Annotated in this window: 37 protein-coding genes (1 of these 37 running past the window's edge); 18 read left to right on the top strand and 19 right to left on the bottom strand. The window is 39.6% G+C overall.

Going from position 1 to position 57,671, the window contains the following annotated elements:
* Positions 1-63: the 3' portion of a hypothetical protein gene (locus ACXAG7_RS03560; protein ID WP_476665996.1), read on the top strand. Its footprint begins 417 nt before the window's first position; the window shows 63 of its 480 coding nt (coding positions 418-480); the start codon falls outside the window, past its left edge; its stop codon occupies positions 61-63.
* Between the two features lie 72 nt (positions 64-135).
* On the opposite strand, the gene amaB is transcribed toward ACXAG7_RS03560, so the two are convergent.
* Positions 136-1,677: an L-piperidine-6-carboxylate dehydrogenase gene (gene amaB, locus ACXAG7_RS03555; RefSeq protein WP_408041806.1), complete on the bottom strand. Its 1,542-nt coding sequence runs from the start codon at positions 1,675-1,677 to the stop codon at positions 136-138.
* A gap of 198 nt (positions 1,678-1,875) precedes the next feature.
* On the opposite strand from amaB, the gene ACXAG7_RS03550 reads away from it, so the two are divergent.
* Positions 1,876-2,922 (top strand): isoaspartyl peptidase/L-asparaginase family protein, encoded by a 1,047-nt coding sequence (locus ACXAG7_RS03550; protein ID WP_476665995.1) that lies wholly within the window; start codon positions 1,876-1,878, stop codon positions 2,920-2,922.
* 27 nt (positions 2,923-2,949) lie between these two features.
* Here ACXAG7_RS03550 and ACXAG7_RS03545 read toward each other — a convergent pair whose 3' ends face one another.
* The 5 genes from ACXAG7_RS03545 to ACXAG7_RS03525 all read right to left on the bottom strand — a co-directional run bounded on the left by ACXAG7_RS03545 (position 2,950) and on the right by ACXAG7_RS03525 (position 18,305).
* On the bottom strand, positions 2,950-4,809 hold the full coding sequence (locus ACXAG7_RS03545) for an ABC-F family ATP-binding cassette domain-containing protein (RefSeq protein WP_476665994.1): 1,860 nt from the start codon (positions 4,807-4,809) through the stop codon (positions 2,950-2,952).
* 74 nt (positions 4,810-4,883) lie between these two features.
* Complete coding sequence (locus ACXAG7_RS03540) at positions 4,884-9,131, bottom strand: GEVED domain-containing protein (protein ID WP_408041803.1); 4,248 nt, start codon at positions 9,129-9,131, stop codon at positions 4,884-4,886.
* An 82-nt stretch (positions 9,132-9,213) separates the two neighbouring features.
* Positions 9,214-12,594, bottom strand: a complete 3,381-nt coding sequence (locus tag ACXAG7_RS03535; RefSeq protein ID WP_476665993.1) for a GEVED domain-containing protein — start codon at positions 12,592-12,594, stop codon at positions 9,214-9,216.
* A gap of 233 nt (positions 12,595-12,827) precedes the next feature.
* Positions 12,828-15,356, bottom strand: a complete 2,529-nt coding sequence (locus ACXAG7_RS03530) for a GEVED domain-containing protein (RefSeq protein WP_476665992.1) — start codon at positions 15,354-15,356, stop codon at positions 12,828-12,830.
* A 264-nt stretch (positions 15,357-15,620) separates the two neighbouring features.
* A complete protein-coding gene (locus tag ACXAG7_RS03525) occupies positions 15,621-18,305 on the bottom strand; it encodes a GEVED domain-containing protein (RefSeq protein WP_476665991.1) in 2,685 nt (894 codons plus the stop codon).
* 169 nt (positions 18,306-18,474) lie between these two features.
* Between ACXAG7_RS03525 and ACXAG7_RS03520 the strand changes: the two genes are divergently transcribed.
* From ACXAG7_RS03520 to ACXAG7_RS03495, 6 genes are read left to right on the top strand one after another with little or no spacing between them, the layout of a single operon-like run.
* The gene (locus ACXAG7_RS03520) at positions 18,475-20,136 is read left to right on the top strand and encodes an ABC transporter ATP-binding protein (RefSeq protein ID WP_476665990.1); all 1,662 of its coding nucleotides are present in this window, start codon (positions 18,475-18,477) and stop codon (positions 20,134-20,136) included.
* A gap of 53 nt (positions 20,137-20,189) precedes the next feature.
* Complete coding sequence (locus ACXAG7_RS03515; RefSeq protein ID WP_476665989.1) at positions 20,190-21,206, top strand: sugar phosphate nucleotidyltransferase; 1,017 nt, start codon at positions 20,190-20,192, stop codon at positions 21,204-21,206.
* On the top strand, positions 21,184-22,167 hold the full coding sequence (locus ACXAG7_RS03510; protein WP_408041797.1) for a tetratricopeptide repeat protein: 984 nt from the start codon (positions 21,184-21,186) through the stop codon (positions 22,165-22,167). The genes ACXAG7_RS03515 and ACXAG7_RS03510 overlap by 23 nt, the downstream gene beginning before the upstream one ends.
* Positions 22,168-22,196: 29 nt before the next feature.
* Positions 22,197-22,967 (top strand): lipoprotein insertase outer membrane protein LolB1, encoded by a 771-nt coding sequence (gene lolB1 / locus ACXAG7_RS03505; protein WP_476665988.1) that lies wholly within the window; start codon positions 22,197-22,199, stop codon positions 22,965-22,967.
* Positions 22,968-24,191 carry a murein hydrolase activator EnvC family protein gene (locus ACXAG7_RS03500; protein WP_476665987.1) on the top strand — a complete coding sequence of 408 codons (1,224 nt, stop codon included), beginning with the start codon at positions 22,968-22,970 and terminating at the stop codon, positions 24,189-24,191.
* An 11-nt stretch (positions 24,192-24,202) separates the two neighbouring features.
* Positions 24,203-25,237, top strand: a complete 1,035-nt coding sequence (locus ACXAG7_RS03495) for an AI-2E family transporter (RefSeq protein WP_408041794.1) — start codon at positions 24,203-24,205, stop codon at positions 25,235-25,237.
* A gap of 5 nt (positions 25,238-25,242) precedes the next feature.
* Here ACXAG7_RS03495 and ACXAG7_RS03490 read toward each other — a convergent pair whose 3' ends face one another.
* Together ACXAG7_RS03490 and ACXAG7_RS03485 are read right to left on the bottom strand one after the other, a co-directional pair.
* The gene (locus ACXAG7_RS03490) at positions 25,243-25,755 is read right to left on the bottom strand and encodes an acyl-CoA thioesterase (protein ID WP_408041793.1); all 513 of its coding nucleotides are present in this window, start codon (positions 25,753-25,755) and stop codon (positions 25,243-25,245) included.
* 66 nt (positions 25,756-25,821) lie between these two features.
* A complete protein-coding gene (locus ACXAG7_RS03485) occupies positions 25,822-26,733 on the bottom strand; it encodes an HU domain-containing protein (RefSeq protein WP_476665986.1) in 912 nt (303 codons plus the stop codon).
* Positions 26,734-26,829: 96 nt separating this feature from the next.
* Here ACXAG7_RS03485 and dprA point away from each other — a divergent pair, with 96 nt between their 5' ends.
* A complete protein-coding gene (dprA, locus tag ACXAG7_RS03480) occupies positions 26,830-27,930 on the top strand; it encodes a DNA-processing protein DprA (protein WP_476665985.1) in 1,101 nt (366 codons plus the stop codon).
* Positions 27,931-28,026: 96 nt separating this feature from the next.
* Positions 28,027-29,085 carry a hypothetical protein gene (locus tag ACXAG7_RS03475; protein ID WP_408041790.1) on the top strand — a complete coding sequence of 353 codons (1,059 nt, stop codon included), beginning with the start codon at positions 28,027-28,029 and terminating at the stop codon, positions 29,083-29,085.
* Positions 29,086-29,119: 34 nt separating this feature from the next.
* Here ACXAG7_RS03475 and ACXAG7_RS03470 read toward each other — a convergent pair whose 3' ends face one another.
* Positions 29,120-30,019, bottom strand: coding sequence for a transporter (locus ACXAG7_RS03470; RefSeq protein ID WP_476665984.1), 900 nt, complete (start codon positions 30,017-30,019; stop codon positions 29,120-29,122).
* Between the two features lie 61 nt (positions 30,020-30,080).
* Complete coding sequence (locus ACXAG7_RS03465; RefSeq protein WP_408041788.1) at positions 30,081-30,941, bottom strand: DMT family transporter; 861 nt, start codon at positions 30,939-30,941, stop codon at positions 30,081-30,083.
* Between the two features lie 123 nt (positions 30,942-31,064).
* Between ACXAG7_RS03465 and ACXAG7_RS03460 the strand changes: the two genes are divergently transcribed.
* Both ACXAG7_RS03460 and ACXAG7_RS03455 read left to right on the top strand, forming a co-directional pair.
* Complete coding sequence (locus tag ACXAG7_RS03460; RefSeq protein ID WP_476665983.1) at positions 31,065-31,532, top strand: hypothetical protein; 468 nt, start codon at positions 31,065-31,067, stop codon at positions 31,530-31,532.
* A gap of 16 nt (positions 31,533-31,548) precedes the next feature.
* Entirely contained in the window at positions 31,549-32,688 is a 1,140-nt protein-coding gene (locus ACXAG7_RS03455; RefSeq protein ID WP_476665982.1) for a DEAD/DEAH box helicase, read from the top strand.
* A 309-nt stretch (positions 32,689-32,997) separates the two neighbouring features.
* Here the strand turns inward: ACXAG7_RS03455 and ACXAG7_RS03450 are convergent, their stop codons facing one another.
* The 5 genes from ACXAG7_RS03450 to ACXAG7_RS03430 form a co-directional block, all read right to left on the bottom strand.
* On the bottom strand, positions 32,998-33,732 hold the full coding sequence (locus ACXAG7_RS03450) for a protein phosphatase 2C domain-containing protein (protein WP_476665981.1): 735 nt from the start codon (positions 33,730-33,732) through the stop codon (positions 32,998-33,000).
* Complete coding sequence (gene mfd, locus ACXAG7_RS03445) at positions 33,732-37,091, bottom strand: transcription-repair coupling factor (RefSeq protein ID WP_476665980.1); 3,360 nt, start codon at positions 37,089-37,091, stop codon at positions 33,732-33,734. Before mfd ends, ACXAG7_RS03450 begins: the two co-directional genes overlap by 1 nt.
* 93 nt (positions 37,092-37,184) lie before the next feature.
* A complete protein-coding gene (locus ACXAG7_RS03440) occupies positions 37,185-37,688 on the bottom strand; it encodes a nuclear transport factor 2 family protein (protein ID WP_476665979.1) in 504 nt (167 codons plus the stop codon).
* Positions 37,689-37,735: 47 nt separating this feature from the next.
* Entirely contained in the window at positions 37,736-38,080 is a 345-nt protein-coding gene (locus tag ACXAG7_RS03435) for a biotin/lipoyl-containing protein (protein ID WP_476665978.1), read from the bottom strand.
* Between the two features lie 114 nt (positions 38,081-38,194).
* A complete protein-coding gene (locus ACXAG7_RS03430) occupies positions 38,195-38,758 on the bottom strand; it encodes a YceI family protein (protein WP_476665977.1) in 564 nt (187 codons plus the stop codon).
* 117 nt (positions 38,759-38,875) lie between these two features.
* Between ACXAG7_RS03430 and ACXAG7_RS03425 the strand changes: the two genes are divergently transcribed.
* Positions 38,876-39,760, top strand: a complete 885-nt coding sequence (locus ACXAG7_RS03425) for a winged helix-turn-helix domain-containing protein (RefSeq protein WP_476665976.1) — start codon at positions 38,876-38,878, stop codon at positions 39,758-39,760.
* Positions 39,761-39,791: 31 nt separating this feature from the next.
* Here ACXAG7_RS03425 and ACXAG7_RS03420 read toward each other — a convergent pair whose 3' ends face one another.
* A complete protein-coding gene (locus ACXAG7_RS03420; RefSeq protein ID WP_476665975.1) occupies positions 39,792-42,185 on the bottom strand; it encodes an aminotransferase class I/II-fold pyridoxal phosphate-dependent enzyme in 2,394 nt (797 codons plus the stop codon).
* A 524-nt stretch (positions 42,186-42,709) separates the two neighbouring features.
* Between ACXAG7_RS03420 and ACXAG7_RS03415 the strand changes: the two genes are divergently transcribed.
* Together ACXAG7_RS03415 and ACXAG7_RS03410 are read left to right on the top strand one after the other, a co-directional pair.
* Entirely contained in the window at positions 42,710-43,144 is a 435-nt protein-coding gene (locus tag ACXAG7_RS03415; RefSeq protein WP_408041779.1) for a TerB family tellurite resistance protein, read from the top strand.
* A gap of 48 nt (positions 43,145-43,192) precedes the next feature.
* Positions 43,193-43,780, top strand: a complete 588-nt coding sequence (locus ACXAG7_RS03410) for a hypothetical protein (RefSeq protein ID WP_408041778.1) — start codon at positions 43,193-43,195, stop codon at positions 43,778-43,780.
* A gap of 52 nt (positions 43,781-43,832) precedes the next feature.
* On the opposite strand, the gene gltX is transcribed toward ACXAG7_RS03410, so the two are convergent.
* The 3 genes from gltX to ACXAG7_RS03395 all read right to left on the bottom strand — a co-directional run bounded on the left by gltX (position 43,833) and on the right by ACXAG7_RS03395 (position 47,069).
* Positions 43,833-45,347 carry a glutamate--tRNA ligase gene (gltX, locus tag ACXAG7_RS03405; protein WP_408041777.1) on the bottom strand — a complete coding sequence of 505 codons (1,515 nt, stop codon included), beginning with the start codon at positions 45,345-45,347 and terminating at the stop codon, positions 43,833-43,835.
* Positions 45,348-45,509: 162 nt separating this feature from the next.
* Positions 45,510-46,085: a hypothetical protein gene (locus ACXAG7_RS03400; protein ID WP_476665974.1), complete on the bottom strand. Its 576-nt coding sequence runs from the start codon at positions 46,083-46,085 to the stop codon at positions 45,510-45,512.
* 141 nt (positions 46,086-46,226) lie between these two features.
* On the bottom strand, positions 46,227-47,069 hold the full coding sequence (locus ACXAG7_RS03395; RefSeq protein WP_476665973.1) for a transporter: 843 nt from the start codon (positions 47,067-47,069) through the stop codon (positions 46,227-46,229).
* 209 nt (positions 47,070-47,278) lie between these two features.
* Between ACXAG7_RS03395 and ACXAG7_RS03390 the strand changes: the two genes are divergently transcribed.
* From ACXAG7_RS03390 to mnmG, 3 genes are all read left to right on the top strand, one after another.
* Positions 47,279-50,608, top strand: coding sequence for a DUF4175 family protein (locus ACXAG7_RS03390; protein ID WP_476665972.1), 3,330 nt, complete (start codon positions 47,279-47,281; stop codon positions 50,606-50,608).
* 247 nt (positions 50,609-50,855) lie between these two features.
* Positions 50,856-51,269, top strand: coding sequence for an rRNA maturation RNase YbeY (gene ybeY, locus ACXAG7_RS03385; protein ID WP_476665971.1), 414 nt, complete (start codon positions 50,856-50,858; stop codon positions 51,267-51,269).
* A gap of 34 nt (positions 51,270-51,303) precedes the next feature.
* Positions 51,304-53,181 (top strand): tRNA uridine-5-carboxymethylaminomethyl(34) synthesis enzyme MnmG, encoded by a 1,878-nt coding sequence (gene mnmG / locus ACXAG7_RS03380; RefSeq protein ID WP_408041772.1) that lies wholly within the window; start codon positions 51,304-51,306, stop codon positions 53,179-53,181.
* The last annotated feature ends 4,490 nt before the right edge of the window (positions 53,182-57,671 follow it).

Below are 57,671 nucleotides of genomic sequence, written 5' to 3'. Positions count from 1 at the left end.
GGAAAGCTCCGCTACTACAAGATTTCAAACATCAAAGAAAATACTCCTGTTCGCATGCGCTAAGTTGCGAACGTAACACATAAAAAAAGCCTCGTTGAAAATCAACGAGGCTTTTTTTATATGATTAAAATTCTACTATAAATCGAATTTAATTCCTTGTGCTAACGGTAAATCTGTAGTGTAGTTAATCGTATTTGTTTGACGACGCATATACACTTTCCAAGCATCTGATCCAGACTCACGTCCACCACCAGTTTCTTTCTCTCCACCAAAAGCTCCTCCGATTTCTGCTCCTGAAGTACCGATGTTAACATTGGCAATTCCACAGTCAGAACCTGCGTGTGATAAGAAACGTTCTGCTTCGCGTAAGTTATTGGTCATGATAGCAGATGACAACCCTTGTGCCACTCCATTTTGAATTGCAAGAGCATTTTCTACATCTCCTTCGTACTTCAATAAATACAATACTGGAGCAAAAGTTTCGTGTTGTACAATTTCAAAGTCGTTAGAAGCTTCAGCGATAGCAGGCTTTACATAACATCCACTTTCGTATCCTTCACCTTCTAAAACACCACCTTCTACTAAGATGTTACCTCCTTCTGCAACTACTTTTTCAAGTGCATTTTTGTACATTCCTACTGCATCCGTATCGATTAACGGCCCCACGTGGTTATTTTCATCTAATGGGTTTCCAATACGCAACTGCTTGTAAGCATCAACTAAAGCGGTTTTCACCGTTTCGTACATTGATTCGTGGATAATTAAACGACGTGTAGACGTACAGCGTTGTCCAGCAGTTCCTACCGCACCAAATACCGCTCCGATAACTGTCATTTTAATATCCGCATCTGGAGTTACAATAATTGCATTGTTTCCTCCTAACTCTAATAAAGACTTTCCAAGGCGACCAGCTACTTCTTTAGCAACGATTTTACCCATACGTGTTGATCCTGTAGCAGATACTAAAGGAATACGCGTGTCTTTAGATAAGTACTCACCTACTTGGTAATCTCCGTTCACTAAACAAGAGATTCCTTCCGGCAAGTTATTTTCTTTTAATACCTCAGCAATAATATTTTGACAGGCAACTCCACACAACGGTGTCTTTTCTGATGGCTTCCACACACAAACATCTCCACAAATCCAAGCCAAAGCAGTATTCCATGCCCACACAGCAACTGGGAAGTTAAATGCCGAGATAATTCCTACCACTCCTAATGGGTGATATTGCTCGTACATTCTGTGTCCAGGACGTTCAGAGTGCATCGTTAAACCGTGTAATTGACGTGATAATCCTACAGCGAAATCACAAATATCAATCATCTCTTGTACCTCTCCCAATCCTTCTTGGTAAGATTTACCCATTTCGTAAGAAACTAATTTTCCTAGCGATTCTTTCTTCTCGCGTAACTTTTCACCAAACTGACGAACAATCTCTCCTCTTTGTGGAGCAGGCATCAATCTGAAAGTTTTAAAAGCTCCCGTTGCAGCTTCCATTACTTTCTCGTAATCTTCTTTAGTCGATCCTTTTACCTTTCCAATTAACTTACCATCTACCGGAGAATACGATTCGATGATTTCTCCATTTGAAAAGTTAACGGCACCTGTAGAAGTCCCTTCGTTGATTTCTTGAAGCCCTAAGTCTTTTAAAGCCTCTGCTATTCCAAAATTAGTCATGGTATTTCTTAATTTAATTATAATCGTACTTTTAGGGTAACAAAACTACAAATAAAATAAGTTTATAATAATTAACATTTAAAAGAATTTTGTTTAATTTTAAAACATTCTGTGTAAATATTAATATTTCCTCACGTAGTTGTTGTAACTTACCAACGGCTTCAAGCATCAATGAATCAAACAATTAACAACTTTACCATGAGAACACTTAGTTTCATCGCGAGTATCGCTTTGGTATTTACCCAATGCAAAACACCTAAAAAAAATACGAGTTCCACAGAAAACCCTACCAATAAATTTGCCATCGTCATCCACGGAGGTGCCGGTACTATCTTGAAAAAAAACATGAGCCCAGCACTGGAGTCTGCCTACAAGGCCAAACTCACGGAAGCAGCTCAAACGGGTTACGAAATTCTCAAAAATGGTGGAAGCAGTACAGAGGCCGTTGAACGAAGCATCCACATCTTGGAAAACTCACCGTTGTTTAACGCCGGTAAAGGTGCTGTTTTTACCCATGCAGAAACCAATGAAATGGACGCTTCTATTATGGAGGGAGCCACTGGAAAGGCCGGAGCTGTTGCTGGGGTAACCAAAGTAAAGAACCCTATTTCTGCCGCCATTGCAGTGATGAATCAATCAAATCACGTATTACTTTCAGGTAGTGGAGCTGACACCTTTGCGGCTCAGGCAGGACTCGACATCGTCGACCCTAGCTATTTTTACACCGAAAAACGCCATCAGTCACTGCTTCAAATTAAAGCAAAAAACAAGGCTCAATTAGATCACGATGCTAAAACAGCCATGTACGATCCTTATATTCAAAACAGCAAATACGGAACTGTAGGTTGTGTCGCTCTCGACAAGCAAGGCAATATTACCGCTGGAACTTCCACAGGAGGAATGACCAACAAGCGATGGAATAGGATAGGAGACTCACCGATTATCGGAGCAGGAACCTACGCAAATAATAGTACTTGTGGCGTTTCATCAACAGGATGGGGTGAATACTTTATCAGGGGAGTAGTCGCTTACGATATCGCGGCTCAAATGGATTATAAAAAGGCAAGCTTACAAGACGCTACCCACGATGTCATCCAACGAAAACTAACTGCAGCAGGAGGTACCGGTGGGATCATCGCCATTGACCGTCTGGGAAATATCTCTTGGGAATTCAATACAGCAGGTATGTATAGAGCTTCTGTAAATGACCGAGGAGTGCTTACTGTAAAAATCTATCAAGAATAAAAAAAGCCCCAGCAGGGGCTTTTATTTTTATCCTTCCAACTTCATGGAAAGTTCAAACCATCGTTCTTCTTTTTCTTCGATGCTCTGAATAATTTCTTGTAACTCTAATGATTTCTCTTGAATATCGTCAGTGTCAATAGTACCATCTGTAAACGCTGCTTCAATCACCTGTCTGCGTTTTTGTAATTTTTCTATATCCGATTCTAACAGTCCGTATTCACGTTTCTCATTATAACTCAGACTTCCTTTATTGGGTTGTTTTTGCGCTTTTTCTGCTACTTTCTCTACTTTTTTAGACTCTGGTACTTGCGAGCTTTCATACGCTCGGAAATCCGTGTAATTTCCAGGAAAATTCTCCACAACTCCTTCTCCTTGAAATACAAACAAAGAATCCACAATTTTATCCATGAAATACCTGTCGTGAGAAACGACCAATAAATTTCCTGGGTAGTCTAATAAAAAGGCTTCTAAGACATTTAAAGTAACGACGTCGAGGTCATTCGTAGGCTCATCGAGAATTAAGAAGTTGGGGTTTTGTATGAGTACCGCACAGAGGTACAGTCGTTTTTGTTCACCTCCTGATAGCTTTTCTACAAAATCGTGTTGTTTTTTTCGACTAAACAAAAAGCGCTCGAGTAATTGCGCTGCAGAAATTTTTCTTCCTTTGGTCAACGGGATGTATTCACCGAATTCCTTGATGACATCGATTACCTTCTGGCCCTCTTTAATCTGGATTCCCTTTTGCGTATAGTAACCGAACTTCACTGTTTCACCAACAACTACTTTTCCACCGTCTAAAGGGATTTTCCCAGTAAGCATGTTGAGAAAAGAAGATTTTCCCGTTCCATTTTTTCCGATAATACCAATGCGTTCTCCTCTTTTAAAAACGTAATCAAATCCGTTGAGGATAACTTTGTCGTCGAAACTCTTCTTAATATTGTGTAACTCGACAATTTTACTGCCCAAGCGTTCCATATTAATTTCGAGCTGTACTTGGTGTTCTTGACGACGTTGGTGAGCCTTCTTCTTTATCTCAAAGAAATCATCGATACGCGATTTCGACTTGGTCGTTCTCGCTTTCGGTTGTCTGCGCATCCAGTCCAACTCTTTTTTAAACAAACTCTTGGCTTTGGATAAATTAGTGGCCTCTAGCGCTAAACGCTCTTCTTTATTTTGAAGGTAATACGAATAATTCCCTTTGTATTTGTACAATTTCCCATTGTCTAATTCTATGATTTCATTACACACTCGCTCTAAAAAATAGCGGTCGTGAGTCACCATAAACAAGGTGATTTTTTCTTTAGCAAAAAACGCCTCTAGCCACTCTATCATTTCCAAATCTAGGTGGTTGGTAGGCTCGTCTAAAATCAACAGGTCGGGTTTATTGATCAGAATAATGGCCAAAGCTAAACGCTTGCGTTGCCCTCCCGACAATTTTCCTACTTTTTGCTGTAAGTTATCGAGTTTTAGTTTTGAGAGTATTTGCTTGTACTGAGTTTCAAAATCCCACGCATTGTGCTGCTCCATTTGCTCAAAGGCCTTTTGATAAGCATCCTGGTCATCGGGATTTTGCAAAGCCGCTTCGTACTCTTGAATTACGGGTAGTATTTTATTTTCCGTAGAGAATATGGTCTCTTCTACGGTTAAATTCCCATCAAAATCTGAATCTTGCGCTAGGTAGGCAAGACGGATGCCTTTCCTACTAATAATTTGCCCTGTATCAGGGGTATCTTTTCCTGCTATGATATTGAGGATTGAGGTTTTACCACTTCCGTTTTTTGCTACGAAAGCAATTTTTTGATCTTTGTTGATACCAAATGAGAGGTCGTCAAACAAAACGCGTTCTCCGTAGGCTTTAGATATATTTTCTACCGATAAGTAATTCATACTGCAAAAATATAAAAAACCCTGAGCAAAAGCTCAGGGTCTAGCATTAGTTAAAAAGAAAGAAGGGTTTAAAATTATCTTTTAACCAATTTTGTACTAAGAGATTTCTGACCGTCGTTAGCTTCGATTAAGTAAACGCCGCTCTTTAAGTCTGAAATATCTACGTTACTGTTTAAAGTAGTTCCTCTCTTCACCACTTGACCAATAGCATTGGTGATGCGGTAGTCAACCTGTTGGTTGTCTCCAAATTTCACCACTACATTGTTCACTGCAGGATTAGGATATACTTGTAAACTGTTCAATCCATCAACGTCTAAAGGCTCTCCAGCAGTTGCTGCTGTTGCTCCTGCTAATGAAGATGCTGAACTTACGATATTCACAGTATAATCTTCTACTTCACCATCGTCAAAAGTTTCACAAGGTGTAGACGCTGCGTTGTACTTCATAGAAACACGCATTCTCGTTTGTCCTAAACTCGCTCCGGCAGGAATAGAAATATTCCCTGTTCTGTTTCCGGCAGTGCTAGAAGAACCTAAAGAAGTACGCTCACTCGTTTCAAATGTTCCATTTTTATTGTAATCGATCCATACTGTGAAGTACTCAGTATAAGCAGTACTTCTATATCCAGCACTCACCGTAATTTGGTTGGTACTTCCTTGAGCAACAGTAGCAACTTTTGCCGTATAGTTTCCGTACCCACCATCTTTGTTGGTCGCGTTAGTCATACCACCAAAAGCGACATAGTCAATCCACTCATACGTATCTCTATTACTTTTAGAAGCACAGTACGTTACAGTATTCGCTAGGGTAGTTGCATTGGCTGTATTACTCGCTGCAGAAACGTTTCCTGCTGCATCTTTTGCTTTTACTGTAAAAGCATAGGCTGTACCTGCTGTTAACCCAGTAACATTATACGTTGTTGCTGTTACAGTTGCAAGCTTAGTACTTCCTCTAAACACATCGTATCCAGTTACGGCCACGTTATCCGTCGCTGCTGTCCAGTTCAATGTCAAGCTAGTTTGTGCGATACTCGCCGCTGCTAAGCTACTAGGTGCCGTTGGTGCTTGAGTATCTGCTGTTGCCGCTTGGATGTTTACAGTATAATCTTCTACCTCTCCGTATTGGAAAGAAGTTTCACAAGCTGTAGGAGTAGCATTGTATTTCATAACAATACGCATTCTCGTAGGCCCTTCTACTGCCGAAGCAGGAACAGTAAAGCTCGTGCTCACAGGCGTAGTTTTCGATTTTGCCTTTGTCCAAACAGTTTCGTTTGCATCTGAGAAATCTCCGTCTTTGTTATAATCAATCCAAACACCGTATCCTTCATCGTATGCCGATCCAGTCCATTTAGGTGTAATGGTAATCGTATTTGATTTCCCTTTCTCTAAATTCGTAGAGATTGAAGTAAAATCAGAATATCCATTGCCACCAGTAGAGGTATTGTTAATTGTTCCTAATTGTACGCGTTGGATGTACTCATCAGAAACACTGTTTCCTTTCGACGTACAGTAATTTAAACTCGGTGCTGTGGTAGTAGCATTTACCGTGTTACTAGCTACAGATACATTTCCTGCCGCATCTTTAGCTTTCACGGTAAAGGTATACGCCGTACTCGCCGATAAACCAGTAACATTATAAGTAGTTGCTGTTACTGTTGCTAACTTGGTACTTCCTCTAAAAACATCGTATCCAGTTACTGCAACATTGTCTGTCGCCGCTGACCAGTTAAGAGTTAATCCAGTTGCTGAAATAGCACTTGCAGCTAAATTTGTCGGTGCTGTTGGTGCTTGTGTGTCTGCTGCCACATTTGCTGTAAACGTTCCTGTAAATACACCTCTTCCATAAGTAGAAGCAATTACTTTATTGGTTGCGTTATTTCCGCTTACGTTCCAATAATCAAATGACGTAACGCTAACGTCACTCATTCCGTTATACGACTGCGTCCAGCTAGGATTAGCAGCATTGAAGTTCTCTGTAGCCCAAACACCTAATTGTGTCGCTAAGATCGCTTCATTTCTATTTAATGGATTTTGTAAAATATCTCTTACAGGAATATTTGGTAAGTTACCTTCTTTATTCACCCAGTTTGCTCCACCGTCAGTTGAGGCCCACACACTAGTTACTCCGTAATTGTGCATTGTTACGAAGATATCATTTGCTGTAGCTCCAAAACGAACTGCAGAAATAGACCCTACAAATGGGGTCGCTACATTTGTCCATGTAGCACTGCTATTGGTAACATTTGTCAAACGCAAAAGTTTTCCGTTTGCCAAACCAACATACCAAGTATTGTTCGCAAAAGGAGATGCTGTAAATGCTGTAGGACTTGCATCCATTAATGCATTTGTGATGTTTCCTTTAGTATTCGATGCAACATTGATACTCTTAATCGATTTACCAGCACTCGTAGAAGCATTTGATAATAAACGATTTGCTTGATCGTCATACCCCATAGGGTTTACGAAGTCTCCAGTAGATCGTTCGTTTAATAAGGTAGTAGCACCACCTTGACGACGACCTAACCCGTTCCAAGGAAGGTTAAAACGATAGATTACATTGTTAGTATACGTAGCAATCATGTATTGACCGTCTTTATCAACGAAAGTATAGAAACCGTCACCATCACTCAATTCAGTTGAGCTGTTTATTCCAGCAGCTGCATTTCTGAACGCTTGTGTACCGTTATCTTGTGCACCAGCACTAAAGATTCCATTTTGATCTCCAGCACCGTCAGGACCGATACCTGCCTTTACAAACTGTGTTACATTGTACCCTCTATTGCGAACGCTGATTGCTGAACCTCCGTTTGCTGAATAGTAGATACCTCCGTCATTTCCGAAAAGTACTCTTGACGAATTGTTGTTACCGAAAGAAATTGCGTGTTGATCTGCGTGTACATTATTGGCAATCCCAAATCCTCCATACCAGTGAGATAATTGAGACCAAGAAGTTCCGCTGTTGGTCGATTTAAACAAATCAATACCTCCTACATAAACGATGTTATCGTTTGACGGATCTGCTTCAATTACTAAATCGTAAAATGCTTGCCCTCTACAGAAGTCATTTGCTGCAATATTCGTATCCGCATCGTTTGGTAACGACGTGGCACTTGCAGACGTAAACCCATTAGTAGTTAAGTAAATATGTACAGGCGCTGCTGACGTTGTTCCTTGTGTTAAGGCATAAATCTTATTCGCATTGGTAGCCGATGGCTCTAATTCAACACGGTTAGAATTTGCCAAAGGCGATGCTGCTGCCTGAGTCCAAGTACCTCCATTGGTAGAGCTATACACTCGACCACCACCTTCACCGAAGGCTGAATTGATGGTACCCATCCAAATCGTATTGTTGGCACTTACTTCTAAATCATTAGGAATGTAGTAGTAGTTTTGTCCTCCTTTAGTATAACGCATATCGGCTGTTTCGATACGATTCCACGTTGCTCCGTTATCTGTAGAACGGTACAATCCAGCTGATTGTAACCCTAAGAAGTTTCTAGGAGTAGAAGAATCAGAATACACGCTGGCACCTACTGCTACAAATAATTCAGTAGCATTCCCGTTGTTCCATGCTAAGATATCATTTACAAAGTGTACTCCTGATAAAAATACATTACTCGCATTGTAATTAATAATTGCATTTCCAGCTGCAGGAATATTTACGGCATTCCAAGTGGTTCCACCGTCTGTAGTAACGTACACTCCGTTACCTACAACATCTCCTGCTGTATATTGCTCACCAGTACCTACGTACCAGCGATTTGAATTTCTAGGATCAATAGTAACCGAAGTCACCGATAAGTTTCCTGGTACATTTTGAACACGTGTCCATTGAGAGTTCGCATTGGTAATATCTGCATTTCTCCAGAGTCCTCCACTAACACCTCCTGCATATACTACTCTGTTGGTAGCGTCATTAGGGTCAAAGAAAACGACTCTTGTACGTCCTCCGACGTTGTTAGGACCTCTTTCTACCCAAGCGTTGTTTGCATGTCCAGGGTTTCTGCGTTGTCCTCTTTCTTTCATCAAACGCTCACGTAAAGCTGCCAAGCTTCCGTCTTCCATTTGTCCCGTAGCTGGGTTCATGGTCAATAATTGCATTTGATCGTAATACCTATTAGGTGGTAAACCTCTTAATTTTCGTTCCTTCTTACTCCACTCTAATTGTTGGTGTAAAGGACTTTGGTTGTAAAAAGTACTGTGTACTTTTCTCTTTTCGGCTAAGGTATCTGCTTCGCTCTTTTCAGCAAGATACTTAGACCCTAAAATTGAAACAGCTGCCACAGACAGCCCTCCAATCAAAAACTTAATTTTTGTGTTCATATAGTAGGGTATTAGTGTAAAATACAGCTAGGGAGCGGACTCCCTAACTGTACTTTACGTAGTAATAATTGTACGCGAATTCTTATTGCTTGATCAACTTAGTAGTCATAGATTTTTGACCATCGTGAACCTCAAGCATATACACTCCTGTTTGAAGTGTTGATACGTCGATTTGAGAAGTTAATTTTCCAGCTTGTACCACACGTCCTAAAGTGTTCACCACTTTATAGGTTGCTCCTTCAACTCTCGTCACAACATTTACTTGTACGAAATCAGTTGCAGGACTTGGGTAAGCCATGAAGTTAACTGCAGGTTCGTTTCCTAATTTTTCAGCGTTAGAAGCTGCAAAAGTGGTATTCAAACTAGCTGCACTTGCCGTAATATTTACAGTATAATCTTCCACCTCACCGTAGCTGAATGTCTCACAAGCTGTTTGTGCTGCGTTGTACTTCATAGATACACGCATTCTCGTTTGACCTAAACTCGCTCCAGATGGAATTGCCACTGTTGCCTTTAAATTGTTAGCACTTGATGAAGATCCTGTAGCTACTTTTTCACTAGCTGCGAATGTTCCATCTTTGTTGTAATCAATCCAAACAGCCCAGTGTTCTGTGTACGAAGTACTTCTGAACCCAGCACTGATTAAGAGTTCGTTTGAACTTCCTTGTGCTACGTTCGCTACTTTCGCTGTGTAGTCTTTATAACCACCGTCATTTCCAGTTGAATTTGTCATTCCTCCGAAAGCTACGTAGTCAATCCACTCGTATGAAGAGTTACTTCCTTTAGAAGCACAATACGAAACTGAAGTTCCTAGCGTAGTAACATTTACTACATTACTAGCTGCTGACTCATTACTAGCTGCATCTTTTGCTTTTACTGAGAAGCTGTAGGCAGTGCTAGCTGTTAATCCAGTTACATTGTAAGTAGTTCCGGTAACGGTTGCCAACTTCGTCGCTCCGCGATACACGTCGTAACCCGTTACACCTACGTTATCAGTAGCTGCAGTCCAATTTAAGGTAAGGCTTGTCTGTGCAACGCTAGACGCGGCTAAACCAGACGGTGCTGTAGGTGCTTGCGTGTCTGCGGTTGCAGGGCCAATAACTACAGTATAGTCTTCAGTTTCTCCGTAATTGTACGATCCACAAGCAGCAGGTACTGCATTGTAACGCAATATCACACGCATTCTCGTCGCTCCTTCCGTTGCTCCTGCAGGAACGGTAAATGATCCACTCACAGGTGTATCTTTTGACGCTGCTTTTGTCCAAACAGTTTCCCCACTATCAGAGAAATCACCGTCTTTGTTATAATCTATAAATACACCGTATCCTTCGTTGTACACGGTTCCATTCCACTTAGGTGTGATGGTAATCGTATGAGAAGTTCCTTTTGCCAAGTTGGTTGAAACAGCTGTGTGGTCAGTATAACCGTTTCCTCCTGTTGAGGTGTTGTTGATAGTTCCTAATTGTACTTTCTGAATGTACTCATCTGAAACACTGTTTCCTTTAGAGGCACAGTATGAAATGGTCACTGCTGAGGTTGTGAAATTCACAGAAGCACTGTAAGCAGAGTTCCCAGAAGAACACTTACTACGCACTTGCACTTCGTACTGAGTAGAAGCAGTTAAACCACTTAAAGCAGTTGATGTAGCGCTAACAGCATTGGTAGTCCAAGCTGTAGTACCTACCTTGCGGTATCTTACATCATAGGTTGCACTGGTTACTGCACTCCAAGAAACGTTTGCTCCGGTAGCACTCACTCCTGAAGTAGTTACTCCAGTTGGTGTTGTCGCATTACAAACTACAGGAGTTCCTTTAATTCCAGTTACGATTAAACTAAAGTTTTGACTTCCTCCAGTTAAAGTTCCTTTGTGAGTCACGGTAATTGTGTATGTTCCAGAAGCTCCTGAAACATCCACTCTTTCATAAGGATCTACATTGTTATCTTGCTTCGCATTGGTTGTAGGTCCTGTTAATTTATATGGCAAATAAGTAGTTCCTGCTTTTGAAACTCTGATATCTAAATCATTAACTAAAACAGGTGCTGTCGAATTTACAGTAGTATTTGCCGTACCGGGTCTGTCGGTCCAAGAGATAGAAGCTAATAATGGGTTTGTTCCATCGCTATTTACTGTAATCGTATACGTTTGACCAGCATTCAAGGTTAACTCATCTATTTTTGATTGGTTCCCTTTCTGAGTAATTACTTGTGCTGCTTTTTTAGTGTTTAATAAACCCCATCCAAATACTGCATCAGGCCCAGAGGCACCAGCATCGTCGGCAGTGTGTAACGCTAAACCTTTTAACGTTGCCGCTTTCATGAATGAGCTTTGCGAAGCTTTGTAGTGCTGTTGTAACAACACCAACGATCCCGTTACATTCGGAGAGGCCATTGAGGTCCCTGTAATCGAATTATAAGCAGTATCGCTACTTGCATAGGTTGAATATACACCAGTACCGTTTCCAGTAATATCTGGCTTAATTCTGAAATCATCGGTAGGACCTTCACTACTAGAGCTATTGATCGATACAGAAACTAAGTTTCCACTCGGATCGACATTGGCATCTTGAGCGTTCGCTACAACTAAGTTATTCTTAGACGTAGCGTGTCCAGTTAACTTATCCCATCCAGAACCTCCAGTAGGATTGTTGTTGGCTGTGTTATCATTACCGTCGTTCCCCGCAGCCACAACCATCAAATAGTTAGGTGCGTTAAACATGATTTCGTCCCACGTACGAGAAACAGTAATATACCCACCAAAGAAGTGTTGTGGTAATTGTACTTGACCAAATTGGTTTCTCGTCGCGTATCCGTAAGAGTGATTCGAAACTAACATTCCATTAGCTGCCGCAGTAGTAGCCTCTGAAGTATCGTTATTCCAATCGTATCCTACAGCCTTGGCATGAGGTGCCATTCCTTTCGCATTGGCTACTACTCCTGATGCGATAATAGTTCCTGTTACGTGCGCAGCGTGGAAATTTTGGGTTGAAGTTCCATCACCGATAGAGAAACGATTGTTTCCTCCTGCACCGTCATACTCCTGGTGAGTAGTACGCGCTAATCCACCGTCCCAAACGTGAGCAGTCATTCCTTGTCCCATTAGGTTTAATCCTAAAGAACCTCCTGAATGTAAATGATTTGTTCTGGTTGATTTTGCTGCATCGACGTTAAATGTGGTGTAGTAAATTGGTTTACCGTCGACTACTCTTTGAAGTTCTAGCACTCTTCCGTCTTTCGTAGTAAATTTGGTTTCCCAACCATTTTGCTTCGCAAGTCTCAGTGCTTGTTTTCTTTCATTAGAAGCAGATTCTAAAAGATCTTGCTTCAACGACTCTAGTTTTGTTAAGTTGTATCCACGCCGGATTTGTTCAACTTCGCCTTTAGTTTGAGCCTGTAGTTGTGCTTGGAAAGTTAATCCAATAAACGCACCTGTAACTACAAGACTCTTAAAGTACTTGTGTTTCATTGTAAGAAGGGTTTTTAAATTAGTTTTTTGTTTTAATTTAAAATTAGATTTTTAAGATATTAAGTCTCAATAATTCAATAATTTGATTAAAACAGTGCCAAATATATAATTTTTTTTTTAACAAAAAAATAACACTTCTAAAACTGAAGACCGTAAATAGGGCTAAATCAACAAAAAACCCCGAGAAACTCTCGGGGTTTGGGATAGTATTAAATTATTATTATTTCAATAAATTACTTTTTAATAAGCTTATTTGTCAATAATTTTTGACCATCATTAAGTTCTAAGATGTAAACTCCTGAATTTAATTGAGATACATCAACAGCGCTTTGCGTTAATTCACCAGCCATCACTACACGTCCAATGGTATTTAACACTCTATAGCTCATAGAAGCTCCTTTTTCAGCAGCTACACGAACTTGAACAAAAGAAGTTGCTGGGTTTGGATAAACCATCACATCACTAGCCGTTTCATTTCCTAATGGTTGTGCATTTGACAAGGCTACAGCACCGTTATCTTTACTTGAAGCAGCCGTAATATTCACTGTGTAATCTTCAACTTCACCATCATCAAAAGTTTCACAAGCCGTTTGTGCTGCATTGTATTTCATAGAAACACGCATTCTCGTTTGACCTAAACTAGCTCCAGCCGGAACTTGTACAGTTGCTCGTAAGTTATTGGCACTTGAAGAAGATCCTGTAACCACTTTCTCACTTGCTTCAAAAGTTCCATTTTGGTTAAAGTCAATCCACACAGCCCAGTGCTCTGTATAAGCAGTACTCTTAAATCCAGCACTGATAATCATATCATTTGAACTACCGCGTGCTAAGCTCGCTACTTTTGCTGTATAATCTTTGTAACCTCCGTCATCACCAGAAGGGTTTTTCATTCCTCCTAATTCAACATTATCAATCCACTCATACGTAGAACGATTCGATTTAGACCCACAATAAGTCACTGCATTTGACTGCGTAGTTACGCTAAGTGCCGCACTTGAAGCCGATACGTTTCCTGCAGCATCTTTAGCTCTTACAGAGAAACTATAGGTAGTTCCTGCCGTTAACGAAGTAATATTTGCTGAAGTTCCTGTAACCGAACCTAATTTAGATGATCCTTGATATACATCGTATCCAGTTACCCCAACATTATCAGAAGCAGCCGACCAATTCAACGTAAAGGATGTTTTTGTCACGCTTGCAGCTGATAAATTCGTTGGAGCAGTTGGTGCTTGCGTATCTGCTGATGAAGCTCCAGAAACAACTGAAATAGCATCAATTGCAGCATCAGATCGATACGACGAAGCTGTAGTCAAATGGAATCTCACTTTTAATTTTTTAGAAGCCAAGTTTACTTCTGCATCTTTCCAAGAGTTTCCTTGGTCTCCAGACTTACTCCAAACACTTGTCCAAGTAGAACTTCCGTCTTCTTGTACTTCTAATTTCAACGTTCCCATACTGCTACCATACATGTGGTACTTAAACTTAAATTTCGCATTTGAAACACTGCTTAAGTCAAAACAAGGACTGTTAAAAATCGCTGTTTTTGTCGGGTAGTTTGGATTCGATGATTCTGTAAACATATAATAGCTTCCAGCAGCAGCTGAAGATGGTCCTGTAGATGATGAAGGGGTTCCGTTCGCATCTCTCGTCCAATCAAAATTGTCATCAGTAGCTTGTGTCCATGCTCCAATACCACTTTCAAAACTCTCGCTGTATGGGAAAGAACTCACTGTTGACGAACACGCGCTTGGTGTTGGTGTTCCACCACCGCTTCCGCTTTTATCAGATAAAGCAAGTGCTCTACGTGCTCCACCTTCTGCTAAGTAGGTACGCATTCTGTTCTTTTGTCCTGTAGTGAACAAGTTCATACAAGAATCGTCAGAATAATCCATAAAGTTCTGTACCATATCTTCAGATCCACAAGAAACATGTCCTGTTTTACATCCGTAGTTTGCGGCATCTGACTCAGGTGTATCCGATACGAAATCGTCAGTTCCACAAGGTCCATCACCCCAAATATGACGTAAACCTAAGTAGTGTCCAACCTCGTGCGTTGTTGTTCTACCTCCGTCAAAAGGTGCCTTCGCTGTTCCTGTACGTCCAAAATACTGATCTGCCATAACCACACCGTCTAACGACTTGTCAGTCATCCATGGGAACTGTGCATATCCTAAGATGCTTCTTCCATCAGAAGTACGTAAGTTATCTACAACCCACATATTCAAATACTCTGCTGTATTCCAAGGACTGATTCCTCCTGCAGAGTTCTTTTTCATACCGTTCGTATCGGTAATCCAAGTAGAAGTACTCGTTTGTTTTCTGACGATCCCTGTAGTTGGGTTCCCGTTAGGGTCTACTTTCGCCAAGTAAAATTCAATTTCTGAATCTGCCGCCTGTGACCATTTATTGGTCTTATCCGAATTGGTACGACGGAAATCTTCATTCAATACGTCTAATTGCGATTGAATTTGAGCATTGCTAATATTGTTGGTACTGTTTGTGTATAAAACGTGTACAACCACAGGTATTTTGATGATGTTTCCTTCAATTTTTCTGTGGTTTTTTGCCAATTCCTTCACTTTTCGCTGCGTAAAAGCTTCCATTTGCTCCATTCTGTGACGTGCGTCTGGATTTTTGGTAAGGTCCTGTTCTAACATCTCCATCACTGCACAAGAGCGCTTCACCGGAGTAGGTGTTTGTTGGGCAAAAGCAGTAGCGCCCATAAATAAGCATGACAATGCCAGGGTAATTGTTTTTTTCATTAAGAAAGGGTTTTTAAGTTACTTTGTTTACGTGTGTACGTCTTTAATAAATCGTTAGCTTTTTATATTTTTTAACAAATAATCACTAACAATTAACTAAAAACAGCGCCAAATATATAATTTTTTTAACATAAAAATAACATTATAGGAAAATCACCCTTTTTTCTTTGAAGTAAAAACACTAAAAAACCCCGAGAAACACTCGGGGTTTTAACCATTAAAATTTTTTTATTTTTTTTATTTTTTTGCTTACTAAACTTCTGATTATTGCTTAATAAACTTCTGAGTCAAGGTTTTTTGACCGTCGTTTACCTCCAAAATGTACATACCAGCCTCTAGTTTAGTTACTGGAATCGTTTTAGTCAAGGTACCAGAATACACGGTACTACCTAAGGCATTCACGATTTTCACGGTAGCCGTTTGTACACCGCTCGCTAAAGATACTTGAATAAAATCAGTAGCTGGACTCGGATACGCCATCAGGTCTAAACCGCTGTTGTTACCAAGTTCTTCTGCGGCTACTTCAACCGATTTAACGGCACTTGAGGTAATATTCACTGTATAGTCTTCTACTTCTCCGTAAGAGAACGTTTCACAGGCAGTTTGCGCGGCATTCCACTTCATAGAAACACGCATTCTAGTTTGACCTAGCGCGGCATTCGCAGGCACTGACACATTATAACTTAAGTTATTAGCACTTGAAGAAGACCCTGAAGCTACTTTTTCACTGTCAGAGAAGGTTCCGTCTTTGTTGTAGTCAATCCAAATAGCCCAGTGTTCTGTATAAGAGCTACTTCTAAAACCAGCGCTTACTAACAACTGATTTGTACTACCCGGGCTGATATTTGCTACTTTACTTGTGTAATCTTTGTATCCACCGTCATTTCCGGTGCTGTTTGTCATACCACCAAATGACACGTAGTCAATCCACTCATAGCTTGAGTTATTTCCTTTAGAAGCACAATACGAAACGGTATTTCCTTGCGTAGTTACATTGACAACATTACTCGCCGCTGACTCATTTCCAGCTGCGTCTTTTGCCTTTACAGAAAAGCTATAAGCAGTATTGGCTGTTAAACCAGTTACGTTGTAATTCGTAGTCGTTACCGACGCTATTTTAGTTGCTCCTCGGTACACATCGTACCCAGTTACCCCGACGTTATCGGTTGCAGCTGTCCAGGCTAAACTCAAGCTTGTTTGAGCCACACTAGAGGCCGCTAAACTCGTTGGTGCAGTTGGCGCCTGAGTATCGGCTTGAGCAGCAGTAATGTTTACCGTATAATCTTCTGTTTCTCCGTAATTATAAGTACCACAAGCACTAGGCACTGCATTGTATCTTAAAATTACACGCATTCTTGTCGCTCCTTCTACCGCTCCTGCAGGAACAGTAAAGCTCGTGCTCACAGGCGTATCTTTTGACGCTGCCTTCGTCCATACCGTTTCTCCACTGTCTGAGAAATCTCCGTCTTTATTATAATCAATAAACACACCGTATCCTTCGTTGTACACCGTTCCGGTCCACTTTGGAGTTATGGTAATGGTATGAGAAGTTCCCTTAGCTAAATTCGTTGAAATTGCGGTGTGATCCGTATAGCCACCACCTCCAGCAGAGGTATTGTTAATAGTACCTAAAGCGACTTTTTGTATGTACTCATCCGCAACGCTATTTCCTTTTGAAGCACAGTAAGAAATGGTCACCGCTGTCGTGGTAAAGTTAACCGAAGCACTGTAGGCCGAATTCCCAGAAGCACATTTACTTCTTACCTGCACTTCGTATTGCGTAGTTGCTGATAATCCACTTAAGCTCGTCGAAGTTCCAGATACCGCATTGGTCGTCCACGAAGAAGTTCCTGTTTGACGGTAACGCACGTCATAGGTAGCGCCGCTAACTGCTGACCAAGAAACCGTAGCTCCTGAGGCCGTTACACTTGACGTGGTTACCCCTGTAGGTACAGTCGCATTACACGAACCTCCTCCGCCACCAGTCTTATCAGATAAGGCTAACGTTCTTCGAACTCCACCTTCTTCTAATACTGCACGCATTCTGTTTTTTTGTCCAAGTGTATATAAATTCATACAAGAATCATCAGAATAATCCATGTAGTTTTGAACCATATCTTCGCTTCCACACGACTGGTGTCCGGTAGCACAATTGTAATTAGCTGCGTCAGATTCTGGAGTGTCAGAAACAAAGTCATCCACACCACAACCACCGTCACCCCAAATGTGACGTAAGTTTAAATAATGTCCAATTTCATGAGTAGTAGTTCTACCTTTATCAAAAGGTGCAGACAAATAGAATCCTGATCCTTTTGCCGAGCTTCCGAAGTACTGTGGGCTCATTACAACTCCGTCGGTAGCTGCACTACCTCCAGGAAATTGTGCATATCCAAGAATTCCTCCTCCAATATTACACACCCACATATTTAAGTATTCCGCAGTATTCCAAGGATCCACTCCTCCCTGCGATGATTTTTTCATGGCATCACTTGTTCCCCATGATGTCTTTGTCGATGATTTTCTAGTAATTCCGTTGGTTGGGTTTCCGCTCGGATCTACTTTTGCTAAGTAAAACTCTATTTCTGTATCGGCAGCTTGTGACCATTTATTGGTCTTGTCCGAATTGGTACGACGGAAATCTTCATTAATCACATCTATTTGTGACTGGATTTGCGCATCGCTAATGTTTTCTTGTGCTTTGCTGTAAATTACGTGGACTACTACGGGAATTTGGATGACGTTTCCAACAATTTTCCCATGGTTGTGTTCCAGTTCTTTTACGCGTTGTTTTGTAAAGTTTTCGATGTCTTGCATTCGTTGTTTTAACATCGGATCATTGGACTGTCGGTATTCCAAATTATGCATCGTATGGCAATTCCGTTTTGATTGAGCGACAATAACGCCCACGAATAACATACACATCAGTGTAATCGTAGTTCTAAGTTTCATTTTAGAAGGGTTTTAGTTAAAAAATTAATTATTAGTTTACAATTTTATTAAAATCATATCAAATATATAAAATCATATACTTAGAAACAAGTAAATACCACACTAACAACAGGTTAAGTGATTAGGGCAGTTGAATTAAAAAATGTACATTTACACAAAAGTCCCGTAAATGCTAGCGTTATCGAATGTTTCAGTGCAATTTAAAGGCACTAAAAAAATTATAAAAAACATAAATTACTCATTACCAAGGAATACAATTTTAGGTATCGTTGGAGAAAGCGGAAGTGGAAAATCCGTTAGTTCGCTAGCTATCATGGGATTACTACCAAAAACAGCAACTATAGGAGGGAGCATCGTGTTTGACGGTATCGATTTGACCACTTTACACGAGGCAGAAATTCAAAAACTTCGCGGAAATCGCATTGCGATGATATTCCAAGAACCCATGAGCTCACTGAATCCAACCTTAACCTGTGGACATCAAGTTGCAGAGATTCTCAAAAAACACGGCAAGGTAAATTCCGCCGCTATCAAGTCAAAGGTTATCGAGTTGTTTGAGCAAGTTAAACTTCCGAGGGCAGCCCAATTGTACCACAGTTACCCACATGAAATTAGTGGAGGGCAAAAGCAGCGCGTAATGATCGCCATGGCAATTGCGTGTAAACCCGATGTACTGATCGCTGATGAGCCTACCACGGCACTGGATGTAACCGTACAAAAAGAAATAGTACTCCTTTTAAAAGAACTGCAAGAAACATCAGGAATGAGTATTGTATTCATTTCACATGATTTAGCTTTGGTTTCAGAAATCGCAGACCATGTCATAGTAATGCATAAAGGAACCATTGTAGAGCAGGGGACAGCAGCCGAAGTGTTTTTAAACCCTAAAGAAAACTACACTAAGGCGCTAATCAACTCTCGTCCTAATTCGCGTTTTCGCTTGAAAAAGCTTCCGACAGTCCAAGATTATATGGCTGGGACTGTACACACAGCATTATATACGGATGAGGAGCGTGAGAAATTTCACAATAAGCTATACGAACAACCTCCACTTCTCCGTGTTGAAGGCATCACCAAACACTACAAATCAGGAGGAGGATTTTTAACTCCTGAAAAAGTTGTTACTGCTGTGAATGACGTATCGTTTAAACTCTACGAAGGCGAAACTCTGGGCTTAGTAGGGGAGAGCGGCTGTGGAAAATCGACTTTAGGTAGGAGTATTTTACAGTTAGAAACTATTGACCAGGGTGAAATCTATTACCGCGGAAAATCGATTACCTCCCTTAAGAAAGGAGAATTAAAAGCACTACGCAAAGAAATCCAAATCATATTTCAAGATCCTTTTTCGTCGCTCAATCCAAGAATTCCTGTTGGTCAGGCCATCTTGGAACCCATGAAAGTTCACAAAATACTCAAGAATAAAGCAGAACGCACAGCATACGTGCTTGAATTATTGGAAAAAGTGGGCTTGCAAAAAGAGCATTTTGACCGGTACCCACACGAATTTTCCGGAGGGCAACGTCAGCGCATCGGCATTGCCCGAACCATAGCTTTGCAACCCAAACTCATTATTTGTGATGAATCTGTTTCAGCATTGGACGTTTCGGTACAGGCGCAGGTACTAAACCTGTTAAACGAATTAAAAGCCGAATACAAATTCAGCTATATTTTTATTTCACACGATTTGTCTGTTGTCAAATACATGTCTGATCAACTACTTGTAATGAATGGAGGAAAACTAGAAGAAATCGACGATGCGGACCAAGTGTATCGAGCTCCTAAAAGTACGTATACGCAAGCACTCATTGATGCCATTCCTAAGGGAATCTAATGTTTTTACAAAAGGTATATTAATGGTATATTGCACCGTTAAAAAATGAATTCATGAAAATTATTGTACCTATGGCTGGAATCGGTTCACGATTGAGGCCACATACGCTTACAGTTCCTAAACCATTGACTGTAATTGCGGGAAAAACTATTGTTCAACGACTCGTAGAGAACATCGCATCGGTATTGCAAGATCCTATTGAAGAAATCGCATTCATCATCGGACCTGTAGCCAAGGGATTTCCAGCGAATACCCAGCAAGATTTGCTAGCAATAGCGGAAGAATTAGGTGCTAAAGGAAGTGTATATGTACAAGAGGAAGCCCTGGGTACAGCACATGCTATTTACTGTGCAAAAGAATCGCTTAGCGGTCCTTGTATCGTTGCTTATGCCGATACTTTATTCAAAGCGGACTTTACTTTAGACGTCAATGCTGATGGGGCAATTTGGGTGAAGCAAGTAGCAGACCCGAGTGCTTTCGGAGTGGTAAAACTACAAGACGGTATTATTACTGATTTCGTGGAAAAGCCTAAAGATTTCGTTTCTGACTTAGCCATCATCGGGGTATACTACTTTAAAAGTGGTGATAAATTACTCGAAGAAATCCAATACTTAATCGACAATGATTTAAAAGAAAACGGTGAATACCAAATTACCAATGTACTGGAATCTTTAAAGCAACAAGGCGCTCAATTCATTCCTGGAAAAGTCGATGCTTGGATGGATTGTGGAAAAAAAGATCCGACTGTAGACACCAACAAACAAATTCTTATTTTTGAAGAGGAAGCAGGGGCGAATTTGGTTTCAGAAGACGTCGTTTTAGAGAATTCTAAGATCATTCAACCTTGTTACATCGGAAAAAATGTTATTTTAAAGGACAGTACCATAGGACCGCACGTTTCAATTGGAGCTGGGAGTACGATAGAAAATGCTACGATCGTAAACTCACTAATTCAAAAAAACGTGCAAATTAGCAATGCTAAGTTAGACAATGCCATGATTGGAAATCATGCTAAATACAATGGAAACTTTACCTCAGTAAGCATAGGTGATTATACGGAACTCATATAACAAGCTCAATCCATTATTCGAGCAAAGCACGCGACGTATTAAGCAATTAATACTGATTGCTTTGCTCGGCTGTGGAGTAACTTTTAAAGCACAAGCACAGGACAGTATCCCGCAAGTGGATGCGCAGTTACTCAAAAAAAAGTTAGACTTTCAAGAGCTCTTTTTTAGTGCTATTACAGACAAGGCCATCCAAAACTATCAAAAGGCAATTACGGCCCTGGAAAAATGTAACGAACTCGTTCCTAATGACATTGCGGTACTTTTCGAGCTCTCCAAGAATTACCATTTCTTAAATCGCTATGTCCCGGCCGTAAACTATGCAGAACAGGCCTTAGCGTTGGACCCTAAAAATTTGTGGATCGCAGAACACTTAGTTAAGGTGTACCGAAATCACAACGCCTTTGACAAAGCCGTTAGTCTGCAAAAAAAAATCATCGCAAATTATCCTAAAAAGAAAGGGGACCTCGTGTATTTGTACCTGCGAAAGAACGATTTAAACAATGCCAAGCTCATTTTGGAAGAGCTAAAAACGGCCAAATTACTTTCTCCTCGATTGAGAAGAATCCACAATCAACTGATGGCCTACCAGAAAAAAAGGCGACAAGCAGCTGTGCCTTCGAAAGAATCAGGTGATCTCGTTGCGGCCTTCGAAAAGGACAGTTCCTTTAAAATATTAAAACCCCTTTTAACCAAACTCGACAGCGCTAAAGACGCGAAACTACTCGCATACAGCGAAAAAGGGTTGAGCCTGTACCCAGCACAACCTTTTGTGTATTTGATGCACGCTAAAGCCCTTTACCGAAATAAAAAATATAAAAACGCGTTAGAAAGCCTAGAAAACGGCATTGATTTTGTTATCGATAATCCAAACATGCTCAAAGACTTCTACAAGGAGTTTGTAAAGAATTACCAACGTATGGGCAATGCTAAAAAAGCGAGTTTTTACAAAAAGAAATTATAGCTCTCTAAAATACAGAATGTAAGAAATTCATGAAAAAATACCTCTACATACTACTCTTAACGCTATTAACAGCGGCCTGTTCCAGCAAAAAAGCCATCCAAACCCAGGCTAATGCCATCAAGGAAATGTCGGCCCGAAGGGTAGCTAAAAAGCATGCCGCACATTATTTTCAAGAAAAAACCATCGATGCCAAACTCAAAGTCAACTATCGAAATGACAAAGAGCGATTGGGGTTTTCTGTACGTATGAAAATTGAGAAAGACAAAGCTATTTGGTTAAAGGGAACCAAACTCATCACTATTTTCAAGGCGAAAATCACACCTAAAAAAGTGCGTTTCTACTCGCCTTATACCAAGAGCTATTTTGACGGTGATTTTGCCATGCTCAAAAAGCTATTAGGAACTGACATCAATTTTGAACAATTGCAAAACCTATTGCTAGGTCAAGCTATTTTTGATGTCAAAAGCAAGCGTCAACAGGTAAATATCGTAGAGAATTCCTATCGTTTATCTCCTAAAAGACAATCGCGATTGTTCGATGTCTTTTTTTACATCAATCCGTTTAACTACAAACTCAATAAGCAATCGTTGATAAATCCGATAGGCAATCAACGCCTCGATGTTTCATACCCGAAGTACTTGGATAAGAAAAAGGCCTTGTTCCCCAACAAAATAAACATCGTAGCTAAGGCCAACCAGAAATCGACCAACATCGATATGACAGTACGTTCTATCCAATTCAACACGCGATTAAACCTAGATTTTTCCATTCCGAAAGGCTATAAAGAAATTCAGTTGTAGATGAAAAAAGCACTCCATATTTTCGTTTTTATTAGTGCCCTGTGTTTTACAGTGCTCGCTCAAGCCCAAAGCCAACGAGAGCTTGAAAAAAAGCGCAACAAACTGAAAAAAGAAATCAAGCAAGTAAATGAACTCTTGTTCAAAACCAAGAAGAAGAAGAGCAATGCCTTAGAGGACCTGAAAGATTTAAATCAAAAAATCAGTGTCCGCGAGCGCTTGATAGAAACTATTGAAATGGAATCTACGGAACTCGAAAATACCATTGCTAAAAATACCACAAAACTCGAAGGTTACGAAAAAGACCTCGCCAATTTAAAAAAGGACTACTCAGAAATGGTGGTAAAAACCCACAAGAGTAAATCCATGCAAAGTAAAACCATGTTCTTGTTGTCTTCACAGAGCTTTTATCAGGCATACAAACGCGTGAAGTACATGCAACAGTACAACGAATTTAGAAAAAAGCAAGGAGAGGCTATTTTAGCCCGTGCCGAAGCCATAAAAAAACTAAACGACTCTCTATCGCGCCAAAAAAACATCAAAGAGCGTCTTATCACCGAAGAAAAAGAACAAAAAGACGAAATAGAAAACGATAGAAAAGATCAGGAGAAACTGATTACCACTATCAAAAAGCAAGAGAGTAAGTACAAAAACTCACTCCTAAAAAAACAAGCTGCAGAGCGCAAAATCCAAGCGCGTATCGATCGTTTAATTCGCGAGGCCATCGCGCGTTCTAACCGCAAAAAGAAAAAGGCGAAAGGAAGTAAGAAAAGTAAAAAATCAGCAGAGTTTACTTTGAATGCTGCAGAAAAGAAATTACTGGCTAATTTTCAACAGAACAAGGGTAATTTGCCTTGGCCTGTGAAGGGTATTATTACCCGTAAGTACGGTATTCAACCGCATCCTACCTTTTCTGGAATTACGATCAACAGTACCGGATTGCACATTGCCACCAAGGCCAATACAGCGGCCAAAAGTATCTTTACAGGAAAGGTACTAGCCATTCAAAAAAATGCCGATGGTAAGAAGTCCGTTTTGGTACAACACGGAAATTACATCTCGGCGTATAACAATTTAGAGTCCGTTTATGTCAAAAAAGGCGAGGCCGTCAAAACCGGGCAAAAACTAGGGAAGGTTTTTACCGATAGAGTTACCGGTAAAACCAAACTCGGATTTGTATTATTTAAAAACACCGTTCGTCTGAACCCAGCAGAGTGGATTCAATAAACTAACAGCCCGTGAAAAACGCAGCAAACATCATCATCGTTATCATAGCCGTTATGGCTATATTGGTCATCGGAAAAGGGATCTTAATTCCATTTGTATTTGCCTTGATATTCTGGTTTCTCACGCGAGAAATTCGCAAAACAATTTATCGCATTCCCTTTGCAAAACGCTTTATTCCTAGATGGTTGAGCAACATCCTGGTTTTTACGTTTATCATCCTCAGTTTTAGCGCTATTTCTGAAATTATCACCAACAGTATCGGTAATTTGACCAGTTCGTATCAAACGTATGAAAAAAACGTAGATCAGATCATTCAAAAAGTAGATAGCTACTTCCATATGGATCTGGTGAACTCGGTGAAAGCCTTGGTCGGAAAATTCGATTACGGATCTGTTTTAGGAGATATCGCCAACGGCATCAGCAGTTTGTTAGGCGATACGTTTATGATCGTTATTTACGCTTTGTTTATCTTTTTAGAAGAATCTAGTTTCAAGAAAAAAATCGGAAAATTATTCGGCAATGATAAAACCCATCCTGGAAGCGTTCAAAACATGCTAGGAAAAATAGAGGCTTCCATCTCAAACTACTTACGCCTAAAAACCTACGTGAGTTTGCTAACGGGGGTACTGAGTTATATCGTTTTGTTGATTGCCGGAGTTGACAGTGCTCCTTTTTGGGCCTTTTTAATTTTCTTGTTGAATTATATCCCGACTATCGGATCACTCATTGCCACGGTTTTCCCTGCAGTATTCTCTTTACTGCAATTTGGAGAGGTTACCCCTTTCCTTATCGTGTTGATTGCAGTAGGCTGTATTCAGGTAATCGTAGGAAATATTATCGAGCCCAAACTCTTTGGAAAATCGTTAAACCTAAGTCCTTTAGTAACGATTTTATCACTTGCTGTTTGGGGAAAAATATGGGGCATCACTGGTATGGTACTCAGTGTCCCCATAACGGTTATTATGATTATCATCTTTTCTCAGTTTGAAAAGACTAAATCTGTAGCGATACTCTTATCGGAAAATGGCGATATTGAGGAAATTTAGCTCGTTTAAGCCAAAAACAAGGCTTTGAGCTCTGTAGCATCCTTTGGAAGCATTTTACCCGCTAAAACAAGGCTTAATTGCTTTCTTCGTAAGGCTCCATCATAACGCTGCTTTTCCAATTCTGTTTCTGGTTTGATTTGAGGAATCGGAACGGGCTTCCCTGTTTCATCCACAGCTACAAAGGTATAGATCCCTTCATTTACCTTAGTTTTCTCACCAGACTGACGGTCTTCGATCCACACATCTACATATACCTCCATAGACGACTTAAATGCTCTAGAAACTTTCGCTTCTATGGTTACCACGCTTCCCACGGGTACCGACTTTGTAAAGGCGACATGATTTACAGAGGCCGTAACCACGATTCGTCTTGAATGACGACGCGCAGCAATACTACACGCTCTGTCCATACGTGCTAACAACTCACCCCCAAAAAGGTTGTCTAAGTAATTCGTTTCTCCTGGCAACACTAAATCTGTCAGTGTTGTAAGAGATTCTTTCGGCGCTTTTGCTCTCATATTTCAAATTTGATGCAAAGATACGCAATGTGATAGGAAAGGACGGCTATATTTTAGCCTAAAAACTTACTGTTTGTGTAGTAACCAAGCATCTTTGGTAATGGTCGCTTTGATTCTCATTAATGCCTCGCGAGCCTCTTCTTGAGTTTGATAACTACCAAAAACAACTTGGGTTAATCCCCATTCGTTTTCACCGATAATTTTGGCATTGTAGCCCATCTCTTGAAGTTCCTCGAGTTTTTTGTCGGCATTTTTCAACGATTGAAAAGCTCCAGCTACTACGTGAAAATTTTTGAGCGCTTCTTTGTTTACCTCCAAATCTATAGAAGGAAGCGGAGCCTCACTGATAAACGTCGCTGTTTGAATTTTCTTTTTTAGCGTTGCTTCTTGATCCGCTACTGCAGCAGCTTTCTCTTGTTGCGTATACGCGTACCAACCTGTAATTCCAACTCCTACGATAGCAGCGGCAACTGTTACACGCTTTACCAAAGGAATGAGTTTTGACTTCGTAGACACAGGTGATTCTTCTACTGTATTCACTGGTATAACTGGTGTTTCTTCGCGTTCTACTTGCTGTCCTGGTGTAGCCGCCAACCCATAAGCTTCCAGTAAGAAATTGGTTTCTAAATTCGGTTCGAAAACCAATTGCTCAGCGTCATTAAGGGTTACAGTTCCCACTTTTCCGATGGTAACGGTTCCCGTTTTTACTTCGGTCTTCCAAAGCGCCACTTGCTCGTGGATTTGCTCGGTAGCCTTTTCAAAAGAAATGCGCTCTGCAGAGGCGATGTAATTTGCCAACAAACCATCATTGTGCTGTAAATACGCATTGAAGGTCACCTGCTTTTTGGGCGGGTGAAACATCGAGGTCTCCTCGTCGAGGACTGCACTGACTTTATTCGTTACAAATCCACCGAAATTCGGAACTATGACACAATCGTATCTGTACAATAAATCACTGATGTAGTTGGCTAATCTCATAGATACAAAACTAGTAATTTTCACCGGTTGAACGTCCTTCGTGGTGTAATACTTATCAACAGTTTATTTGTACCTTGATAACCAAACTATTAGACTATGAAAAACACTGCACTTTACGCGCTTCTCCGCTTACAATCTTGTAAGAAAATAGGGGCCAAAACCGCGAGAAGACTCCTTGCTGCCGTAGGGAGCCCAGAGCTAATTTTCAAGGAAAAGAAGGCGACTTTATTAAAAATCCCAGGCATTGGACCTCAGTTAGTTTACGAACTTTATCAACCAGAGGCACGAAGAAAAGCCGACGAAGAGCTCCGTTACCTATCAAAAAACCGCTATCGCACTCTTACTTTATTGGACGCGGACTATCCGAAACTGCTCAAACACTGTTCTGATGGTCCTATCGTCCTATTTACCGATGGCAATTTGGCTTGGAATACCCAACGAATCATCGCTATTGTCGGTACGCGCAGAGGTACTGCTAGCGGTCGGGCGTTTTGCAACCAACTCATAGAAGTACTGGCCCCCTTCCAACCGATTATCGTAAGCGGATTTGCTTACGGGGTTGACATTTGCGCACATCGAGCGGCCATTAGCCAACAACTACCCACAATTGCCATTTTAGCTCACGGCATGGAAACCTTATATCCCAAAAGTCACAAACCATATGTTGAAACTATAAACAACAACGGTGGCTTTATCACTGAATTCTTCCACTACGAACTCCCTTGCAGAGAACACTTTATCAAGAGAAATCGCATTATTGCCGGGATCACTGCGGCTACCGTGGTTATCGAATCGGCCGCCAAAGGAGGTGCACTTCTAACGGCTGATTTTGCCCATGGCTACCAACGTGAAGTATTTGCTGTTCCAGGTCGTCCCTCTGACCTCTATAGCAGCGGTTGTAATCAGCTAATTAAAAACCAAAAGGCACGAATGCTTACCTGCGTTGACGATATCGCTCGAGAACTCATGTGGAACAAAGCGAATACTCCCCAACAAATTCCACTTCCCACACAACTTGCTCCTAACGAAAAAAAACTGATTGTACAAATGAAAAACAGCGGTAAAATTGACTTGGATTCACTAGCTATCAGCACGGAACTTCCCGTTCAAGAGGTGGCTTCACTCTTAATTCAACTAGAACTTCAAGGTCATGTTCGTTCTCTTCCAGGAAAGCTATTTGAACACGTTCAACATTAAAAAACAGGCGGTTACTAAAAAATGATGCTGGATTCAAAATCAACGGGGGGTAAAACCTCAAAAAAATCGCTATTTTTGATAAAAACCCGTAGCACTATGTCTTCAGAAGAAAAATTGATGTCTCAAAAAAAACCAGCTTTTCCGGTCACTGAAGAGCTCCATGCCTATTTGACCGAACACAGCAGGAATATCAAAATTCCAATTTTCTACGAAGATTTGCTGCGCTTTCAAGGGTCGATAGTCGTTTACGATAAAAACGATGTAGACACCCTTTGGGTACGTACGTACTATTCCGAATTTGAGCGAGAAGAAATCGATTTAAGTTTAAAAAAGGTATACACCATTTTGCATTCTAACGGTAATGAAGAAACCATCCCATACCTCAACATCGATGCTATCGACTACTGTACCTTTGGGAACTCCAAGCCCTTTCGAGTAAAAGTGCGTAATATTCTCAATGATAACTATACCTATTTCTACGTCAAAAAAACAGACGCCTCTCGAATTTACGGTCTGGAATTAGAACATATACTCTCGCCGTATAATTTAAATTTCTTGGTTTATAAAGACACCCTTATCGAAGAGCACATTGCAGGAATTCCTGGAGATGACTTTATCAAAGAATTTCTGCCTAAATGCCGAGAATCGGAAAAAGCTCAGATCGCCAAAGAGTTTGTAAAGTTCAACGAGCGTTGTATGATCAGACTGCTAGGGGATATGCGTTCGTACAACTACGTTATTGTACCGACACACGACTTTGACCACGTCGTTTACAAGATCAGAGCTATTGATTTTGATCAACAGTGTTTTGAAGGAAAGTTTAAAGTCTACTACCCACAGTTTTTTAAAGAAAATTACCCGATGGTAGCATTGGTAGGCGACAAACTTCACGAAGCCTCTATCAACCAATACCGCATCGAAGAGCGCTCCATAGTAGCCAAACGCATACTGAGTTCAGAACAGCGTATTCAACAGTTGATTTTCTGTATGAAAAACGATGTCATTTCAACCGATAAAAACATTCAGTTACTCAAGCAGCAAGTTTTTGATTTTACAAAAGATATCGCCTTCAAAAAGAGTAGTAATATGGGAGAAATTCTAGAAACTGCCTTAGAGTTTGTCAAGAGGAATTACGAAAACATGAGTGTTTTATAAGAAAAAAACCGCCCATAAGGCGGTTGCTATATCGTTAATTTTTGTAGACCAGTCCAATTGAAAAGCCGCGCTCATTTCCGAAGTTACGACCGTCCAAATTCAGGCCATACCCCGCTGAAATACCGAATTGCTGTTGGTATACTGGTACATAAACATCAAAACTCAAATTGGTATAATCAACTTCTGTTTGCGACAAGGCTGTAGGACCGCCATTGGCACCAAATTCTGCTGATCCGATATCATACCCCGAAGTAGAATTTTGAATACCGAGCTTTGCGTGTGCGTAAATCCACGAGTTGTAATAACCGAGTTTAAAACTGTGTAATAAGGCATTTGGAACGCTGAAATCGCTGTTACTTCGCAAACTCACTCCGGTTTGTACTTCGGCAAACAGGTTTATTTGAGTCGTAAATTGTGCAATCGCAATTCCGTCAAAGGCCGTTGCCTTATTCCCAATAGAAATAATTCCATTTCCTTCGTAGTTACTGAGGGGAAAGCTAATTCCAGAAGCTGCTCCCAAAGAGAATTTACTTCCTCCTTCAAAATGATGTTCAAACAATCGCGCTTTTAAAAACAACGATAAATCTTGAATTCCACTCTGTTTGCTTTTTTGGTGAACTGGATCGAGTGTTCCCGCTTCACTTTCTACTGAAATATACGGAACACTTGCTACTGCCGATAACCAATTGTTAATTCCGTATTCACCGTAAATCCCGAGGATGGTCGAATTAATAGCACCCAAATTTGCCGGGTTGCTAGCCGTCAATGTTTCGCCTCTATAAAATTGATCATAGCTCTTGTTGGAATAGCTCAAAGCCACGGTAAAACTGTTCTTTTCCGGATAAAATCCGGTAACAGGTGTTTGAGCATTTACAAAAAAAGGACAACAAAAAAGCATAGCAATTCCTAAGAAGGGCTTTTTTAATGAAAACATAGTGCGTTAGTTTTTAGTTTGCTACTTAGACGACTAAATTCTCAAACACTTACACCAGGAACTACTTATTGTTACTTCGAATACTTTCAATAACGACGGTTGCCAAAATCAAACCTCCTCCTAAAAGGGTGTATACCGTTGGTACTTCATCTAGAAATAACAAGGCGAGTACTATTCCGAAAATAGGTTGTACGCTACTGATAATGCTGGCTGTGGCAGCAGAGAAAAACTGAAGCGAATGGACCATTAAACTGTGCCCGATGGCTGTAGTTAGCAACGCTAACAATAGTAAATACGGCCATTGACTCACAAAACCAGAGCAGTCCATAAAAAACAGGGTAGGAGCCAAGCACACTGCGATAATCAATGTCTGATAGAGCATCAGCATAACGCCGTTATACTGGGTAACAAACTGCTTTAAAATCAATAATCTAATGGAATAGCACAAGGCAGATAGCAAGCCGAATAAAATACCTTGAACATGCGTACTTTCCAAACTAAACTCTGGTGATAAAATATATAACCCAGTGAGCACCATTCCGCCCAGAACCAGATAAATCGGATTAAATTTCACCTTCAAAAAAACGGGTTCTAAAAAGGCAATCATAACTGGAAAGGTATACAACGACAGCATTCCCGTTGCTACGTTAGAAAGTTTGAGTGCATAAAAATAAGTAATCCAATGGGCTGCCATAAAGATTCCTCCGATAATAAAGGGGCCGTAATGCGCTTTTTTACGAATGCGAAGGTCAATTTTTTTCACTTTACAAAACAGTAATAAGATCGGAAAAGCAAAGGCCGACCTAAACCATACGATGACCTCAGAAGGCATTGCAATATACCTTCCTAACACTCCAGAAGTACTGATAAACAGCGTTGCTAGTAACAAACCTGCAAGTTGTTTAATATGTTGATTTTGCATGTGGTAATTTTGAATTCCAAATGTAGGAAAGTAGAATCTAATTTGACCAATCACTCCGTAATTTAAATGAAAAATCAACTACTTTTTAAAATTTGTTTAAGTTAGCCTTTCCAATAAATTTCTATGATCAAAGATTATCTCAACTATTTGTACAAATGTTATCAAGCCGACAATAATGAGAGCGGTATGCTTAACTTTTTTGCGGCGAAATACGAACACCAATCACTGGTCAAACCAGTGGAGGAATTGACCAATAACCAATATCCTCTTCAATTTGTAAAAGACAGTATTGCCAAATCCATACAACAAACATTAACCTTGTACAGCAACGATAAGGAGCTCTGGTATGCAACGTTATTTTGTACGGGAAAAAGAAAGGATTTTAGAAAGCGAACCCAGGTACTACAGGCACCGCTATTTTTATACAAAGCCCAATTAGTAAACAGAGAAGACGACCACTTTATCAAGATAGATCACGACTCCAGATGCCTGAATATAGCCTTTTGTAAAACCTTGGAATTTCGTTCTTCTTTTGACGATTTCTACATAGCCATCGACCAATTGTTAGCGCAGCACCGCTATCATCGATGAAGCCACACAATGTGACATGGCTTCGTGCTTGCCTATTTTTCAGCGGGCAAAAAAAATCGTCGTTGCTGGCGACACCAATCAGCTACGTCATTTGAGCTTCCTGTCGAAAACTCAAATGCAACAATTTCAAGCACAGTATTCAATAGGGGAGCCTCAAGCTTTTGATTTTAGAAGAAAAAGCCTCTTAGATTTCTGTTTAGAACGGACTGAAAAAGGCTCTCAAACCGTACTATTGGACGAGCATTATCGATCCCTTCCCGACATTATTAGGTTTAGCAACGAACAGTTCTACGGAAAATCGCTGCGAATTATGACTGAAACGCCTAGTAAACTTCAGAAAAATGCAACGGAACTGCACTTCCTTACTTCGGTATCTCCCGGACCTGTGAATACCGCGGAGGTAGACGCGATTATAGTCGTACTCAAAAAACTGATTGCAAAAGAAAAAGAACTCCCTAAAAACGCCTCCAGTAGTATTGGGGTTTTGTCTCCTTTTCGTCAGCAAACGAATGCATTAAGTAAGGCAATCAAGGAAACTTTTGAGTTAAACACTCTTAAAAAACACCAAATAAAGCTTGGAACTCCCTATCACTTTCAAGGAGAAGAACGAGACATTATGCTTCTTTCCATGGGAGTTTCACCGCATTCACATCACGGGAGTATCAATTACCTCAACAAGGAAGATGTATTCAATGTAGCCATAACGAGAGCTAAAAACCATCAGTATGTCTTTCATTCCATTACAGCGAAAGAACTACCCGAACATTCGCTACTAAGAGCTTATCTAGATTCCTTTACGACCGTTAAGGGCACACCAAAAACGTCCCACACATCAGAAGATGTTTTTAGTGGGCTAGTTCAAAAGTTTCTGGCTACCTATGACCTCAACATTTATGAGGGGTATGACATTGCAGGATTATCCATCGATTTGCTATTGGAACGCGAAGGAAAGTACTTAGCTGTAGATTTGATTGGTTATCCCGGCAGTTACACTGCTGCGTTCAATTTGGAACGCTATCGCATTCTACACCGAATGGCAATTCCCGTCATTCCCATTTCCTACTTGAGCTGGACATATCAAGAAGAAACGGTAAAAGAGTTCTTGAATCAAACGATACTTTCAATCTTGAAAGTACCGGGTAACCAAGAACCCTAATACGCAGAATTCAAAATGCTCTTAAAACACGATATAAGCGCTCTGTAAAATAAGAGAGCCTACCTGTATTGCCAGAATACACTTTTAAGAGTTACTAAGTTATTGACTACTCACCATACTACAAAAATAGTTGTTGTAGCTGGTCTTTTAATTGCATAAATGGCTTCTTTAGGGCTTTTCTCGTTTTGCCAGGTCGTCAACAAAGAGCCACAAAAAAGCACACAAGAATCTCGGGCTGGAGTCTTCAGGTTGTTATTTAACTTACAGTCGCGAATACACGTTCAAAACACAGGTGCTTTTTTTAAAATTTTAAAAATCACAGCGAATGACTGCTAGGTCATCAGTAGCCTTCCAAGCATTTGCTTTTTCTAAGTTGTTTACCAATCGAGCCAGTTTTACAAAGCTTCCTTCCATCCGATCCGTGGCACAGAGCGCCGCTATTACGGTATCAGAGTTTTCCTGGTCCGCGGGTTCCCTGAGATTTTTAAAGGCGTGCACACCATCAGTAGCGAGAAGTAATTGCTCGAGCTGATTACAAGAAACTCGTTGCTGTTGAGCAGCGTACCACGTATCAAAAGGCTCATCGAGGTGATAGCCTAAATAATCAGGGGCATTGTCTTGTTCAAAATCATACACGTCGGTATTGACACAAACAACTCCATCTCCGACCACCAATACTTCTGCCTCCTGCTGTTTTTCACACACGACTCCGATAACCAACGTGCTCAGCAACTCATACTTGTCCAAATCTAACATCCTTTTCATATCATTTAAACCTAAAAACAGCTCTTTTAAGACCGTTTTAAGCTGCTCTTTGAGTGTTGTAGTGGAAGGCTGTACAAAATCCTTGTAACGTTCTTCTTTTGCAATCTTCCGAAGAAGCTTGACAATCAGCAAACTCGCGAAAACAGCCTCCTTTCCCATGGAACATCCGTCCATCACGGCCAGGAGTCTTCTGTCATTTGCCAAGCTTTCAGTAACGAGAGCGTCTTCACAGTGTTTAGCGTGAAAATAACCGCGTTGTAATACCGTGTCTATATGCATTACGAAGGGTTTGAAGCGACAGCACTCAAGGTCGAAAAAGCCTTGTTTACCGAGTCTATTTTAATAAAAGTTACGAGCAAACGAAGCCCGTTTTTGGTTTCTTTTTCTTTCATCACACAGCTCTTAGCATTGCGCTGTACGTACTGAAGCATTTTAGTAAATGCAGGGGTTTGATAAAACTCACTTTGCTGATCAGCCACAAAATAACCAATCAAGCGCTTTTGCTTGAGCACTACCTTTTCCAGCCCCAATGATTTCGCCAACCATTTTATTCGGACGCTGTCGAGTAAGTCTGCAACTTGCGTAGGATAAGGACCAAAGCGATCCACAATTTCACTTTCAAACACGCTGAGCGCTGCCTCGTCTTGTACTTCTGAAAGCTTGTTGTACAATACCAGGCGCTCACTGACTGCATTGATATAATCGTCTGGGAACAAAATTTCAAAATCCGTATCGATCTGGACTTCTTTGACAAACTCTTTGGGTTCGTTAGCACTTGTAGGATACAGCTCTTTAAATTCGTTTTCTTTGAGTTCTTGAATGGCTTCTTGTAGGATTTTCTGATAGGCATCAAACCCGATATCGTTGATAAATCCACTTTGTTCACCTCCTAACAAATCACCAGCACCGCGAATTTCCAAGTCCTTCATAGCGATATTGAGTCCACTTCCTAAATCAGAAAACATTTCCAAAGCTTGGATTCGCTTACGAGCATCATCCGTCATGTGATGGTAGGGGGGAGTTATGAAATAACAAAAGGCTTTTTTATTAGATCGCCCAACACGTCCACGCATCTGATGAAGGTCTGACAGTCCGAAGTTATTGGCATTATTGATAAAAATTGTATTGGCATTCGGTACGTCTAGTCCTGATTCAATGATGGTAGTTGATACCAAAACATCGAATTCATTATTCATAAAACTCAACATCAATTCTTCGAGTTTTTTCCCTTCCATTTGACCGTGACCAATCCCTACTTTCGCATCTGGTACCAAGCGCTGTATCAGTCCGGCCACCTCTTTAATATTTTCTATTCTGTTGTGTATAAAAAACACCTGACCTCCTCTGGCAATTTCATATGAAACAGCATCGCGAATGGTCTCTTCGCTAAAGCGAATCACATTGGTATCGATGGGGTGTCGGTTGGGGGGTGGGGTTTTGATGACCGATAAATCACGAGCCGCCATCAAACTAAACTGCAGGGTTCTCGGAATAGGTGTCGCCGTCAAGGTTAGGGTATCAACGTTTTCTTTGATTGTTTTGAGCTTGTCTTTAGCCGCGACTCCAAACTTTTGCTCTTCGTCGATAATGAGCAAGCCTAAATCTTTAAATTTTACATTTTTATTGGTCAGCTGATGCGTTCCGATAACAATATCCACACTACCATCAGCAACTCCTTCTAATACGCCTTTTCGCTGCTTTGTAGTTCGAAATCTATTGAGGTAATCAATAGTCACCGGAAAATCTTTTAATCGCTTAGAAAAGGTTTTAAAATGCTGAAATGCCAAAACGGTCGTCGGTACCAAAATAGCGACTTGTTTCCCGTTATCTACCGCTTTAAAGGCAGCTCTTATGGCTACTTCTGTTTTTCCAAACCCTACATCACCACAAACCAACCTATCCATGGGTTGTTCTTTTTCCATATCCGTTTTCACATCGTGGGTCGCAGTGTATTGGTCGGGAGTATCTTCGTATAAGAAACTCGCTTCCAATTCGTGTTGCATATGCGTATCTGGACCAAAAGAGTAGCCTTTTTGCAGCTTCCGCTTTGCGTATAATTGAATGAGGTTAAAAGCAATTTCCTTGACGCGAGTTTTGGTTTTTTGCTTGATTTTTTTCCAAGCATTTGAACCTAGTTTATAAATTTTCGGAGCTTTTCCGTCACGACCATTAAATTTTGAAATTTTATGTAACGAGTGTATGCTCACGTACAAGATATCGCGATCTCCATAGACTAATTTAATGGCTTCTTGCTTTTTACCCTCCACATCAATTTTCTGAAGGCCACCAAATTTACCTACTCCGTGATCGATGTGTGTTACATAATCTCCAACCTCTAATTTGGTCAACTCCTGCAAGGTGATCGATTGCTTTTTCGCATAGCCGTTTTTCAAACGGAATTTGTGATATCGCTCAAATATTTGATGATCGGTATAACAAACTAGTTTTTCTTCGGTATCGATAAACCCTTGATACAACGAAAACACGACTGTTTCATAAGGAACTTCTTGTTCTGCGTCGTCAAAAATATCTTTAAAACGCTGTGCTTGTTTTTCGTTGGCACAGCAGATGTAATTTTTATAGCCGTTCTGATCGTTTTTTACGAGGTCATCAATCAGTAAATTAAACTGCTTGTTAAAAGACGGTTGGGGTTGAATCGCAAACAAGATATCGCCTTCCGAGTGTCCTGCTCTTAACTCAGAGCGATAGGTAATTTCAGCTAGGGTGAAGTTTTTGAGTTCTTCTGCGATCTGATTTCCAGCGCAAAACAAGGCCTGAGGTGCTGCGTGATTGAGTTCTTTTGACAAGTTCTCAAAAGCCTTCTCCGCCTTTTCAAAAAACGTATCTAACTGCCCCTTTACAGCTCCTATATTACGAGCAAAAACAACGGTTTTAGAAGCTATGTATTGTAAAAAACTCTCGCGCGTTTCTTGTAATTTCTTGTTTTCTACGTTGGGCATAATGCTCACCTTCTTCAACTTGTCTTTGGAGAGCTGCGTTTCTACGTCAAATGTTCTGATACTGTCTACTTCATCCCCAAAAAACTCAATTCGATAGGGTTCATCATTAGAAAATGAAAAAACGTCAATGATACCCCCTCGAACCGAAAACTCACCGGGCTCGGTAACAAAATCAACGCGATTAAAATGGTATTCAAAGAGTACTTCATTGACAAAATCGAGTGATAATTGTTCTCCTATTCCCACTTTCAAGGTACTTTTTTCGAGCTCTTTTTTAGTGACCACCTTTTCAAATAAAGCTGCTGGATAAGTGACTATGACCGCAGGTTTTTTTCTCGAATTGATTCTATTCAGTACCTCTGAACGCAAGAGTACATTCGCATTGTCCGTTTCTTCTATCTGATACGGTCTGCGATAAGATCCCGGATAAAACAGGACATTCTGTTCACCGAGTAGTTGCTCTAAATCGTTCAAATAATAGGCTGCTTCTTCTTTATCGTTAAGAATAAGCAGGTAAGGTTTTCCTGCTTTTTTAAAACTTTCTGAAATGACAAAAGACAACGACGATCCGGCCAAATTCGTAATTTGAAAATGGTTTTGATCGAGTTGAAGTTGCTGTACAATCTGCTCAACCTTAGCAGATTCTTGATAATGATTTACTATGGTTTGCTTACTCAACGTAGGTATTTTTGACAAAGGTACGAGTAAAATTTGGCTCTTAGGGGTAAAATTATACTTCTGCTACTAACTGTAGCACAAACGGCAATGGACTTAGCGTTCCGCTAAGCGAGTGGCAGCTAAAAACTGTTGTTCATTTACTGGCATTCCTAACAGTGTATCACTGTCCCAATCTTGTTGTATACGCCAACGGCCAGCACGCTTCACTACTACCACGTGAAACCTACCAAAACTGGTTTTTACAAGTCGTCTCCCTTCAAAAATACGCACGCGATAAAAACCGATTTCGTAAGCTACTTTGTTAAATACCAATCTTTTTTCGAAACTAAAATCTATGGTTTTCCTTTGGGTAGTAGGCTTAGAAAAATTTGTTTGTATAGCTGTTTTATATTCCTTACCTCGACGGCTACCATAATCGTTAATTCGAAGAACATCATCGGTATGTAAGGCGTTAAAAGCTTTCCAATCTCTCATTTCGTAAGCCTTTTTAAAAGGAAACCACACTTGGGTATTGAGCTCATTTACTTGACTAGCATCCTGCCCCTGAACGCCAAGAGCACAGCATAAAAAGGCTAAAATTAGTAGGAGAATTCTCATAGAATAAGGTATTTAACGCTTCTTAAAGTTACGAAAAATAAGAGAATTTACTCGGTCGGTGCTATCCCTTCGATACTAAAAAGAACGGTTCCTTCTTTAATTTTCCCTTGGGGAGGTGTCGTGGTTATTCTACCATAGCAAAAACTCTCAAATTCTAAATAAAGTTCATGATTTTCGACGGTCATCAATACTTGCCCAGGTTTGACAATATCACCTACTTTAAAAAAAACTTCTTTCACGGTATACACTCCGTGCTCTCCGATCTTGGGCATTTCCACAATCGATTTTTCACCAGGGAGCAGCGGGATATTCGGAACAATTGAACCTTCCTTTTTCATAAAATCTGTTGATCCTTTCCACAGTTGTAACTTCGATAATAGCTTTTTTAGCATAGCATTTTAGTTTTAGGTTATTTTTCTTCATTCCATACAAGAGTATGCCTACTAAACCTTTTGGTTCTAAGACATACTCTTAGGACAATAATACAAAAACTTCAGTTTTAACTATCAAATTTGCAATAAAACATCAAAACCAATGGCATCGGAAATAGCACCATCTCGAAAAGCACTGGTGTAATTTACCTTCCATTTTCTTCTGTCAATTTTAAATTTTGCTCGAAAAGTTTTCTTTTCGTAGTCCAAGTCTGCAGAAAAGTAAATAGGTTTCATAATTCCTTTGATAGTAAGGTTTGCGTAAACCTTTACTTTCGTCTTTTTTTCATAATCGATGCGCAAAATTGACAATACCGCTAGCGGATGTTTTTCCACATCAAAAAAATCGGCTGCCTTGAGGTGATTGTCCAGGTTGGTTCTTCCATCTACCGATTCCAAATCGGTACTTTTCAAGGATTTCATATCAATAACAAAATCACCACCTGTCAATTTATCATCCGACTTTAAAAAATAGCCGTCTAACAATTTGATGGTTCCCTGATGCCCACCAAAATGGAAAACGTAATACCCTTCCCAATGAACCGTACTCTGATGGATTTTTACTGGTAGTTTTTTTTGCGCTGAAGCAGTGATAAGCCCCATAAAAAATAAGAGCCCAAACATGTAAATTTTTTTCATGATATTTATGTTTTCGATAAAACTACTAGGCCTTCGTTCGGGAAGTGTCAAAAAAGTGTAAAAGAAGTGTCAAGCCTTGTAAAATAAGGTGAAAAAGTAATTTATTTGTTCGAAATTATGAATACGAAAACCATCCTCTTATACGGTAGCTGTTTACTTTTAGTACTTTCAGGAGTGCTTTTTTTAAACTTTAGCCCCCCTCAAAATGACTTTAGTAGCAAGGTACAATCCAGCCTTCGAGAAGTAGGGCATCAGTTGTTACTTTACAATGCTGATAGTACCTCTTTGGTACGTCCTGTTTTACAACGTAGCCCTTACCATTATCAATTGGAGTTTCAATCGGCTTTAAAAATTGACCCAGGAGTACTCGCCAGTCAATTTCAAAAAAGTCTGGCCAAGGCAAAGCTTCCCAACAGCTATAGGGTAGAGGTAATTCCTTGTACCACCGATGCCATTGCACACAGCTTTATCATGAATCAGGATACTAAAGAAGATATCGTTCCTTGTCAGGGGCGAATTTTACCATCCGCTTGTTATACTGTCCATCTACATTTTACGGAACTCCCCAATAAAGCCGATTCCATTCGTTATTTTACCAGTGGGCTCCTTATAATTCTAGGAAGTTTTTTTGCCCTATTGTTCTACTTAATCAGTATTCGAAAGGAGGTAAAACAGGAAGACAAACCTGCGAATACCAACATTATTTCCCTAGGAAAGTATCATTTTTTTCCGGACCAACACAAGTTGCATTTTCAAGCCCAAGAAGTCGCTTTATCTAGTAAGGAATGTGAACTGTTAGCCCTGCTCGCCAACCGTCCTAACGAAGTTATTACACGTGAAGAATTGAGTAAAAAAGTTTGGGAAGACAAAGGGGTAATCGTAGGACGAAGTTTAGACACCTACATTTCTAAACTTCGAAAAAAGTTACAATTAGATCAAGGCATACAAATAGTCAATCTACACGGTGTTGGCTATAAGTTAGTAATAGGAAAAGAGGGTTGATTCAACTAGAAATCAACCCAATCTTTCTTTATTACAAGGTATCTAATAAGGAATGACTCAAGTGTTCAGTAGCCTGAACAAAGGCATAAGTCTCCTGAGCAACAGCCCCTAATTTTTTCTTTTCCATGTCAGCAGTAAAACCAAAATCAAGCGTTTTACAGCCCAATTCCTTTGCTCTACAGAGTGTTTTGTACAGTATTTGCTTGTATACATTGTACTCGTACACCCATTCGTAATCAAGACCAACTATCATAGCTGTATAGGTATCTGCCTGCTTACAACTAAACATGACACCAACCAGCTTAGGTTGGGCTTGCTCATCGTTCGCTAAATATAACTGAATGCAGTCATAATTATCACTAGTATTCATGAGTTGAAAAAAGTGAAATGGCAATTTAAATACGTTGAGTTTGTAGGATTTGTGATACACTTGTTCATACAACTGATACCAAGAGCGAAGTTCTGTATCACTGGCTGCTTTCTGATAAGCCACACTGAAATTGTCACTGAACTTCAAAACTTCTTTTCGTACGTTGTACCTGTATTTCTGGTTCAGTCTTTGCAAGTACTCCTCTTCTGAATTCCAGTTGATGTTACGGACAAAAAAGTTATCAGGCAGCCTAAATTTCGTATAGCCTAATTCCAATAAGGACGTTTCAAAATCACTTTGGGGAGCACCGTAAAAATCACGCAACATAATTTTAGTGGCTCCTTGGTTTTCCTGAACTTCACTTAAGGTCTTTCCTAATAGCCTTAATGCGTGTTTCCATTCAGCGTGCTGGTAATTGAGGTACAGATGATCTCCCTTGGTTATTAAAGTCCCCAAAACTAGAGTTTTAGAACTTAAAAAATACGGATTCTTAACTCGTTCCATTTCAACCTTTTCAGAAACAGCTGCCGAAGCAAACATATCATCCTTTGTCCAAGCGAGCGTAAAAAGAGTTTTTAATACGAGCGCTCCGCTAGCATCCTTAATGGTCACATAATAAAAATCCCATTTGTTTTCACGCGTGGTAGTATCGGAAAAAGTACGTTCGAGCTCGTACAAATTAGCACAGGATAGGGTAGGAGTCTTATCAAAACAGTGAGCCCACTCATGTTGATCGATATTCACTATCGATTTATCAATTTTGACCTGCCAATCTCGAACAGTTGAAAGGGGTTGCTTCAAAGACTCCCTATGAAAGTTTGGCAGGTTAAAAACACGAGCAACTTCCTTACAATCACTCCCATTTTCTTCCAGAGATTCTAGGTATTTCTCTTGCAAAGTACACAGCATTCCTTCTATTTGCTCAACACTGAGGCTACAGTTTATCATAAAACGAATTCCGCTTTTTTTCATAGGAACCGCCGGAAAAGAAGCCACGTTCAAAAAGTAGCCACTCGCTTTCATTTTATTGACAATATCATAGGAAATTTTAGGCAGTCCAACTGGAATAAAAAACAAAGGACTGTCTGTTTTTTGATACTGAGGTAAGTGCAATCGATCTAAGCAAGTATTTGTCAGCTGAATCTTTTGCATCAAATCTTCTTGTCGTTGCCTTACTTTGGACGAGGTATGAAAAGCTGCTGAGGCAATAGCAGCGCCTAGCATAGGAGGCTGTATGGGCCCTGAAAATATATAGGTAGCTCCGCAATTTCGGACTTTTCGTTCCCAGTGTTCATTCGGAAAAATCAAACAACCACCAGCAGCCGCATACGATTTGTTTAGCGATACGGCCAAAATCATTTTATCGTGTGCTCCGAGCTCACTAAAAGCAACTCCACAACCGTGTTCTCCGGTCCAGCCCATTCCGTGGGCATCGTCTATATAGAGGTAAAATTTTTTGTAGGTATCCAACAATTTTTTCAGAGAAGCAAAGGGAGCATAGTCTCCGTACATAGAGTACACACCATCGGCAAAATACCAAACCTTCTCGTGTTTACTACTTAAACTTGCTATCTTCTTCTCTAATGATTCCATGCAATTGTGCTTTACCACATATACTGGTATCTTTTTTTCTTTCAACAACTTAACCGTCATTTGCACACTGGAATGCACCTGTAAATCCAAGACAACGGCATCATTTGGTCCGACAACCACAGGTATAGTTGCCAGGTGCCCCAAGGTTGTACTTGCAGTGACAATAGCCGGCCGATTGTAAATACGTCTCATTTGTCCTTCCAATTCACTGTAAAGTCCTATAGATAAATAGGTTCGTGAAGAAGAAAATTGCGTTCCATACCTTTCTACGGCAGTAATTACGCCTCGTTTGATATCCGGATCGTGTTCAAGTCCTAAATAACTACAAGAACCAAAATTCACATAGGTATCACCATCGATGGCTACTTCACTGGGAAGTGCATCGAGCTCTGTGGAGGTGTAATTGTGAACCAGTTTTCTTTTAAACCCATCTTCAATAATTTGATCTAAAACATCAATCATAGTTTCGTTATTTTTAATTTATAGTTGATTCAAATTAGTACAGCACCTTTTGTTTTCACAAAACGTGCTTTAAAGATGTAGTAGGTAAGAACGAAGCAAAACTCGTTCAAAATAGGAAGCACAAAGAACGCTTTTCTTTGAAAAACAAATGTTAGTAAATTGTAAAATATAACAAACAAAATTCTACTAAACTGATTTTGTGACATATAAGTCTATAGGTAGGATTAAATCAAAACTTACTGTTTAGAAAAAAGCACAAAAACAGGGTTTTTAGACACTTTAAGTAGGTGATGCATACACATATTCCAAATAATTTCAATCTTCTATAAAAAGACACTTAAAAAAGACCGTTTAAATAAGCATATTTTATCAAGAAAAAATAACTATTGATAAAAACAATACCTTTAGATTTCGTAAATTTAGCTTGTACTACCGAAGAAAATATTTTCTGACGTAAACCTTAAAAGAAGGGGTGACTTTTTTACTTTTTTGAATCTAAAATTATATAACCTAAAATTTACATCATGTCTATTTCTGATATTTATTCAAGTGGAAAACACAAACAAGAGTTGGGTCATTTTGCGAGTATTGTGAAAATAGCCCAAAGTGACGGAATCATCGCAACGGAAGAGTTAAACCTATTACAACGAGCAGCACGCAAGCTCCATATTAACGAGGAGGAATACGAGAGTATTTTGAAAAATCCTAACAAATACCCTGTAAATCCACCTGTAAACTACGATGAACGCATTGAACGTTTATACCGACTTACACAAATGATTTTTGCGGATAATTCTGTTGATCCAGCCCAAGTAGTACTGCTGAGAAAGATTGCAGTAGCCTTACAATTTCCGCTAGACAATGTAGAAAAAGTTTGTGATGAATCCCTGCATTTAGTTATGAATAACAATGACTTAGACGACTACATAATAGCCATAAAAAAAGTGAATTTAGAATAAAATTATACTAAATTTACAGCTTTAAAGTTATTATTATAAAATCCCCGTATGAGAAAAACGATTTTTTTAGCAGTATGTAGTCTATTTTTCAGCGTCGGCCTAATTGCACAGAACTTAAATGAATCTTGGCAAATTGGTTTCGGAGTTGCGATGACAAAATTTAGTGAAAGCGATGCTGGCTTTATAGGAGACCAATATCAGTTTCAAGTACCGAGATTAAACCTTACCATGCCCATTGGTGAGCGACTTTCTGTGGATGCCGCAATGTCTTTTAACACCCTTGACGAGGTAGGATTCGTTTCCAACAGTGCCAAGTACTTTTCAATCGATGGTTCATTACGTTACAATTTTGACGCCATCATTGACAATTTCAGTCCTTATGTTTTTGTAGGAGGAAGTGTTGTTGACTCGGAGCGCAAAATGACGCCAACCTTTAATTTAGGAGTGGGAGGAATTTATTGGGTATCTGACCGTATTGGTATCAACCCTCAAGTATATTACAAGCACTCACTAGAAAGTTATGAAAGTATGCGATCGCATATTCAAGGAGCTTTAAGTGTTTTGATAAAAATGGATTGGAACAACCTATTTGAAGGTGGAAATCACGCAGCTAGATCATCTGGAACGTGTTTTTAACACTTAGGTAAATAAAATAAAAAAAGCGGCTTAAAACCGCTTTTTTTTGTTTTTATAAGGTAGCTATTGCATGCTTAATTCGTTGAATCGTAGCTTCTTTACCTATCATTTCCATAATATCAAATAGGTGAGGTCCTTTTAAAGCACCAACCAAGCTCAATCGGAGAGGTTGCATTACTTTTCCAAACCCAACTTCTCTCTCTGTGATCCAAGCTTTGACAATAGGCTCAGTAACATTTGCCGTCCAATCGTCAATACCTTCCAATACCTCAATTAAACCGTTCATTAATTCTGGAGTCGTTTCTTTCCATTGCTTTTTAGCAGCTTTGGCATCGAATTCCGTCGGTGCTTGGAAGAAGAAATCAGACAAATCCCAGAAATCAGTAATAAAGGTTGCTCTTTCTTTAACTAAGCTAACTACTTTTTGAATATAGTCAGCGCTTTCAGCAATTCCTCTCTCTTTTAAAATGGTTTCATACCCTTCTGAAAGGTCCTTAACAGCAGCGTTTTGCAAGTATTGTTGGTTGAACCATTTTGTTTTGTCTGGGCTGAATTTCGCCCCAGATTTGCTAACCCTATTTAAATCGAAAGCAGAAATCAACTCGTTTAAAGTAAACAATTCTTGCTCAGTACCTGGGTTCCAACCCAATAAGGCTAACATATTTACAAAAGCATCGGCAAAGTATCCGTCTTCGCGGTATCCTCTTGAAACTTCTCCTGAATTTTCATTGGTATAGGCTAACGGGAATACAGGAAATCCTAGCTTATCTCCATCACGCTTACTCAATTTACCTTTTCCAACTGGTTTTAAAATCAGTGGTAAGTGTGCAAATTTAGGTGCTTCCCACTCAAATGCTCTGTAAAGCAATACGTGTAGTGGGAGTGAAGGTAACCATTCTTCTCCGCGGATCACATGAGAAATTTCCATCAAATGATCATCAACGATGTTTGCTAAGTGATAGGTAGGCATCCCATCCGACTTAAACAACACCTTATCGTCTAAGGTATTCGTGTCTATAGTAATGGTACCTCTAATTTCATCGTTCATTTCCAAACGTTCACCTTGAGGTGTTTTAAAGCGAACCACGTACTTTTCACCTGCTGCTAACTTGGCAGCAACTGCTTCTTTCGATAGAGAAAGAGAGTTATTTAGCTGTTCGCGATTGTGCCAATTGTAAATAAAGGTTTTGCCTTCCTTTTCTAAGGCATCGCGTAATTGCTGTAATTCTTCTGGTGTATCAAAAGCGTAGTACGCCTGCCCTTTTTCAAGGAGTTCCTCTGCGTACTTTTTATATAACTCCTTGCGTTCTGACTGTCTGTAAGGTCCAAATTTTTCGTTCTTTCCAGGTCCCTCATCAAATGGTATATTACACCATTCTAAAGAGTCTATAATGTATTGTTCTGCATTGGCCACATAACGTGTTTGATCTGTATCTTCAATGCGAAGAACAAATGTTCCGTTGTGTTTTTTAGCAAATAAATAATTAAATAGGGCAGTTCTTACACCTCCCATATGCAAGGGTCCTGTCGGACTCGGTGCAAATCGTACTCTTACGTTATCAGTCATGTTTTAAATCTTTAAAAAATCAGTAGTAACTGTTAAAAGTGCAAAGATACTTAACCCGATGAACCTGTGAAATGATAGACTCAAAAATAAGTAGTACTTCCATCGAAATAATTGAAGGACACAACCCCATTTTGTGAAGCGCTGCAAGCATATAGCATCGAACTACCGAATTTGAATATTATCAAAACCAAAGACCTCGGTAGGTGCACTGGTAACGTCAACTACAAAACGTATTCCTGAAACCTGTTGCAATAACCGCTCCCAATCGTTGGCCGTAGCACCCGATTTCATCGTCCAATCTCCTTGGGCATTACTCGGTAATTGATTGCCTGCACAGCGCTCGATAGGGGCACACACATGCACCCATTGTCCTTTCATTGCCGTATTGTTACTCGCTGTAAAAACAGCTGCAGCCGTCGGATTCATAGGATCACCACTGTAAATTACTAATCGAGGAGCAATAGGTTCATTCAACCCACCATCATGAAGGACTAGAAAATCCCAACACAGCGTTTTTCCGAGGTGAGCCAACCAATCTCCTTTGAACAGCTGAGGATTGTAGATATACGACAAGCCAGCTTTATCATGAACTGTAAGAAAACACTTGTCCGCTGAGTTCGAAGTACTCGTACTGGCTCTGACGGCCCTCCATGACGAGTTGACCGATACCTTATTGGTTTTACACGCAACAGCGACAATTCCGCAACAAAGAAGAAAAATTCCTACCCGATAGTTCATAAAAAAAGGCATTACTTAAACGAACTTCAAAACTCATTCAAGTAATACCTTTTATCATCAAGATTTCGACTGATAATAAGCGGTGGATACCACTCTTTTTTTCAGTGCTTTTACCTTGACAGAAAAGGGGGAAAACCCCTATTATAATTTGTAATACACTCCGAAGGTAAAGGCCGGCTTTTTAGCTACGTTACGTCCACCAAAAGCACCTCCCATAGCTGCATTTACTCCAAACTTTTGGTTGATCTCTCCGATGAGCTTAAGTCCAAACGCCGCATAACTAATATTGTTGACGTACAATCCGGTTAGGCGATTGTTTACTGGCACAACGCGATCTCCATTACCTAAAGCGGCGGAACCATCCAAAAATCCTGCTACCCAAAGCCAGCTGACAGCTTTATATCCTAATTCTCCTCCTAGTCGGTAATTACTGCTATAGGCATTGGTTCGTACATCGGCACCCGTAAAAGCTTGTATATACCAATTACTAAATCCTCTTCCCACTAATACCATCGGTGAAAAACTCCAGGCATCAAATCCTGAACGCAATCCAGAAGCAGCATCGTAAGAACTGGTATTGGCTTCTATTCCCAATTGACCAGAAATAATCCATTTTTTATTGTAAAAATTGTGCTTTACACCAAACTGAATGTTTCCGAGTTTACTCTCTGAAGCTTCAGCAGTCCAAGGAGTCGCTCCAGGAACCACGAGATCACCTGCCTTCATCATTTTTAACGGAACGGTTGCAAATAGGGTAGTGGCATCACTCACTCCATACTCACCATACAGTTGAATGGTTTGGTCGGTAATTTTTCGTTCGGTTGCATAATCGGGGTCACCGTATAACTTATCATAGTTAGAAATACTGGTAAAAGAAGCCTGTACATAGGCCTTGTTCTTTTTTTGTGTCCACGGACTTTGTGCTTGTACTGCAGATGCAAGCCCTAGCAATGCTGTTAAGCTAAGAAGTTTAATTTGTTTCATAATTTTAAAATAACACGTTGTATAAGCGAACTCTTAATTTACTACTTAGTAGGAAATACCGAATATAAATTACAAAATTTAGTGAAAAACTCCTTTATTTTAAAAGTAGTATTTTTATAGGTTATAAGCTATAGGCAGATTTTCAAGCAAAATCATGATTGCCTGCTAGCAATCGGAAGTGAGTAACGAAAGTAACAAAGCTGAAAAAGATGAATGAATTCAAAAATATCGAGTCAAAACTAGCACAATTCAGTAAGAAGTATTATACCAATGAACTGATCAAAGGGAGTATTTTTTTCTTTGCATTAGGGATTTTGTACTTACTGTTCACCTTGGTTATTGAGCACTTTTTATGGTTAAAACCTACATTTCGCACCTTGCTCTTTTGGCTTTTCATCGCTGTGGAATTGTATTTATTACTCCGGTTTATTTTATTTCCTCTGTTTAAATTATTCGGTTTACAAAAAGGGATTAGCCCTGAAGAGGCCTCTAGTATCATAGGAAATCACTTTCCGGAAGTTAGTGACAAGCTCACCAACGTACTGCAATTACAAAAGCACGGTCAGTATTCCGAGTTACTTCAAGCTAGCATTGCACAAAAATCATTGGAGCTAGAAACCGTTCCTTTCGGAAAGGCAATCAATTTTACGGCCAACAAAAAGTACTTGCTCTTTGCTGCGATTCCTGTGCTGTTTTGGGTTTTGAGTTTTGTAACCGGTTTTAGTTCGAAACTATCAAATAGTTTAGAGCGCGTGTTAAATCACCAAACCGCATACGCTCCACCAGCTCCTTTTTCGTTTGCTTTAACAACCGATGATTTAAAGGTTATCAAAGGGAGTTCTTTCACCCTTTTTGTCCAAGCATCGGGAACTGTGCTCCCCGAAAATGCGAAAATAAGCTTCCAAAATCAGGAATATTACCTACATAATGAAGGAAACGGTCTTTTTTCTTATGCTTTTGAAAATATCCAGACCTCTTTTCCTTTCTTTATCAGTGCCAACGGAGTACAATCGGACACTTACGAGATAAGCGTAGTAAATACTCCTACCATTCGAAATATTGAGTTGGTACTGCAATATCCAGCTTACTTGGGTAAAAAAAATGAAACACTCAACAATGCTGGAAATGTCATTGTTCCACAAGGAACATCCGTACAATGGAAGGTAAAAACATCACAAACTACCGCCGTTCAATTTAAGCATAACACAAAGACCGAAGCGTTTACAACAACTGCAGAAGAAGAGTTTAGCTATCGTTTAAAAGCACTTGAGAACATCAATTACAGTATTAGTACATCGAATGAAAATTTAAAAAATTACGAAGAGCTCAGTTTTTCGATTCAAGTAGTTAAAGACGAATTTCCCAGTATTATCATCGAGAGCAATATCGACAGTATCACGCGAGGAAATGCACAATTTGCAGGTCAAATTTCCGATGACCACGGTTTTAGTAAATTAGAGCTCAACTATAAAAGCACTACGGATGAGCAGGCCAACAAGAAGTCAATTTCTTTAAGTAACGACCTAGTACAGTCTTTTTATTACGAATTTCCCGGTACTATCCAGTTGCCTACGGCAGGAACATACGAACTGTACTTTACGGTTTACGACAACGACCGTGTTAACGGAGCAAAACGCACCCAAAGCAAGAAATTTTTCTACCGACAAAAAAGCAGCGAGGAACTCGAAGAAGAGCTTTTAGAAGAACAAAAAGGACAAATAAATCAGCTCAAACAATCTTTGCAGAAACAACAACAAAGCAAACGCGAGCTCGAAAAAATCCAGCTCGATTTACAAAACAAAGACCAACTTAACTGGAGCGATAAAAAGAATATTCAAAATCTATTACAGCGTCAACAACAATACAGGCAAATGATGCAAAAGCAAAGTCAGCTATTGCAAGAGAACTTAGAGGAAAAAGAAGAGCAAAATGAAGATCTCCAACAAAAAAAAGAGGACCTACAGAAGCGCATAGAGGAATTGAAAAAACTGGAGAAACAACAAAAGTTATTGGATGAACTTAAAAAGCTCGCAGAGAAGTTAAGCAAAGAAGAACTGATAAAAAAAACCAAGGAACTCGCTGAGCAAAACAAACAGCAAGAGAAGAGTTTGGAACGCATTTTAGAAATGACCAAGCGTTACTATGTTGAGCAAAAAATGAATCAAATTGCCGATAAGCTCGATAAAACCGCTAAAAAACAAGAGGCCTTAAGCAACAAAGAAACACAGCAAAACGACGCTAAAAAAACGGATACGAAAGAACAACAAGCAAAGCTTAAGAAGGATTTTGACTCCATTAAAAAAGAATTAAAAGACTTAAAAAAAGAAAATTCTAAGCTCAAAGAGCCTATGCAATTACCAGAAATGGATACGCTTCAAAAAGAGACGGAGCAAGAAATGCAACAGGCTCAAGAAAATTTAGAAAAGAATAATTCTGAAAAAGCCAAAAAGAATCAGAAAAAGGCAGCTCAAAAAATGCAAGAAATGAGCAAAAAAATGCAGCAGAGTATGCAATCGATGAGTGCAGAGATGCAAGAAGAGAACATGGAAAGTTTACGCCAGGTACTCGAAAATTTGGTTACCTATTCCTTTAAACAAGAGAAACTCATGCAAGATTTTGGTGAAATAAACGCTGATCACCCTAGTTTTAGTAAAAACTTAAAACGTCAATACCAGCTTAAAACCTATTTTGAACATATAGATGACAGTTTGTTTACTTTGTCTATGCGTGTACCTAGCATCAGTACTAAAATTCAAGACGAGCTTGCCAATGCCCATTATAACATAGACCAATCCTTAGAAAACTTAGCGGATAATCGCATCCGTCGAGGGGTCTCTAATCAGCAATACGTAATGACCTCTGCTAACACCTTAGCAGACATGTTGAGTAATACCTTAGATGCCATGCAGAACCCCAAGCAAGGAATGGGAAAAGGAAAGGGGAAAGGAAAATCGTTTAGTCTACCCGACATTATTCAACAGCAAAATGAATTGATGGAGAAAATGAAAAACGGGATGAAAAAATCGCAACAGGGACAACCTAAAAAGGGAAAAGGAAAGCAAAAAGGTAAAGGCAAGGAACAAGGACAACAAGAAGGGCAACAAGGACAGCAGAGTGAGGAGATGAATGGCAAACTCTATCAGATTTACAAAGAACAAGCGCAGTTACGTCAACAGCTTCAAGATGCCTTAAAGAAAGGCAAAGGGGGGAATGGAAATGCCAAGAAAATTGTAGAGAAAATGGAAGATTTAGAGAACAAAATTCTTGAGCAAGGGTTTAACCAGGGAGTGATCGAGCGCATGCGCCAATTAAACTACGAATTACTAAAACTAGACAAAGCTAGTTTCGAGCAAGGGCGCAAAAAAGAACGCGAATCAAATACCAACCGTAAAAATTACGGTACTTCAAACCAGAAAAGTCTAAAATTCAAGAAGCTATTTAAAAACCAGACCGAAATATTACGCAGACAATCCCTACCTTTGCGCGACGATTTGAAACAAAAGGTCAAAAACTACTTTAACAGTACCCAAAAACAGTAATTTATAGTTCGTTGTATCGATAAAGGAACCTGAAGTTCCTAGAACAGGCTGTTGAATACTGGGGAATGTAGTTGAGAACCGACCTGATAAGGTAGCTTATTTGCAAATCCGTTTCCTTATAATTCGGGAGTTGGTAGTAAGAGGGGATTGTTTCAACTATCGTTTCCCATAGTTTTCTGATTAACCACAACTGATTTCAGAGGCTACAGGTATTTAAAAGATTTCGATTTACAGCAAAAGATATACAATGATTGAATTTAATTACGAACTAGATTTTTCCTTAGAAAATGAAGCAAACACCCGTCAATGGATTATTGACTGCATTACTAAAAACGAAGGAGAAGTAGGAGATGTCAACTACATCTTCTGTGACGATGCGTACTTGCATAAAATTAATGTAGAGTTTTTACAGCACGATACGCTTACTGATATTATCAGCTTTGATTACACTTTAGGAAAACTTGTAGGTGGAGACATTTTTATTTCCATTGAACGAGTAAAGGAAAATGCTAAAGAATTTGGTGTTACCTTTGCAAATGAATTGCATCGTGTTATCATTCACGGTATTCTTCATTATTTAGGTTATAAAGACAAAACCGATGAAGAGAAAGCTGAAATGCGTGCAAAAGAAAATGAATGTTTAGAATTATTAAATCCATAACAAAAAACGAGTTCCACGTGGAACTGAAATAAAGATGAGTTTATTTAGTACGACATACGACGTCATTGTAGTAGGAGGAGGGCATGCCGGTAGTGAGGCAGCTGCAGCCAGTGCAAATATGGGTGCAAAGACTTTGTTAATTACAATGAACTTACAGAACATCGCTCAAATGAGTTGTAATCCTGCCATGGGAGGAATTGCAAAAGGGCAAATAGTGAGAGAAATCGATGCATTAGGAGGTTATAGCGGTATCGTAACTGATAAAACGGCGATCCAATTTAAAATGCTTAACAAGTCAAAAGGTCCTGCTATGTGGAGCCCTAGAGCGCAATCAGACCGTATGCAATTTGCTGAATGTTGGCGTACCTTACTGGAACAAACCGAAAACTTAGATTTTTATCAGGATTCTGTTAATGGATTATTGTTTGATGAAAATCAAATTGTAGGAGTTAAAACCGCTTTAGGCTTAGAAATTAAGTCGCGAACAGTTATTGTAACTGCGGGTACCTTCTTAAACGGGCTAATCCATATCGGAGAAAAGACTTTCGGTGGAGGTAGAGCCGGTGAAGGAGCTTCAACAGGAATCACAGAAGACTTGGTTGCTAAAGGATTTGAGGCCGGTCGTATGAAAACAGGTACTCCTCCAAGAGTAGATGGACGTTCGTTGGATTACTCTAAAATGACAGAACAACCTGGAGATGAAAACCCAGAAAAATTCTCTTATTTACCAGTTACACGTCCGCTTACACAGCAACGTTCGTGTTATTTAACCTATACCAATCCGGAAGTTCACGAGCTCTTAAAAGAAGGATTTGACCGATCACCGATGTTTAACGGTCGTATCAAATCAACAGGACCTCGTTATTGTCCTTCGGTAGAAGATAAAATCAATCGATTTGCAGAGAAAGAACGCCATCAAGTTTTTGTAGAACCAGAAGGTTGGAACACTGTTGAAATTTATGTTAATGGATTTTCAACTTCATTACCCGAAGATGTACAGGACAAAGCTATCAGAGCTATTCCTGGATTTGAAAATGTAAAATTCTTCAGATATGGGTACGCCATCGAGTACGACTATTTCCCGCCTACGCAATTAAAACACAATCTAGAAACTAAGCTGATTGAAAACTTATTCTTTGCAGGGCAAATTAACGGAACAACAGGATATGAAGAAGCTGCAGCCCAAGGTTTGATGGCCGGAGTAAATGCAGCACTTAAAACCCAAAACAAAGCGCCATTCATTTTAAAGAGAAGTGAAGCGTATATCGGAGTTTTAATTGACGATTTAATTACGAAAGGAACAGAAGAACCGTATCGAATGTTTACTTCTAGAGCCGAATACAGAACGTTATTACGTCAGGACAATGCCGATTTGCGTTTGACAGAGAAATCGTTCGAGTTAGGTTTAGCCACTCAAGAACGCTTTGATAGAGTACAAGCCAAAAAAGAAAAGACACAAAAGCTCATTGATTTTCTTGAGAATTTAAGTGTTACTAAAGAGGAAATGAACCCTATTTTAGAGGCAAAAAATCTCGCTTTGATCAACCAATCAATGAAGCTCTATAAAATTGCTGCTCGTCCGCAATTGAATTTCGAAGATTACGCATCCTTAGCTAAACTAGCTGCTTTTACTGAAGAACATGAGATAGACGGTGAAATTATAGAGCAGGTAGAAATACATTTAAAATACGCTGGGTATATCGCGAAAGAAAAGAATAATGCCGACAAATTAAACAGACTTGAGAATGTTCCGATTCCTTCAAGTTTCGATTACACAAAAGTAAAATCGCTTTCGTTTGAGGCCAGAGAAAAGTTGAGTAAAATTCAACCTACTTCAATATCTCAAGCAAGTAGAATTAGCGGTGTATCGCCAAGTGATATTTCCGTACTACTCGTATATATGGGGCGTTAATAGCTGAATAGTATAAAACAAAAAAGAGGTTCTATAAAGAGCCTCTTTTTTTTTCACACTTATATCGTATGTTAAACACAAACAATACTTATACAACGATAAAAAGTTTTATATAGTATACACAGCATAGCGATTTTATAGCTAATCTTAATTATTTCTTTTTGACAAGTAATAACACCGGCATTTCAAACCCAAATTACGCCCTTAGAACGAAGAATACTCTTTAAAAGACCAATGTAACCTGAACACTAATTTAAACGGTAAAAAGCGCTAAAAACGAATTTAAAGAGGGCCGACGTACCTCAGAGTATTCGAGAAACACTTCATAAGTTAATTCGACTAGGTGTATTATATGAGCAGCATGATTTTATAAAAAGTGAGGAGCTCCTTAGTATATACTTCTACTTAGCTATAGCAAACAACACAGATCAAAAAATAGGCACGACAATAAAACATCAAAGAAAGGAGAGAAGCCTCTTTCCTTAACTATGGATATCTCGTAAAAACATCCAGCAGCTAAAAATATCAAAGAACGGTATTCTAGGACTACAGCGTTCCACGAGAAACATCTAAATAATCCTGCTAAAATGTATCGCTGAGTATGACGTTTGCAAAACCTCAAAGAGGGCTTCTTGGCATTCCTAAAGCTCGAATCCAAGTACTCCTAAAAATACAATCGCGTTCATAAGGAATACCTACATCAAATTAAAATGTGTCCTCGAAAAAGGAGAGCCCCCTCTTTCCTTAACGATGGATATCTCGTGAAAACATTCCTCAATTGATAGCACTTGTTATCGTATTCAAGTACGACAGCGTTCCACGAGAAACATCCAAATTAGTCTGCTAAAAAGTATAGCTGAATATAACGTATACAAAACTTCAAAAGAGGGCTTCTTAGCATTCCTAAAATTCAAATCCAAGTACTCCTAAAAACGCAATCGCATAGATCAGGAACAGCTAAACCAAATTAAAATGTGCCCTCGGAAAAGGAGAGAAGCCTCTTTCCTTAACTATGGATATCTCCTAAAAACATTCCTCAATTGATAACACTTGTTATCGTATTCAAGTACGACAGCGTTCCACGAGAAACATCCTAACAAGCCTGCTAAAAAGTATAGCTAATTATAGCGTGTGCAAAACCTTAAAGAGGGCTTTCAGGCATGCCTAAAACTCGAATCCAAGTACTCCTAAAAACGCAATCGCATAGATCAGGAACAGCTAAACCAAATTAAACTGTGCCCTCGGAAAAGGAGAGAAGCTTCTTTCCTTAACGATGGATATCTCGTGAAAACATTCCTGAATTGATAACACTTGTTATCGTGTTCAAGTACGACAGCGTTCCACGAGAAACATCCAAACAAGTCTGCTAAAAAGTATAGCTGAATATAACGTATACAAAACTTCAAAAGAGGGCTTCTTGGCATTCCTAAAACTCGAATCAGAGCACCCCTAAAAACGCAATTGCATAGATTAGGAAGACATAGATTAAACTAAACAGCACCACAAAAAGGAGAGGAGTCTCTTTCCTTAACTATGGATCTCGATTGAAAACAATCCTCAATTGAAAACACCAGAGCACGGTATTCCAGTACAACAGCATTCCACGAGAAACATCTAAATAATCCTGCTAAAAAGTATAGTAAATTATAGCGTGTTCAAAACCTCTAAGTGGGCTTCCAGGCATACCTAAAACTCGAATCCAAGTACTCCTAAAAATACAATCGCGTTCATCAGGAACAGCTACATTAAATTAAACTGTGAACTCAGAAAAGGAGAGGAGCCTCTTTCCTTAACTATGGATATCTCGTGAAAACATCACAAAGTTAAAAATACCTACGTACGGCATTATAGTACTACAGCGTTCCACGAGAAACATTCAAACAAGCTTGTTAAAAAGTATAGCTGAGTATAACGTTTGGAAAACCTCTAAGAAGGCTTCCAGGCATGCCTAAAACTCGAATCCGAATACTCCTCAAAACGCAATCGCACAGATCAGGAACAGCTACATTAAATCAAACTATACACTCAGAAAAGGAGAGGAGTCTTTTTCCTTTACTATGGATATCTCGTAAAAACATCCAGCAGCTAAAAATATCAAAGAACGGTATTCTAGGAATACAGCGTTCCACGAGAAACATCCTAACAAGTCTGCTAAAAAGTATAGCCGAGAATAGTGTTTGGAAAACCTCTAGGAGGGCTTCCAGGCATACCTAAAACTCGAATTCAAGTACTCCTAAAAATACAATGGCGTTCATCAGGAACAGCTACATTAAATTAAACTGTGCCCTCGGAAAAGGAGAGAAACCTCTTTCCTTAACTATGCATATCTCGTAAAAACATTACTCAATTGAAAACGTCTGTCATGGTATTCCAGTACGACAGCGTTCCACGAGAAACATCCAAAAAAGTCTGCTAAAAAGTATAGCTGAGTATAACGTATACAAAACCTCAAAGGGGGCTTCTTGGCATTCCTAAAACTCGAATCCAAGTACTCCTAAAAATACAATCGCGTTCATCAGGAATACCTACATCAAATTAAAATGTGCCCTCGGAAAAGGAGAGAAGCCTCTTTCCTTAACTATGGATATCTCGTGAGACCATTCCTCAATTGAAAACACCTATCACAGTAATCCAATACAACAGCGTTCCACGAGAAACATCCAAATTAGTATGCTAAAAAGTATAGCTGAAAATAACGTGTGCAAAACCTTAAAAAGGGCTTCTTGGCATTCCTAAAATTCAAATCCAAGTACTCCTAAAAACGCAATCGAATAGATCAGAAACACCTACATCAAATTAAACTATGCACTCAGAAAAGGAGAGGAGTCTCTTTCCTTAACTATGGATATCTCGTAAAAACATCACACAGTTAAAAACACCTGAGTTCGGCATTCTAGCACTGCAGCGTTCCACGAGAAACATCCAAATTAGTCTGCTAAAAAGTATAGCTGAGTATAACGTATACAAAACCTTAAAAAGGGCTTCTTGGCATTCCTAAAGCCCGAATCCAAGTACTCCTAAAAACACAATTGCATAGATTAGGAAGGCATAGATTAAATTAAACAGCACCACCAAAAAAGGAGAGGAGTCTCTTTTCAAACAACTAAGATTTATTAGTAAAAACACTCTATAGTTAAAAACACCAGAGTCTGGTGTTCCCGTACGACAGCGTTCCACGAGAAACATCCTAACAAGCCTGCTAAAAAGTATAGCTGAATATAACGTATACAAAACTTCAAAAGAGGGTTTCTTGGCATTCCTAAAATTCAAATCCAAGTACTCCTAAAAACGCAATCGCACAGATCAGGAACAGCTACATAAAATCAAACTATACACTCAGAAAAGGAGAGAAGCCTCTTTCCTTAACTATGGATCTCGATTGAAAACAATCCTCAATTGAAAACACGAGAGCACGGTATTCCAGTACAACAGCGTTCCACGAGAAACATCCTAACAAGACTGCTAAAAAGTATAGCTGAGTATAACGTATACAAAACCTCAAAGAGGACTTCTAGGCATGCCTAAAACTCAAATTCAAGCACTCCTAAAAATACAATCGCGTTCATCAGGAATACCTAAATCAAATTAAAATGTGTCCTCGAAACAGGAGAGCCCCCTCTTTCCTTAACGATGGATATCTCGTGAAAACATTCCTCAATTGATAACACTTGTTATCGTATTCCAGTACGACAGCGTTCCACGAGAAACATCCAAATTAGTCTGCTAAAAAGTATAGCTAAATATAACGTATACAAAACTTCAAAAGAGGGCTTCTTAGCATTCCTAAAATTCAAATCCAAGTACTCCTAAAAACACAATCGAATAGATCAGGAACACCTATATCAAATTAAAATGTGCCCTCGGAAAAGGAGAGAAGCCTCTTTCCCTAACAATGGATATCTCGTAAAAACATTCCTCAATTGATAACACTTGATATCGTATTCAAGTACGACAGCTTTCCACGAGAAACATTCAAACAAGACTTCTAAAAAGTATCGCTGAGTATGACGTATACAAAACCTCAAAGAGGGCTTCTTGGCATATCTAAAGCTCGAATCCAAGTACTCCTAAAAATACAATCGCGTTCATCAGGAATACCTACATCAAATTTAAATGTGTCCTCGAAAAAGGAGAGCCCCCTCTTTCCTTAACTATGGATATCTCGTGAAAACATTCCTCAATTGATAACACTTGTTATCGTATTCCAGTACGACAGCGTTCCACGAGAAACATCCTAATTAGTCTGCTAAAAAGTATAACTGAGTATAACGTATACAAAACCTCAAAGGGGGCTTCTAGGCATGCCTAAAACTCGAATCCAAGTACTCCTAAAACGCAATTGCATAGATCAGGAACAGCTACATCAAATTAAACAGCGCCACCAAAAAAGGAGAGAACCCTCTTTCCTTAACTATGGATATCTCGTGAGACCATTCCTCAATTGAAAACACCTATCACAGTAATCCAATACAAAAGCGTTCCACGAGAAA

Source organism: Tenacibaculum sp. AWR4_210, assembly GCF_056160945.1.
This window is presented reverse-complemented; position numbering and strand designations above follow the sequence as displayed.

What these genes read in the sequence shown, in the direction of transcription:
- dprA (WP_476665985.1), top strand. Translation starts at nt 26,830, where the DNA reads ATGAAAAACACTGCACTTTACGCGCTTCTCCGCTTACAATCTTGTAAG.
- amaB (WP_408041806.1), bottom strand. Translation starts at nt 1,677, where the DNA reads ATGACTAATTTTGGAATAGCAGAGGCTTTAAAAGACTTAGGGCTTCAA.
- ACXAG7_RS03475 (WP_408041790.1), top strand. Translation starts at nt 28,027, where the DNA reads ATGTCTTCAGAAGAAAAATTGATGTCTCAAAAAAAACCAGCTTTTCCG.
- ACXAG7_RS03450 (WP_476665981.1), bottom strand. Translation starts at nt 33,732, where the DNA reads ATGCATATAGACACGGTATTACAACGCGGTTATTTTCACGCTAAACAC.
- ACXAG7_RS03520 (WP_476665990.1), top strand. Translation starts at nt 18,475, where the DNA reads ATGCTAGCGTTATCGAATGTTTCAGTGCAATTTAAAGGCACTAAAAAA.
- ACXAG7_RS03485 (WP_476665986.1), bottom strand. Translation starts at nt 26,733, where the DNA reads ATGAGATTAGCCAACTACATCAGTGATTTATTGTACAGATACGATTGT.
- ACXAG7_RS03455 (WP_476665982.1), top strand. Translation starts at nt 31,549, where the DNA reads ATGGCTTCGTGCTTGCCTATTTTTCAGCGGGCAAAAAAAATCGTCGTT.
- ACXAG7_RS03390 (WP_476665972.1), top strand. Translation starts at nt 47,279, where the DNA reads ATGAATGAATTCAAAAATATCGAGTCAAAACTAGCACAATTCAGTAAG.
- ACXAG7_RS03400 (WP_476665974.1), bottom strand. Translation starts at nt 46,085, where the DNA reads ATGAACTATCGGGTAGGAATTTTTCTTCTTTGTTGCGGAATTGTCGCT.
- ACXAG7_RS03465 (WP_408041788.1), bottom strand. Translation starts at nt 30,941, where the DNA reads ATGCAAAATCAACATATTAAACAACTTGCAGGTTTGTTACTAGCAACG.
- ACXAG7_RS03425 (WP_476665976.1), top strand. Translation starts at nt 38,876, where the DNA reads ATGAATACGAAAACCATCCTCTTATACGGTAGCTGTTTACTTTTAGTA.
- ACXAG7_RS03525 (WP_476665991.1), bottom strand. Translation starts at nt 18,305, where the DNA reads ATGAAACTTAGAACTACGATTACACTGATGTGTATGTTATTCGTGGGC.
- ACXAG7_RS03490 (WP_408041793.1), bottom strand. Translation starts at nt 25,755, where the DNA reads ATGAGAGCAAAAGCGCCGAAAGAATCTCTTACAACACTGACAGATTTA.
- ACXAG7_RS03470 (WP_476665984.1), bottom strand. Translation starts at nt 30,019, where the DNA reads ATGTTTTCATTAAAAAAGCCCTTCTTAGGAATTGCTATGCTTTTTTGT.
- ACXAG7_RS03440 (WP_476665979.1), bottom strand. Translation starts at nt 37,688, where the DNA reads ATGAGAATTCTCCTACTAATTTTAGCCTTTTTATGCTGTGCTCTTGGC.
- ACXAG7_RS03515 (WP_476665989.1), top strand. Translation starts at nt 20,190, where the DNA reads ATGAAAATTATTGTACCTATGGCTGGAATCGGTTCACGATTGAGGCCA.
- ACXAG7_RS03540 (WP_408041803.1), bottom strand. Translation starts at nt 9,131, where the DNA reads ATGAACACAAAAATTAAGTTTTTGATTGGAGGGCTGTCTGTGGCAGCT.
- ACXAG7_RS03460 (WP_476665983.1), top strand. Translation starts at nt 31,065, where the DNA reads ATGATCAAAGATTATCTCAACTATTTGTACAAATGTTATCAAGCCGAC.
- lolB1 (WP_476665988.1), top strand. Translation starts at nt 22,197, where the DNA reads ATGAAAAAATACCTCTACATACTACTCTTAACGCTATTAACAGCGGCC.
- ACXAG7_RS03430 (WP_476665977.1), bottom strand. Translation starts at nt 38,758, where the DNA reads ATGAAAAAAATTTACATGTTTGGGCTCTTATTTTTTATGGGGCTTATC.
- ACXAG7_RS03435 (WP_476665978.1), bottom strand. Translation starts at nt 38,080, where the DNA reads ATGCTAAAAAAGCTATTATCGAAGTTACAACTGTGGAAAGGATCAACA.
- ybeY (WP_476665971.1), top strand. Translation starts at nt 50,856, where the DNA reads ATGATTGAATTTAATTACGAACTAGATTTTTCCTTAGAAAATGAAGCA.
- ACXAG7_RS03535 (WP_476665993.1), bottom strand. Translation starts at nt 12,594, where the DNA reads ATGAAACACAAGTACTTTAAGAGTCTTGTAGTTACAGGTGCGTTTATT.
- ACXAG7_RS03500 (WP_476665987.1), top strand. Translation starts at nt 22,968, where the DNA reads ATGAAAAAAGCACTCCATATTTTCGTTTTTATTAGTGCCCTGTGTTTT.
- ACXAG7_RS03395 (WP_476665973.1), bottom strand. Translation starts at nt 47,069, where the DNA reads ATGAAACAAATTAAACTTCTTAGCTTAACAGCATTGCTAGGGCTTGCA.
- gltX (WP_408041777.1), bottom strand. Translation starts at nt 45,347, where the DNA reads ATGACTGATAACGTAAGAGTACGATTTGCACCGAGTCCGACAGGACCC.
- ACXAG7_RS03410 (WP_408041778.1), top strand. Translation starts at nt 43,193, where the DNA reads ATGAGAAAAACGATTTTTTTAGCAGTATGTAGTCTATTTTTCAGCGTC.
- ACXAG7_RS03415 (WP_408041779.1), top strand. Translation starts at nt 42,710, where the DNA reads ATGTCTATTTCTGATATTTATTCAAGTGGAAAACACAAACAAGAGTTG.
- ACXAG7_RS03420 (WP_476665975.1), bottom strand. Translation starts at nt 42,185, where the DNA reads ATGATTGATGTTTTAGATCAAATTATTGAAGATGGGTTTAAAAGAAAA.
- ACXAG7_RS03545 (WP_476665994.1), bottom strand. Translation starts at nt 4,809, where the DNA reads ATGAATTACTTATCGGTAGAAAATATATCTAAAGCCTACGGAGAACGC.
- mnmG (WP_408041772.1), top strand. Translation starts at nt 51,304, where the DNA reads ATGAGTTTATTTAGTACGACATACGACGTCATTGTAGTAGGAGGAGGG.
- ACXAG7_RS03530 (WP_476665992.1), bottom strand. Translation starts at nt 15,356, where the DNA reads ATGAAAAAAACAATTACCCTGGCATTGTCATGCTTATTTATGGGCGCT.
- ACXAG7_RS03550 (WP_476665995.1), top strand. Translation starts at nt 1,876, where the DNA reads ATGAGAACACTTAGTTTCATCGCGAGTATCGCTTTGGTATTTACCCAA.